Source organism: Sphingomonas sp. SDUR79 (assembly GCF_056821745.1).
On record NZ_JBPDIN010000001.1, the window covers coordinates 1,583,423 to 1,636,906 of the forward strand.

The 53,484-nt window shown below is 66.1% G+C and carries 63 protein-coding genes, 1 tRNA gene, 1 pseudogene and 2 riboswitches (1 of these 67 running past the window's edge); of the genes and pseudogenes, 32 read left to right on the top strand and 33 right to left on the bottom strand.

The window, feature by feature from the left end; all coding sequences use genetic code 11:
- The first annotated feature begins 6 nt into the window (after positions 1-6).
- Entirely contained in the window at positions 7-1,644 is a 1,638-nt protein-coding gene (locus ACRYLO_RS07635; protein WP_482659611.1) for a putative bifunctional diguanylate cyclase/phosphodiesterase, read from the top strand.
- A gap of 179 nt (positions 1,645-1,823) precedes the next feature.
- On the opposite strand, the gene ACRYLO_RS07640 is transcribed toward ACRYLO_RS07635, so the two are convergent.
- Positions 1,824-2,402 carry a DUF924 family protein gene (locus ACRYLO_RS07640; RefSeq protein ID WP_482659612.1) on the bottom strand — a complete coding sequence of 193 codons (579 nt, stop codon included), beginning with the start codon at positions 2,400-2,402 and terminating at the stop codon, positions 1,824-1,826.
- Between ACRYLO_RS07640 and mtaB the strand changes: the two genes are divergently transcribed.
- The 3 genes from mtaB to ACRYLO_RS07655 are packed head-to-tail and all read left to right on the top strand — an operon-like array spanning position 2,401 to position 5,408.
- Positions 2,401-3,783, top strand: a complete 1,383-nt coding sequence (gene mtaB, locus ACRYLO_RS07645) for a tRNA (N(6)-L-threonylcarbamoyladenosine(37)-C(2))-methylthiotransferase MtaB (protein WP_482659613.1) — start codon at positions 2,401-2,403, stop codon at positions 3,781-3,783. The two genes, ACRYLO_RS07640 and mtaB, sit on opposite strands and share 2 nt — an antisense overlap.
- A complete protein-coding gene (gene ftsY / locus ACRYLO_RS07650) occupies positions 3,780-4,712 on the top strand; it encodes a signal recognition particle-docking protein FtsY (RefSeq protein WP_482659614.1) in 933 nt (310 codons plus the stop codon). Before mtaB ends, ftsY begins: the two co-directional genes overlap by 4 nt.
- A gap of 54 nt (positions 4,713-4,766) precedes the next feature.
- Positions 4,767-5,408, top strand: coding sequence for a septation protein A (locus ACRYLO_RS07655; protein WP_482659615.1), 642 nt, complete (start codon positions 4,767-4,769; stop codon positions 5,406-5,408).
- Positions 5,409-5,417: 9 nt separating this feature from the next.
- Here ACRYLO_RS07655 and ACRYLO_RS07660 read toward each other — a convergent pair whose 3' ends face one another.
- From ACRYLO_RS07660 to pspF, 3 genes are all read right to left on the bottom strand, one after another.
- Positions 5,418-5,855 (bottom strand): hypothetical protein, encoded by a 438-nt coding sequence (locus ACRYLO_RS07660; RefSeq protein WP_482659616.1) that lies wholly within the window; start codon positions 5,853-5,855, stop codon positions 5,418-5,420.
- A gap of 121 nt (positions 5,856-5,976) precedes the next feature.
- Positions 5,977-6,594, bottom strand: coding sequence for a superoxide dismutase (locus ACRYLO_RS07665; protein WP_482659617.1), 618 nt, complete (start codon positions 6,592-6,594; stop codon positions 5,977-5,979).
- Positions 6,595-6,690: 96 nt separating this feature from the next.
- On the bottom strand, positions 6,691-7,725 hold the full coding sequence (pspF, locus tag ACRYLO_RS07670) for a phage shock protein operon transcriptional activator (RefSeq protein ID WP_482659618.1): 1,035 nt from the start codon (positions 7,723-7,725) through the stop codon (positions 6,691-6,693).
- A 176-nt stretch (positions 7,726-7,901) separates the two neighbouring features.
- Here pspF and ACRYLO_RS07675 point away from each other — a divergent pair, with 176 nt between their 5' ends.
- The 10 genes from ACRYLO_RS07675 (at position 7,902) to ACRYLO_RS07720 (ending at position 11,158) form a co-directional block, all read left to right on the top strand.
- Positions 7,902-8,048 (top strand): hypothetical protein, encoded by a 147-nt coding sequence (locus ACRYLO_RS07675; RefSeq protein WP_294017801.1) that lies wholly within the window; start codon positions 7,902-7,904, stop codon positions 8,046-8,048.
- 67 nt (positions 8,049-8,115) lie between these two features.
- A complete protein-coding gene (gene pspA / locus ACRYLO_RS07680; RefSeq protein WP_482659619.1) occupies positions 8,116-8,784 on the top strand; it encodes a phage shock protein PspA in 669 nt (222 codons plus the stop codon).
- A 3-nt stretch (positions 8,785-8,787) separates the two neighbouring features.
- Positions 8,788-9,069, top strand: coding sequence for an envelope stress response membrane protein PspB (gene pspB, locus ACRYLO_RS07685; RefSeq protein WP_482659620.1), 282 nt, complete (start codon positions 8,788-8,790; stop codon positions 9,067-9,069).
- A 1-nt stretch (position 9,070) separates the two neighbouring features.
- A complete protein-coding gene (pspC, locus tag ACRYLO_RS07690; RefSeq protein ID WP_482659621.1) occupies positions 9,071-9,448 on the top strand; it encodes an envelope stress response membrane protein PspC in 378 nt (125 codons plus the stop codon).
- Positions 9,449-9,479: 31 nt separating this feature from the next.
- A complete protein-coding gene (locus ACRYLO_RS07695) occupies positions 9,480-9,770 on the top strand; it encodes a hypothetical protein (protein WP_482659622.1) in 291 nt (96 codons plus the stop codon).
- Between the two features lie 77 nt (positions 9,771-9,847).
- Entirely contained in the window at positions 9,848-10,105 is a 258-nt protein-coding gene (locus ACRYLO_RS07700; RefSeq protein WP_482661698.1) for a hypothetical protein, read from the top strand.
- Positions 10,106-10,115: 10 nt separating this feature from the next.
- Positions 10,116-10,397, top strand: a complete 282-nt coding sequence (locus ACRYLO_RS07705) for a hypothetical protein (RefSeq protein ID WP_482659623.1) — start codon at positions 10,116-10,118, stop codon at positions 10,395-10,397.
- Between the two features lie 30 nt (positions 10,398-10,427).
- Positions 10,428-10,559 (top strand): hypothetical protein, encoded by a 132-nt coding sequence (locus ACRYLO_RS07710; RefSeq protein ID WP_294017795.1) that lies wholly within the window; start codon positions 10,428-10,430, stop codon positions 10,557-10,559.
- Between the two features lie 42 nt (positions 10,560-10,601).
- Positions 10,602-10,868, top strand: a complete 267-nt coding sequence (locus ACRYLO_RS07715) for a hypothetical protein (protein ID WP_482659624.1) — start codon at positions 10,602-10,604, stop codon at positions 10,866-10,868.
- Between the two features lie 44 nt (positions 10,869-10,912).
- On the top strand, positions 10,913-11,158 hold the full coding sequence (locus tag ACRYLO_RS07720; protein WP_294017793.1) for a hypothetical protein: 246 nt from the start codon (positions 10,913-10,915) through the stop codon (positions 11,156-11,158).
- A gap of 311 nt (positions 11,159-11,469) precedes the next feature.
- On the opposite strand, the gene ACRYLO_RS07725 is transcribed toward ACRYLO_RS07720, so the two are convergent.
- Positions 11,470-12,336: an alpha/beta fold hydrolase gene (locus ACRYLO_RS07725; RefSeq protein WP_482659625.1), complete on the bottom strand. Its 867-nt coding sequence runs from the start codon at positions 12,334-12,336 to the stop codon at positions 11,470-11,472.
- A gap of 96 nt (positions 12,337-12,432) precedes the next feature.
- On the opposite strand from ACRYLO_RS07725, the gene ACRYLO_RS07730 reads away from it, so the two are divergent.
- Both ACRYLO_RS07730 and ACRYLO_RS07735 read left to right on the top strand, forming a co-directional pair.
- A complete protein-coding gene (locus ACRYLO_RS07730; RefSeq protein ID WP_422058110.1) occupies positions 12,433-12,840 on the top strand; it encodes a SufE family protein in 408 nt (135 codons plus the stop codon).
- Positions 12,837-14,174, top strand: coding sequence for a PepSY-associated TM helix domain-containing protein (locus tag ACRYLO_RS07735; protein WP_482659626.1), 1,338 nt, complete (start codon positions 12,837-12,839; stop codon positions 14,172-14,174). Before ACRYLO_RS07730 ends, ACRYLO_RS07735 begins: the two co-directional genes overlap by 4 nt.
- 106 nt (positions 14,175-14,280) lie before the next feature.
- Here ACRYLO_RS07735 and ACRYLO_RS07740 read toward each other — a convergent pair whose 3' ends face one another.
- The 5 genes from ACRYLO_RS07740 to ACRYLO_RS07760 form a co-directional block, all read right to left on the bottom strand.
- Entirely contained in the window at positions 14,281-14,838 is a 558-nt protein-coding gene (locus ACRYLO_RS07740) for a fasciclin domain-containing protein (protein ID WP_482659627.1), read from the bottom strand.
- An 83-nt stretch (positions 14,839-14,921) separates the two neighbouring features.
- Complete coding sequence (locus ACRYLO_RS07745) at positions 14,922-15,653, bottom strand: anti-sigma factor (protein ID WP_482659628.1); 732 nt, start codon at positions 15,651-15,653, stop codon at positions 14,922-14,924.
- Complete coding sequence (locus tag ACRYLO_RS07750) at positions 15,646-16,218, bottom strand: sigma-70 family RNA polymerase sigma factor (protein ID WP_482659629.1); 573 nt, start codon at positions 16,216-16,218, stop codon at positions 15,646-15,648. The genes ACRYLO_RS07745 and ACRYLO_RS07750 overlap by 8 nt, the downstream gene beginning before the upstream one ends.
- 45 nt (positions 16,219-16,263) lie before the next feature.
- The gene (locus ACRYLO_RS07755) at positions 16,264-16,575 is read right to left on the bottom strand and encodes a (2Fe-2S) ferredoxin domain-containing protein (RefSeq protein WP_482659630.1); all 312 of its coding nucleotides are present in this window, start codon (positions 16,573-16,575) and stop codon (positions 16,264-16,266) included.
- Positions 16,560-17,096, bottom strand: coding sequence for a J domain-containing protein (locus tag ACRYLO_RS07760; RefSeq protein WP_482659631.1), 537 nt, complete (start codon positions 17,094-17,096; stop codon positions 16,560-16,562). The genes ACRYLO_RS07755 and ACRYLO_RS07760 overlap by 16 nt, the downstream gene beginning before the upstream one ends.
- A 111-nt stretch (positions 17,097-17,207) precedes the next feature.
- Between ACRYLO_RS07760 and ACRYLO_RS07765 the strand changes: the two genes are divergently transcribed.
- The 3 genes from ACRYLO_RS07765 to ACRYLO_RS07775 all read left to right on the top strand — a co-directional run bounded on the left by ACRYLO_RS07765 (position 17,208) and on the right by ACRYLO_RS07775 (position 18,484).
- Positions 17,208-17,283 (top strand) — tRNA-Glu (locus ACRYLO_RS07765).
- A gap of 58 nt (positions 17,284-17,341) precedes the next feature.
- Positions 17,342-17,560 carry a hypothetical protein gene (locus ACRYLO_RS07770; RefSeq protein WP_482659632.1) on the top strand — a complete coding sequence of 73 codons (219 nt, stop codon included), beginning with the start codon at positions 17,342-17,344 and terminating at the stop codon, positions 17,558-17,560.
- 165 nt (positions 17,561-17,725) lie between these two features.
- The gene (locus ACRYLO_RS07775; RefSeq protein WP_482659633.1) at positions 17,726-18,484 is read left to right on the top strand and encodes a FadR/GntR family transcriptional regulator; all 759 of its coding nucleotides are present in this window, start codon (positions 17,726-17,728) and stop codon (positions 18,482-18,484) included.
- A 14-nt stretch (positions 18,485-18,498) separates the two neighbouring features.
- On the opposite strand, the gene ACRYLO_RS07780 is transcribed toward ACRYLO_RS07775, so the two are convergent.
- From ACRYLO_RS07780 to manD, 4 genes are read right to left on the bottom strand one after another with little or no spacing between them, the layout of a single operon-like run.
- Positions 18,499-18,621: a hypothetical protein gene (locus ACRYLO_RS07780; RefSeq protein WP_482659634.1), complete on the bottom strand. Its 123-nt coding sequence runs from the start codon at positions 18,619-18,621 to the stop codon at positions 18,499-18,501.
- Between the two features lie 26 nt (positions 18,622-18,647).
- Positions 18,648-19,169, bottom strand: coding sequence for a hypothetical protein (locus ACRYLO_RS07785; protein ID WP_482659635.1), 522 nt, complete (start codon positions 19,167-19,169; stop codon positions 18,648-18,650).
- 42 nt (positions 19,170-19,211) lie between these two features.
- Positions 19,212-19,415 carry a hypothetical protein gene (locus tag ACRYLO_RS07790; protein WP_482659636.1) on the bottom strand — a complete coding sequence of 68 codons (204 nt, stop codon included), beginning with the start codon at positions 19,413-19,415 and terminating at the stop codon, positions 19,212-19,214.
- 46 nt (positions 19,416-19,461) lie between these two features.
- Positions 19,462-20,670 (bottom strand): D-mannonate dehydratase ManD, encoded by a 1,209-nt coding sequence (manD, locus tag ACRYLO_RS07795; RefSeq protein ID WP_482659637.1) that lies wholly within the window; start codon positions 20,668-20,670, stop codon positions 19,462-19,464.
- 108 nt (positions 20,671-20,778) lie between these two features.
- On the opposite strand from manD, the pseudogene ACRYLO_RS07800 reads away from it, so the two are divergent.
- The 3 genes and pseudogenes from ACRYLO_RS07800 to ACRYLO_RS07810 form a co-directional block, all read left to right on the top strand.
- Positions 20,779-21,033: pseudogene (locus tag ACRYLO_RS07800) on the top strand (glucuronate isomerase); the annotation flags it as partial.
- Positions 21,034-21,064: 31 nt separating this feature from the next.
- A complete protein-coding gene (locus tag ACRYLO_RS07805; RefSeq protein ID WP_482659638.1) occupies positions 21,065-21,445 on the top strand; it encodes a carboxylesterase family protein in 381 nt (126 codons plus the stop codon).
- 144 nt (positions 21,446-21,589) lie between these two features.
- A complete protein-coding gene (locus tag ACRYLO_RS07810) occupies positions 21,590-22,723 on the top strand; it encodes a geranylgeranyl reductase family protein (protein ID WP_482659639.1) in 1,134 nt (377 codons plus the stop codon).
- Here the strand turns inward: ACRYLO_RS07810 and ACRYLO_RS07815 are convergent.
- From ACRYLO_RS07815 to ACRYLO_RS07865, 11 genes are all read right to left on the bottom strand, one after another.
- The gene (locus tag ACRYLO_RS07815) at positions 22,699-22,935 is read right to left on the bottom strand and encodes a Nif11 family protein (RefSeq protein WP_482659640.1); all 237 of its coding nucleotides are present in this window, start codon (positions 22,933-22,935) and stop codon (positions 22,699-22,701) included. The genes ACRYLO_RS07810 and ACRYLO_RS07815 overlap by 25 nt on opposite strands.
- A complete protein-coding gene (locus ACRYLO_RS07820; RefSeq protein ID WP_482659641.1) occupies positions 22,935-24,965 on the bottom strand; it encodes a prenyltransferase/squalene oxidase repeat-containing protein in 2,031 nt (676 codons plus the stop codon). The genes ACRYLO_RS07815 and ACRYLO_RS07820 overlap by 1 nt, the downstream gene beginning before the upstream one ends.
- Positions 24,962-26,053, bottom strand: a complete 1,092-nt coding sequence (locus ACRYLO_RS07825) for a hypothetical protein (RefSeq protein WP_482659642.1) — start codon at positions 26,051-26,053, stop codon at positions 24,962-24,964. Before ACRYLO_RS07825 ends, ACRYLO_RS07820 begins: the two co-directional genes overlap by 4 nt.
- Positions 26,050-26,859: a hypothetical protein gene (locus ACRYLO_RS07830; protein WP_482659643.1), complete on the bottom strand. Its 810-nt coding sequence runs from the start codon at positions 26,857-26,859 to the stop codon at positions 26,050-26,052. The genes ACRYLO_RS07825 and ACRYLO_RS07830 overlap by 4 nt, the downstream gene beginning before the upstream one ends.
- Positions 26,860-27,122: 263 nt before the next feature.
- On the bottom strand, positions 27,123-27,266 hold the full coding sequence (locus ACRYLO_RS07835) for a hypothetical protein (protein WP_482659644.1): 144 nt from the start codon (positions 27,264-27,266) through the stop codon (positions 27,123-27,125).
- Positions 27,267-27,430: 164 nt separating this feature from the next.
- Complete coding sequence (locus tag ACRYLO_RS07840; protein ID WP_482659645.1) at positions 27,431-27,577, bottom strand: hypothetical protein; 147 nt, start codon at positions 27,575-27,577, stop codon at positions 27,431-27,433.
- Between the two features lie 255 nt (positions 27,578-27,832).
- Complete coding sequence (locus ACRYLO_RS07845) at positions 27,833-28,111, bottom strand: PqqD family protein (RefSeq protein WP_482659646.1); 279 nt, start codon at positions 28,109-28,111, stop codon at positions 27,833-27,835.
- A gap of 39 nt (positions 28,112-28,150) precedes the next feature.
- Positions 28,151-30,112, bottom strand: coding sequence for an asparagine synthetase B family protein (locus tag ACRYLO_RS07850; RefSeq protein WP_482659647.1), 1,962 nt, complete (start codon positions 30,110-30,112; stop codon positions 28,151-28,153).
- Between the two features lie 21 nt (positions 30,113-30,133).
- The gene (locus ACRYLO_RS07855) at positions 30,134-30,574 is read right to left on the bottom strand and encodes a lasso peptide biosynthesis B2 protein (protein ID WP_482659648.1); all 441 of its coding nucleotides are present in this window, start codon (positions 30,572-30,574) and stop codon (positions 30,134-30,136) included.
- 185 nt (positions 30,575-30,759) lie between these two features.
- Entirely contained in the window at positions 30,760-32,202 is a 1,443-nt protein-coding gene (locus ACRYLO_RS07860) for a mannitol dehydrogenase family protein (RefSeq protein WP_482659649.1), read from the bottom strand.
- Positions 32,199-33,680: a UxaA family hydrolase gene (locus ACRYLO_RS07865; RefSeq protein ID WP_482659650.1), complete on the bottom strand. Its 1,482-nt coding sequence runs from the start codon at positions 33,678-33,680 to the stop codon at positions 32,199-32,201. Before ACRYLO_RS07865 ends, ACRYLO_RS07860 begins: the two co-directional genes overlap by 4 nt.
- A 138-nt stretch (positions 33,681-33,818) precedes the next feature.
- On the opposite strand from ACRYLO_RS07865, the gene uxaC reads away from it, so the two are divergent.
- Positions 33,819-35,258, top strand: coding sequence for a glucuronate isomerase (gene uxaC, locus ACRYLO_RS07870; RefSeq protein WP_482659651.1), 1,440 nt, complete (start codon positions 33,819-33,821; stop codon positions 35,256-35,258).
- Positions 35,259-35,350: 92 nt separating this feature from the next.
- On the opposite strand, the gene ACRYLO_RS07875 is transcribed toward uxaC, so the two are convergent.
- On the bottom strand, positions 35,351-35,833 hold the full coding sequence (locus ACRYLO_RS07875) for a MarR family winged helix-turn-helix transcriptional regulator (RefSeq protein WP_482659652.1): 483 nt from the start codon (positions 35,831-35,833) through the stop codon (positions 35,351-35,353).
- A 113-nt stretch (positions 35,834-35,946) separates the two neighbouring features.
- Between ACRYLO_RS07875 and ACRYLO_RS07880 the strand changes: the two genes are divergently transcribed.
- A complete protein-coding gene (locus ACRYLO_RS07880; RefSeq protein ID WP_482659653.1) occupies positions 35,947-36,963 on the top strand; it encodes an alpha/beta hydrolase in 1,017 nt (338 codons plus the stop codon).
- A 23-nt stretch (positions 36,964-36,986) separates the two neighbouring features.
- The gene (locus tag ACRYLO_RS07885; protein WP_482659654.1) at positions 36,987-37,418 is read left to right on the top strand and encodes an organic hydroperoxide resistance protein; all 432 of its coding nucleotides are present in this window, start codon (positions 36,987-36,989) and stop codon (positions 37,416-37,418) included.
- A gap of 104 nt (positions 37,419-37,522) precedes the next feature.
- Here the strand turns inward: ACRYLO_RS07885 and ACRYLO_RS07890 are convergent, their stop codons facing one another.
- Genes ACRYLO_RS07890 through ACRYLO_RS07900 form a run of 3 tightly spaced genes read right to left on the bottom strand, consistent with a single transcriptional unit; the run spans position 37,523 to position 43,099 of the window.
- Positions 37,523-40,861, bottom strand: a complete 3,339-nt coding sequence (locus ACRYLO_RS07890) for an error-prone DNA polymerase (protein ID WP_482659655.1) — start codon at positions 40,859-40,861, stop codon at positions 37,523-37,525.
- A complete protein-coding gene (locus ACRYLO_RS07895) occupies positions 40,858-42,393 on the bottom strand; it encodes a Y-family DNA polymerase (protein ID WP_482659656.1) in 1,536 nt (511 codons plus the stop codon). The genes ACRYLO_RS07890 and ACRYLO_RS07895 overlap by 4 nt, the downstream gene beginning before the upstream one ends.
- On the bottom strand, positions 42,299-43,099 hold the full coding sequence (locus ACRYLO_RS07900) for an ImuA family protein (RefSeq protein ID WP_482659657.1): 801 nt from the start codon (positions 43,097-43,099) through the stop codon (positions 42,299-42,301). Before ACRYLO_RS07900 ends, ACRYLO_RS07895 begins: the two co-directional genes overlap by 95 nt.
- Before the next feature lie 111 nt (positions 43,100-43,210).
- On the opposite strand from ACRYLO_RS07900, the gene ACRYLO_RS07905 reads away from it, so the two are divergent.
- The 5 genes from ACRYLO_RS07905 (at position 43,211) to ACRYLO_RS07925 (ending at position 48,784) form a co-directional block, all read left to right on the top strand.
- A complete protein-coding gene (locus ACRYLO_RS07905) occupies positions 43,211-43,768 on the top strand; it encodes a DUF1993 domain-containing protein (protein WP_482659658.1) in 558 nt (185 codons plus the stop codon).
- 94 nt (positions 43,769-43,862) lie between these two features.
- A riboswitch (cobalamin riboswitch) is annotated at positions 43,863-44,082 on the top strand.
- Between the two features lie 184 nt (positions 44,083-44,266).
- Positions 44,267-46,201: a TonB-dependent receptor plug domain-containing protein gene (locus ACRYLO_RS07910; RefSeq protein WP_482659659.1), complete on the top strand. Its 1,935-nt coding sequence runs from the start codon at positions 44,267-44,269 to the stop codon at positions 46,199-46,201.
- On the top strand, positions 46,201-47,037 hold the full coding sequence (locus ACRYLO_RS07915) for an ABC transporter substrate-binding protein (protein WP_482659660.1): 837 nt from the start codon (positions 46,201-46,203) through the stop codon (positions 47,035-47,037). Before ACRYLO_RS07910 ends, ACRYLO_RS07915 begins: the two co-directional genes overlap by 1 nt.
- On the top strand, positions 47,034-48,020 hold the full coding sequence (locus ACRYLO_RS07920; RefSeq protein ID WP_482659661.1) for a FecCD family ABC transporter permease: 987 nt from the start codon (positions 47,034-47,036) through the stop codon (positions 48,018-48,020). The genes ACRYLO_RS07915 and ACRYLO_RS07920 overlap by 4 nt, the downstream gene beginning before the upstream one ends.
- Entirely contained in the window at positions 48,017-48,784 is a 768-nt protein-coding gene (locus ACRYLO_RS07925) for an ABC transporter ATP-binding protein (RefSeq protein ID WP_482659662.1), read from the top strand. The genes ACRYLO_RS07920 and ACRYLO_RS07925 overlap by 4 nt, the downstream gene beginning before the upstream one ends.
- Here the strand turns inward: ACRYLO_RS07925 and ACRYLO_RS07930 are convergent.
- Positions 48,781-49,347 (bottom strand): TMEM165/GDT1 family protein, encoded by a 567-nt coding sequence (locus tag ACRYLO_RS07930; protein ID WP_482659663.1) that lies wholly within the window; start codon positions 49,345-49,347, stop codon positions 48,781-48,783. The two genes, ACRYLO_RS07925 and ACRYLO_RS07930, sit on opposite strands and share 4 nt — an antisense overlap.
- Before the next feature lie 11 nt (positions 49,348-49,358).
- Positions 49,359-49,541, bottom strand: a riboswitch (yybP-ykoY riboswitch).
- Positions 49,542-49,630: 89 nt separating this feature from the next.
- Here ACRYLO_RS07930 and ACRYLO_RS07935 point away from each other — a divergent pair.
- Both ACRYLO_RS07935 and ACRYLO_RS07940 read left to right on the top strand, forming a co-directional pair.
- Entirely contained in the window at positions 49,631-50,392 is a 762-nt protein-coding gene (locus ACRYLO_RS07935; protein WP_482659664.1) for a class II aldolase/adducin family protein, read from the top strand.
- A gap of 197 nt (positions 50,393-50,589) precedes the next feature.
- On the top strand, positions 50,590-50,838 hold the full coding sequence (locus ACRYLO_RS07940; RefSeq protein ID WP_482659665.1) for a hypothetical protein: 249 nt from the start codon (positions 50,590-50,592) through the stop codon (positions 50,836-50,838).
- Here the strand turns inward: ACRYLO_RS07940 and ACRYLO_RS07945 are convergent.
- The 3 genes in view from ACRYLO_RS07945 to ACRYLO_RS07955 are tightly spaced (at most 9 nt apart) and all read right to left on the bottom strand, a layout consistent with a single transcriptional unit that may run on beyond the window.
- Entirely contained in the window at positions 50,796-52,676 is a 1,881-nt protein-coding gene (locus ACRYLO_RS07945; protein WP_482659666.1) for an ATP-binding protein, read from the bottom strand. The two genes, ACRYLO_RS07940 and ACRYLO_RS07945, sit on opposite strands and share 43 nt — an antisense overlap.
- Positions 52,673-53,071, bottom strand: a complete 399-nt coding sequence (locus tag ACRYLO_RS07950; RefSeq protein ID WP_482659667.1) for a hypothetical protein — start codon at positions 53,069-53,071, stop codon at positions 52,673-52,675. Before ACRYLO_RS07950 ends, ACRYLO_RS07945 begins: the two co-directional genes overlap by 4 nt.
- A gap of 9 nt (positions 53,072-53,080) precedes the next feature.
- Positions 53,081-53,484 carry the 3' portion of a carboxyl transferase domain-containing protein gene (locus tag ACRYLO_RS07955; RefSeq protein WP_482659668.1) on the bottom strand. The gene runs 1,198 nt beyond the window's last position, so only the last 404 of its 1,602 coding nucleotides appear in the window; its start codon lies off the right edge, out of view; it ends in the stop codon at positions 53,081-53,083.

Genomic DNA, 53,484 nt, shown 5'->3' on the forward strand with positions numbered 1-53,484 from the left:
TCCGGCATGCCGCTGGACATCGACAACGATCGGACCGAACGCAGCGGTGCAGGCTCGGACCTGATCATGGGGGCGATCAGCGTCGCCGCGATCCTGATGTTCGTTGGCACGGGCAGCTCGGTGCTGTCCAAGACACTGCGCCATTATCTGGAGGGCGCGGCGCCGGCCGATCGCACATTGGTGATCGCGCTGCTGCTCAACGTCGCGCTGATCCTGTTCGGCTGGCGTCGCCACCGGGGCCTCAGCAACGAAGTGCGCATCCGCGCCGCCGCCGAAGAGCGCGCGCAGATGCTGGCGAGCCGTGATCCGCTGACCGGATTTCTCAACCGCCGCAGCCTGGCCGAAGAAGGCGCGGCGATGTTCGTGCGCGGGCAGAAGCGGCGCAAGGCGATGGCGATGATGATCATCGACCTCGACCATTTCAAGACGGTCAACGACATGCACGGTCATGCCGTGGGCGACGCGCTGCTGCGCGCGGCGGCGGGCGAGATTGCCGGCGCGATGCCGCCGATCGCGCTGACCGCGCGGCTGGGCGGCGACGAATTCGCCTGCGCATTTCTGTTCGATCCGCAGCATCCCGACATGATCGAGCGCATCGCCGAGAAGCTGGTCGCACAAATGTCGCAACCGTTCGAGGCGGAGGGTCTGCGGCTGCATGTCAGCTGTTCGGTCGGAATCGCACGGTCGGACTTTGACTGCCAGTCGGTCGATTCGCTGATGCGATCGGCCGACATCGCGATGTATGTCGCCAAGAAATCGGGCCGCAACCGCTATGCCTGGTTCGACCATTCGATGGAACGCGAGCTGCAGACCCGCAACGAGCTGGAAAACGGCCTGCGCACCGCGATCCCGCGCGGTGAGATCGTCCCCTATTTCGAACAGCAGGTCGACCTGCAAACCGGCAAGCTGATCGGGTTCGAGGTGCTGGCCCGCTGGGAACACCCGACGCGTGGCCTGATCAGCCCCGAGCTGTTCATCCCGATTGCCGAGGAAACCGGCCTGATCGCCGACATGTCGCTGTCGCTGATGAGCCAGGCCTTCAACGCCGCGCGCGATTGGGACAGCTCGCTCAGCCTGTCGGTCAACATCTCACCGATCCAGCTGCGCGACGCGTGGCTGGCGCAGAAGATCATCAAGGTGCTGACCGAGACGCGTTTCCCGGCGAGCCGGCTGGAGATCGAGATCACCGAAAGCTCGCTGTTCGACAACCTCTCGCTCGCCCAGTCGATCGTCGGAAGCTTGAAGAATCAGGGCGTGCGGCTTGCGCTCGATGATTTCGGGACCGGCTATTCGTCGCTGGCGCATCTGCGCGCGCTGCCGTTCGACCGGATCAAGATCGACAAGAGCTTTGTGATCTCATTGAACGAGAGCGCGGATTCGGCGGCGATCGTGAACGCGATCGTGTCGCTGGGCGAAAGCCTCAACCTGCCGATCACCGCCGAAGGCGTGGAGGATGAGGCGATCGCCGCGCGGCTGAAAGCGCTCGGCTGTGCCAAGGCGCAGGGCTGGCATTATGGCAAGCCGCTGTCGGTCAGCGGGGCCCGCCGACTGCTCGCCGAACGCCGCCTGCTGGTACAGGCACCGGTTGAGCCGACTGTCGAGAGCGAGCTGCAGGCGCAGCGGCCGGACCGGATGGCGGGCTAAGCGCCAATTCCTCCCCTGCCCCGCAGGGGAGGTGGCAGCGCGAAGCGCTGACGGAGGGGCCGCCCCGAAGAGGGCGGAATTTTGCCGAGCTGCTCAACGGCTGTCTGCGCAGCCGCCCCTCCACCACCCGCTGCGCGGGCGGTCCCCTCCCCTGAGCAAGCTCAGGGGAGGAATTGAACTCACCAACCCGCATCCGGCCGTTTCAGATATTCCAGCTCTTCCGCCGTCGACTCGCGGCCCAGTGCTTCGTTGCGGCTGGGGAAGCGGCCGAATTGTTCGATCACGACCGCATGGTCCATGGCGAAGCGGAGATTTTCGGGGCGCCCAAGCGCGGTGAATTTCTCCAGGCACATCCGCTGTGCCTCGACATTCTCGGCGTGCATCAGCGGCATGTAGAGGAAGGTCGCGCGCTCCGGCGGCATGTCGCGGTCCCAGCCCTTGCCGATCGCCTCCAGCGTCAGCGCGAGTGCGAGCGGGTCGGCGGCGAACGCTTCGGGCGTCCCGCGATGGATGTTGCGGCTGAACTGGTCGAGCAGGATCACCGCCGCGAGCAGCGCATCCGGATTGTCGCGCCATTCCGCCGCGCCGCTTGCCAGCACGACGTCGCGGGCGTGGCCGAAGCGGCGTGCAATCTCCGCATCGACCGCATCGTCCTTTGCGAATTGCTGTTCTGGCCGCAGTTCGTCGAACCAATAGTCCAGCACCGCCTTCGCGCACGCATGGACTTCGATCCCTTGCGTCTCTAGATCGCCTGCCATGTCGTCCTCCATTGTCGCACCTGAGGTAATCAGCCTTGGCTGTCGGCTCAACCTTGCCGAAAGCGAAACGATCCGCGCGCTGTTGGGGTCCAGCGACGTGGTGGTCGTCAACAGCTGCGCCGTGACCAACGAAGCGGTGCGCCAGACGCGCCAGGCGATCCGCCGCGCGCGGCGGGCGCGGCCCTCGGCGCAGCTGGTGGTAACGGGCTGCGCGGCGCAGATCGACCCGGCGTCGTTCGGCGCGATGCCCGAAGTGGACCGGGTGATCGGCAATGCCGAAAAGCTGATCCCGGCATCCTGGGCGCGCGACGATGCGGCTTTGGTGCAGGACATCATGGCGGTGCGCCAGACGGCACCGCATCTGGCCGCGAGTTTCTCCGCGCATGTCCGCGCGTTCGTTGAAGTGCAGAACGGCTGCGACCATCGCTGCACCTTCTGTGCGATTCCGTTCGGGCGCGGGAACAGCCGGTCGGTGCCGGCGGGCGCGGTGATCGATCGGGTGCAGGCACTGGTCGACGCGGGGCATCGCGAGATCGTGCTGACCGGGGTCGACCTGACCAGCTATGGCCCCGATCTGCCCGGCGCGCCGACGCTGGGGCAGCTGGTCGAGCGGGTGCTGGCGCATACGACGGTGGAGCGGCTGCGGCTGTCGTCGCTCGACGGGATCGAGATCGACGACCGGCTGTTCGCGCTGCTGACGCAGGAGCGCCGCGTGCTGCCGCATGTGCACCTGTCGCTGCAGGCGGGCGACGACATGATCCTCAAGCGGATGAAGCGGCGGCATTTGCGTGGGCAGTCGGTGGCGCTGGTCGAGCGGCTGAAGGCAGCGCGGCCGGAGATCGCCATCGGCGCGGACCTGATCGCGGGTTTCCCGACCGAGGATGAGGGTATGGCGGCAAATACGCTCGCGCTGATCGACGATTGCGACATCGTGCATGCGCATATCTTTCCCTATAGCCCGCGCGACGGCACGCCGGCAGCGCGGATGCCGCAGGTTGCGCCGGGCGTGGCGAAGGCGCGCGCGGCAGCGATGCGCGAGCGGGCGGCGGCGCGGCGGGCGGACTGGCTGCGCGGCCTGATCGGGACGACGCAGCGGGTGCTGGTCGAGCGACCGGGAGACCGCGGGCATGCAGAGAATTTCGCGGAGGTGCGGTTAGCCCTCCCGGCTGAAATTGGAACCATCGTGACAGCCACGGTCACCGGCATCGAAGATGAGCGGCTCACTGCCACACTCACTGGTCACCCCGGCCTTGGGCCGGGGTCCACTGTGCCTCCAGGCGCGGAGCTTGAGCCTCTTGTTTCGCGCTTGCCGCCGGGTGGACCCCGGCCCAAGGCCGGGGTGACGAAAGAGGAATTGGGTGTGAAGGAAGCAAAAACATGAGCGGCCCCAGCTGGCGCGAGCGGTTGCTCGGCGGGTTCAAGAAGACGTCGGACCGGTTGGTCGGCAACCTCGCCGGGCTGGGTGCCGGGCGGCTCGACGATGCGACGCTCGACGAGATCGAGGAGGCGCTGATCGCGTCCGACCTGGGCCCGGCGACGGCGGCGCGGATCCGCGAGCGGCTGGCGGAGGAGCAGGTCGAGCGCGGGATGGAGGAGCTGGGCATCCGCCTGGTCGTCGCCGACGAGATCGAGAAGGTGCTGACCAAGGTCGCCCAGCCGCTGATCACCGACAAGGCGCGGCCGCAGGTGATGCTGGTGATCGGCGTCAACGGATCGGGCAAGACCACCACCATCGCGAAGCTCGCCGCGATCCTGAAAGATCAGGGGCTGAAGGTGATGGTCGCGGCGGGCGACACGTTCCGCGCCGCCGCGATCGGGCAGCTGCGCACCTGGGCCGACCGGATCGGCGTGCCGATCGTCGCGGGGGCCGAGGGTGGCGATGCCGCAGGGGTCGCGCATGAAGCGCTACGCCGCGCGACTGCCGAGGGCATCGACCTGCTGATCGTCGATACCGCCGGGCGACTCCAGAATAAGCGCGAGCTGATGGACGAGCTGGCGAAGATCCGCCGCGTGCTCGGCAAGCTCGATCCCGAGGCGCCGCACGACGTGTTGCTGGTGCTCGATGCGACCACCGGGCAGAATGCGCTCAACCAGATCGCGGTGTTTCAGGAAGTTGCGGGCGTGACCGGCATGGTGATGACCAAGCTGGACGGCACCGCGCGCGGCGGCGTGCTGGTCGCGGCGGCGGAGAAATACGGCCTGCCGATCCACGCGATCGGCGTCGGCGAAAAGGTCGACGACCTGCGCGGGTTCGACCCGCGCGAAGTGTCACGGATCATCGCCGGGGTGGAGGCGTTGACCAAGGGCTGAGCGCCCGCGTCCAGTTTTCTTCGACAAGCCCCGCGCCATTTGTAGAGTGAGTGCATGACCGAATCCATGACGCCCCAAAGCTCGGGCAAACCCGCCCCCTCCCCCGGCCTGCGCATGCTGATCGATTTCGGTCCGCTGGCGATATTCTTTGCCGTGAACAGCTTCATGGGCGGGCCGCAGCTGACGCGCATGCTCGCCGCAACCGCAGCGTTCATGGTCGCGATCTTCCTCGCCATGGGGCTGTCGCTGTGGAAGACGAAGCATATCTCGCCGATGCTGTGGATTTCCGGCGTGCTGGTGCTGGTGTTCGGCGGGCTGACCCTGTGGTTCCACAACGACACGTTCATCAAGGTCAAGCCGACGCTCGTCTACGCGATGTTCGCGATCGTGCTCATCTATGGCCTGATCACCAAAAAGCCGCTGCTGCAGATGCTGCTCGAGAGCGCTTATCCGGGGCTGACCGCGCGCGGATGGCAGTTGCTGACGGTCAATTGGGCGGCGTTCTTCGTCGTGATGGCGGTGCTCAACGAAATCGTCTGGCGCACGCAGAGCTGGGATTTCTGGGTCGCGTTCAAACTGTGGGGGGTAGTGCCGCTGACGTTGCTGTTCGCGATCGGCAATGTGCCGCTGCTGCTGCGCCATGGGCTGAAGACCGATGGCGAAATCGTCGACAAGGCGCTGCCGCCGGAGCAGTGACGTCCCCGGTCAGGGCGGCGTGCAGGTCCACGGGTTTGACGCGGTGTTCGCGCCGGTTTGCTTGCAGAACTGCGTGGGCACCGTGGTCTGCCGCGGCATGAAATGGAATGTCCAGCCCTGCGGCGTGTTCGACGGAGCGATCATCGCGATGTGATGGCTGTGGCCGTTGAACGCCTTCTCGATGGTGCCGATCCGGCCCGCATTTTCGAAACCCTTGGCTGAGATCGTTTTCTGCGCGGTCTGCAATCCCGCAATCTGCTGCTTCAGCTGAGCGATCTCGGCCTTAAGGGAATCGATTTGCGGCTGCGGTGCGGCACCCTGCGCCACTTTCAAAGCGGAAGGACTGAGCGAGACGGGGGCTGCGGGTTGCCGCGCGAACGCAATGCCGGTTGCCACGACGGCGCTACCCGCCAGGACAAGAACCACCTGTGTGCGAAACTGGGGCATGGGACATCCTCTTGGTCAGAAAAGGAAACGCCACACGCCCGCCCCGAATCGAAATCGACCGGCGGGGCGGACCACCGGTCGATATCATGTCAGTACCGCAATGATCGAGCGGAATTGGTGATCAGCCGGCCTGGTCGGCGCGGCTGACGCCTTCGCCGTCGAGGTTGGCGGCGACGAAGTCCCAGTCGATGATCTTGGTGATCGCTTCGAGATAGCCCGGGCGCGCGTTGCGATAGTCGATGTAATAGGCGTGTTCCCACACATCGATCGTCAGCAGCGGCTTATAGTCATAGACGACCGGCGTGTCGGCGTCGTGGAGCGAGGTCACCTTGATCTCGTCGCCGTCGAGCACCAGCCAGCCCCAGCCGTTCGAGAAGTGCGCGGTGGATTCGGCGATCAGCTGCTTGACCAGCTCTTCCTTCGAACCGAACTTGGCTTCGATCAGCTCCGCGAGCTTGCCGGTCGGCTCCTTGGTTTCGGGCGTCAGGCCGAACCAGTAGAAGCTGTGGTTCCAGATCTGAGCGCTGTTGTTGAACAGGCCCTTGTCGCCGGTTTCCTTGGCATGCTTGATCACCTCGACCAGCGACTTGCCTTCCAGCCCCTTGTCCGCGACGAAACCATTGGTCTTGTCGACATAGGCCTTGTGATGCTTGCCATAGTGGAATTCGAGCGTCTCGGCCGAGATCGTCGGCGCAAGCGCGTCCTTGGCATAGGGCAGCGTGGGAAGTTCGAACGCCATGGGATGTCCCTCCGTTTTTTTGGTTCGCGACCGCCTAACGCATGACGCCAATGAATGCCGCACAAATTTTTCTGCGGGCAGGATCGAGTGGGGCGATCAGCCGCCCGCGTTGAGCAGGTCGTGGCGCTTGAGCGCGTGGCGGAGTTGATCGTAGCTGAGGCCCAGCGCTTCGGCGGTTGCGCGCTGGTTGAAGCGGTTTTCCGATAGCGCGCGGCTGAGCAGTTCGCGTTCGAAGCGGTTGACGCGGCTCTTGAAGTCGCCGGACAGGTCGTCCTCGCTGCGCGGCAGCGGGCCGGGTTCCTCGGTGGTCAGCTGCACCGGCGCGGCATTGCCGGGTATTCCCTGCGGCAACGGGCGCGGACGATAGGGCGAGGCGAAGGGGTCGATCTGGATCGCATCGACTGGGCCCGACCGGTCCCAGCGATACACCGAACGCTCGACCACATTGCGCAACTCGCGCACATTGCCGGGCCAGCTATGCGTTGTCAGTGCGTCGAGCGCGGTCGGGCCGAAGCCCTGCCATTCCAGCCCCAGCTCAGCCGCCATGCGCCGCCCGAAAAACTCCGCGAGCACGAGCACATCGCCAGCGCGGGCGCGCAATGGCGGCAGCGTCACCACTTCGAAACTCAACCGGTCGAGCAAGTCGGCACGAAACGTCCCCTTCTCGACGCGGTCGGGCAGATCCTCATTGGTCGCGGCGACGATGCGGACATCGACACGCATCGGGCGCGACGATCCGATCCGGGTAATCTCGCCATATTCGACCGCGCGCAGCAGGCGATCCTGCGCCGCCATGCTGAGCGTGCCGAGCTCGTCGAGGAACAGGGTGCCGCCATCGGCCTCTTCAAACCGGCCAGGCCGGCCCTTGGTCGCGCCGGTAAACGATCCAGCCTCATGCCCGAACAGTTCGGCCTCGATCAGCGTTTCCGGCAGCGCGGCGCAGTTCATCACCACCAAAGGCTGATCCCAGCGCGGAGACAGGCGGTGCAGGCGCTCTGCGACCAGTTCCTTACCGGTCCCGCGCTCCCCGATGACGAGCACCGGACGGTCCAGCGCCGCCGCGCGCGAGGCGAGCTCGAGCGCGTCCAAAAAGGCGCCCGACTGGCCGACGACATGGGTGGTGCGCTCCATGCCGAACTCTTGGGATATTTTCCCAAGTTTTGGCAAGTGCGAAGTTTCGACCCCTTCACCTTCTGGCCAGAAAGTGGCGGAAATCTGCGGTAAAATCGAATTGGCACGCCCCGTGCAAAGTGTCTGGCATGCCGCGAAGGGCGGCAACGACACGAAGAAATTGAGGGACGGAAACAATGTATAAGGGCCACAACAGCTTTCGCACCACGCTGGCGGCGCTGGTCTGCACCCTGATCGTCAGCACCACCAGCCTGGCAACCGTGGTCGGCCCCGCCGTCACGGCGACGGATGGGGTCGCGGTTTCCACCCGAGCCATCGCGTAAGCGATCCCGCCGGGCGGGCACCCCCTAGCCCGCCCGGCGGCACGAGTTTCCAAGGAGCTAAGTTCAGATGGGCATTTTCTCTCGCACCCGCGACATCATCGCCGCCAACTTCACCGACCTGCTCGACAAGGCGGAAGACCCGGCGAAGATGATCCGCATGATCATCCTCGAAATGGAGGAGACGCTGGTCGAGGTCCGCGCCAGCGCGGCCCGCACCATCGCCGACCAGAAGGAAATGCGCCGCCACATCGCCAAGCTGGAAAACCTCCAGATGAGCTGGACCGAAAAGGCCGAGCTGGCGCTGAGCAAGGACCGCGAGGACCTCGCCAAGGCCGCACTGGTCGAGCGTCAGAAGGCATATGACATGTGCGATCAGCTGAATGCGGAGATCGCGGTACTCGACGATGCGCTACGCGCGTCGGAAGAGGATATCGCCAAGCTGCAGACCAAGCTGCGCGACGCTCGTGCCCGCCAGAATGCGATCATGACCCGCCTGGAAAGCGCCAACAACCGCGTCAAGCTGCGCGAGATGACGCACGGGTCGAAGGTCAGCGACGCGTTCAGCCGCTTCGACCTGCTCGAGCGCCGCGTCGATTTTGCCGAGGGCCGCGCCGATGCGCTGGCGCTGGGCGCGCCGAAGAAGTCGCTGGAGGAAGAGATTGCCGAGCTCCAGTCGGCCGAGAAGGTCGATGCCGAGCTGGCCGCGCTCAAGGCGCGTCTGAACAAAGGGAACTAAGCCATGGAAGATATCCTGGTCCCGATCGTCGTCGTCGGCATGCTCTTCATCGGCATGCCCTGGGTCATCCTCCACTATGTCACCAAGTGGAAGCAGGCCAAGACGCTGACCGGCGAAGACGAAAGCCTGCTCGACGAGCTGCACTATACGGCGCGTCGCCTGGAGGATCGCCTACACACCATCGAGCGGATCATCGCCGCCGATAATCCCGAGTTCCGCCTGCGCAGCAATGATACGCCGCCGGCCCGCGAACTCCCCGACTATGAACGCGCACGGAGGAACTGAGATGTCTGTCAGCCGCACGCAACTGTATCGCGACAAGGTCAACGGCAAGTGGCTCGGGATCTGTGAAGGTCTGGGCGAATATACCGGGGTAGACCCGTTGTGGATCCGCCTGGGTTTCCTGATCCTGTTCTTTGCAACCTTTCCGCTGATGTTCTTTGTCTATGTCGGCCTCGCCATGGTCGTGTCGCAGAAGCCGATGGGCCTCTACGAAAATGCCGAGGATGCAAAATTCTGGCAGGGCGTGCGCGCCAATCCGCGCCGCTCGACCCAGGAAGTCCGCTCCAAGCTGCGCGACATCGATCGCCGCATGGCCGACATCGAGACCTACTATACGAGCCGCAACACGCAGCTCGCCGACGAGATCGAGCGCCTGCGCTGAGCGCGCGCCGATCCGAACAGGGAGACTAAACATGAACTGGGGTGGACCGGGCTTCGTCATCGCCATCATCGCGATCACGACCTTTGGCTGGCTCGCTTCGACCTGGATCCGCGCCAAGCACGGATACCCGATCGAAAATGAATGGATGGGGACGACCACCAAGGAAAACCCCCAGGCGGATCGCAAGATCGAGCTGCTGACGAACGAGAATGAGCGGCTGACCGGGCAGATCAGCCGGTTGGAGGAGCGGATCGCGGTGCTCGAACGCATCGCCACCGACCCCGCCGAGCGGACCGCCCGCGAGATCGACAGCCTGCGCTGAGAAGGACGAAGCAGATGGAAAAGATTCAGTTTTTCAGCGCACTGGCCCCCACGATTGCGATCGTCGGCGTGGCCGGAATGATCGGGTGGATGTTCACCACCTGGCTCCGCATCAAGAATGGCTATCCGCTCGACGGGGCCTGGGGCCAGGCGGTCTATCCGCAGAAGAATGACGAGATGATCGAGCGGATCAAGCTGATCAGCCAGGAAAATGCCCAGCTCCGCGCGGAACTGGGTTCGGTCAAGGACCGGCTGGCCAATGTCGAGCGGATCGTGACCGACAGCAGCCACGCGCTGGATCGCGAGATCGAAGCGCTGCGGTTGGGCAAGAACTGAGGACGGGACGATGGGCGACAAACAGAGCTTTATCCTCGGCTTCTTCTTCATCGTGGTCGGCATCCCGGTGATCCTCGGCGTCGGCGGCGACATGTTCCGACGCTGGCTGAAGCACAAAGAGAAGATGGCCGAAGCGCTGAGCGCAAAAACCGCCGAAAAGGCCGCGCAATATGCGGCGCATACCGAGCGGCTGGAGCAGCGGGTGCGGGTGCTGGAGCGGATTGTCACCGACAAGGGTGTCGACCTGGCCGACGAGATTGAACGGCTGCGCGACGACCGGCCGGTAAACTGAACCAAAGAATTTTGTGAGGGAGTATCTACCATGTTGATCGGAGTTTTCGCGGTGCTGGGCGTCATTGGCGCGATCGGCGTCACGATGGCCGAGATGCGCGACCGCCCCGCGCGCCGCGCCGAGCGATTGGCGCGCGAAGCGGCGGCTCAGCCGGCCGAATAAGCCCCCGGGCTAACCCAAGATCACACGAACAGGAGGCAGGATATGGATTGGGCGTTCATGGTGGTGGCGATCGTAGCGATCGTAACCATCGGCAACATCGTCCGCGCCAAGATGGGCATCCAGAAGGATGGCCGTGGCAACGATTATGTCGCCCATGATCCCGCGGCGAGCGCCGAAGCCCGCCGCCTGGAGCAGGAAGTGCGCACGCTGAAGGACCGCATCGCGGTGCTGGAGCGAGTGATCACCGACAATCATTCGAGCGTCAGCCTCGACCGCGAGATCGAGAAGCTGCGCGACGGCAAAAACTGAATTTTGGCGCAACTGAAGTCCGGCCAGAACCGGAGGAGGATGTGATGACCGACCCCAATTTCTACATGGTCATGGCGCTGGCGACCCTTGCGGGCCTTGGCATGGTGACCGGAGCGGGCCTCGCCGGATGGCGCGGCTGGCTGGCACTCAAGCGGCAGGAACTGTCGCTGGTGCACCCGGGCGAAACGGCTTCCGCCGCGCAGGGCAATGCCGGCGCACGGATCGAGATCGCGGACCTCAAGGAACGCATCCGCAAGCTTGAGGCGATTGCTGCAGGCGTGGATCTTTGATCGTGCGCGGTGCCGGCCCGCTCCCCCACCCGGCCACCCATAGAATACACTCGCGTTGGGTGGCCGGGTGGGGGAGCGGGCCGGCACCGCACGGATAAAGAGCCCCCGGAGCAGCGGCGGAACGGTTGGGAGGCCACCGCCACTGCACCATGGGAGCGGCAGCTGCAGACGCCGCTCCCACCCTTAGCCCGCCGAGCGACTCGCTTCGTGCTTCGACAAGCTCAGCACAAACGGAGGGAGGGGCTCAAACCTCCGTTTGCCCTGAGCTTGTCGAAGGGCCACCCCGCGCCCCATTGGGTGCGGCGAACCAATCACTCGATCACGCGGTGGCGCTTCAGGAAGGTCACCGCATCGGCCATCAGCCGGTCCTGCACCTCGGCACCGAATTTCCCATGCACCCCGCCCGGCACGACATGGAGTTCGGTCGGCACCTTCGCCCGCTCGAGCGCGGCTTTCAGCGCGATCGATGCGGCGAGCGGGACCACCGGGTCGGCATCGCCATGGACGATGAAGACCGGGGGCTGGCCCGCGCGGACGCGGGTGATCGGCGACATGCGGGCGGCCATTGCGGCGCCCGCCTGCCCCTGCCCAACCCAAGCGCCGATCGAGGGACTGTTCCACGCGCCGAGCGATTGCGGGCGCAGATCGGTCGGGCCGTAAAAGTCGATCACCGCAGCGGCGCGCGGCGCGGGTCCGCATTCGGCCGGGTCGAGGCCCTCGCTGGCGTCGACATAGGCCGCCATCAGCGCGAGATGTGCGCCCGCCGATGTGCCCAGCAGGACGATCCGCTGCGGGTCCAGCCCCTCCCGCTCCGCCGCGCGCGCAATCCAGCCCATCACGCAGCGCAAATCCTCGACCGCTGCTGGCGCGCGGGCTTGGCCCGACAGGCGATATTGCATGCTGACCACCGCGAACCCGGCATCGACGAAGCGGCGATAGCCGGTCCAGCCCTTGGGCCGCTCGCCGCGCGCCCAGGCCCCGCCATGGATGACGACGAGCACCGGCGCGCGTTTGCCCTTGGCGCTGCTTGGGCGGTGGAGGTCGAGGTGCAGCGGGCCGGTATCGGTGGTGCGATAGACGACCTCGCGCTGGGTCATGACAGCAGGTTGCGACTGTCGCGCGGGCGCGGGCGCCGCCAATACCGTCGTTGCCAGTCCCAGCCCGATCAATCTCAGCATCCACGCTCTCCCCTACCGTCAGACCAGCCTAGGGGCCGCACATGGTTGCACGCAAGACCGGGTGACGCGGGCGCGCCGCCCCGCTAAGGGCGCGGCATGACCAGCCTGTCCGACCTGACCGACGAATATGAGTTTCTCGACGCCGACGACCGCTACCGGTTGCTGATCGACCTGGGCAAGGCGCTGGAGCCGATGCCCGACGCGCTCAAGACGGATGCGACCTTGGTGCGCGGCTGTTCGGCAGCGGTGTGGGTTTATCCCACGGTGCGCGACGACGGGACGCTGCATTTTCTGGCCGACAGCAATGCCGCGATCACCAAGGGGATCATCGCGCTGGTCCTGCTGACGGTGCAGGACCGCGCGCCGGGCGAAATTCTGGCGACCGACATCGAAGGCGCGCTCGCGCCGTTCGACCTGCGCAACCAGCTCAGCTCCAACCGGACGCAGGGCATCCCCAACATGATCGCGCTGATCCGCGCAACGGCGGAACGCTACGCCGGATGAGCGCCGAAGCAGGGCGGCTCTACCGCGCGATCTGGCGCTGGCATTTCTATGCCGGGCTGATCGTGGTGCCGTTCATCCTGTTGCTCGCGCTGACCGGGGCGATCTATCTGTTCAAGCCGCAACTCGATGCGTGGCAGGAGCGCGACTGGCGCGGGCTGCCGGTTGCCGCGGTGACGCCCGACGCGCAGCTGAAGGCAGCGCTGGCGGCGGTGCCGGGGGCGCGCTTCCACAGCTACCGCCTGCCCGCAGCGTCGGGTGACGCCGCCGTGATCCATGTCGGACTAGCCGACGGGGGCATGCGCGATATCGCGGTGTCTCCGCAGGGGGAAGTGATCGCGGTCGACGATCCCGAGGCGCGGATCGCGGCGACCGTCTCACGCATCCACGGCTCGCTGCTGCTTGGCCAATGGGGCGGGTTTTTGGTCGAGATTGCCGCGAGCTGGGCGATCCTGCTGATCCTGTCGGGCCTGTATCTGTGGTGGCCGCGTGGGCGGGGACTGGCGGGTGTGCTGTGGCCGCGGCTGCACGCGCGCGGGCGCGTCATGTGGCGCGATCTGCATGCGGTGACGGGCTTCTGGGTTTCCGGGCTGGCGCTGGTGCTGCTTGTGTCCGGCCTGCCCTGGACCGATGGCTGGGCCACCGCCTTCCGCGCGGTGCGCGCGGAGCTGGGACTGGTGCAGGGGCCGCAGCAATGGAAGGGCGGCGTCGATCTGCATGCCGAGCACGACCATGAGGCGATGCTGCGCGCGGCGGCGAGCGGGAAGCCCGTGCCGATCGGCATGACGCTGACCGATATGGTGGCGCGCGCACAGGCGGAGGGGGTCCCCGCCCCCGCGATCCTCTCGCCGCCCGGCGCGCCCGCGCAGTTCGGGCCGCCCAATGGCAATATCTGGAAACTGACCAGCGCGACGCAGAACCGCCCGATCGCGCGCACCGTCACCTTTGACCCGATGAGCGGCAGCGTCATCGCGCGCAGCGGTTTCGCCGACAAGCACCCGATCGACCGGGTGATCGGTTATGGCATCGCCTGGCACGAAGGGCAGTTGTTTGGGTGGATCAACCAGCTGATCGGCGTGTTGACGGCGCTCGCGCTGATGTTGCTGGCGGTGAGCGGCGTCGTCATGTGGTGGCGGCGACGCCCAGACGCATCGCTCGGCGCACCGCCGCGTCCTGCCGATACAAAGCTCCGCGTGGTGGCGGCGATCACGCTGATCATGGCGGCCCTGCTACCGATGCTGGCGCTGTCGCTGATCGTCGTGTTCGTGTTCGACCGGCTGATCCTGCCGCGCTTTCCGCGCGCCGCGCGCTGGCTCAACCGTACCCGCCCGGCCTGAGAGACAGTGGCCGGGCGGGCGGTAGTCCCGCCGATGGTTAAAGAGGGAAACAACACCGGCGGGGTGCCGCGCGGGACCGGGTAAAAACCCGCGCGACGGGGGTCGATCAGGGCAGAAGCACCGAGTCCACCACGTGGATCACGCCGTTCTTCTGCGCCACATCGGCGATGGTGATGTTGGACGTGCCGCCCTTGGCATCGGTGACGATCCAGCCCGAACCGCGCATCGACAGGGTGATCTTCTCGCCCTGAACCGTGGTCAGCTCGAGCTTGCCGCCATTCGCCTTGGCCTTGGCCGCGATGTCGGCGGCCATCATCTTGCCGGGCACGACATGATAGGTGAGCACGGCGGTCAGCGTGCCCTTGTTCTCCGGCTTCAGCAGCGTGTCGACGGTGCCGGCGGGGAGCTTGGCAAACGCGGCGTTGGTCGGCGCGAACACGGTGAACGGTCCGGGCGACTTGAGCGTGTCGACCAGGCCAGCGGCCTTCACCGCCGCGACCAGGGTCGTGTGATCCTTCGAATTGACCGCGTTATCGACGATATCCTTGGTCGGGTACATGGCGGCACCGCCGACCATCTTGGTCTGACCGGCAACGGCAACCGAACCGGTGGCCAGCGCGGCACCGGCGAGCGCCAATGCGAAATGCGAGGTACGAAACTTCATACATCCTCCTGCTTTCGTGGCAGTGCCCGGCCGCCTCGTGACCGGGTTGCGCAGGAGATACGGACGCGGATGCGCGCCGGATGTCAGATGCCGAAAATTTTTCCTGCAGCCACGCGCGGGCCAGTCGGCGCGGGATGCGGCGCAGTCGCGCGCGGCTCCATCGTGATCGCGAGCGTCGCGCCGTCATGCATCATCGACCGATGCCCTTCGGCGACCACGAGCTGGGTATCACCCGCCGGCCGAATGACGCCGAGCGAGCGCGGGATACCGTCCTCGGGGATGATCCACAGCTCAGGCACGCGCTGGTCCGCGCCCATATCCTGGGCAACCAGCCGCAGCTGTGCGGTCGCCGGGTCATAGCGCGCGGCGACCAGCAGCCCCTCCCCCTCGCCGCGCAGCTGCGCCACGATGGCGGGCTGCGCCGCGACCTGTGTCGGCGGCGGGATGATCGACGGCTCCGGAAGCGGGATGACGAGGATCACGGCCAGCGCAGCCGCGGCTGCGCCGGCGATGGCGGTGCCGAACTGCCAGCGGCGCAGTTGGCGACGCGGCACCAGATCGACCACAGGCGCAGGACCGATACCATCGATCGCCTGCTCGATCCGGCTCCAAAGCTGTTCCGATGGCACTTCGTCGGGCACGTCGAGCGCCATGCCCACCAGCCGCTCGCGCCACGCCTCGACCTCTTCGGCAAAGGCGGCGTCAGTCAGCAGGCGGCGGTTGGCGGCTGCCAGCGCCTCGCCCTCGAGCACGCCCAGCGCAAGCTCGGCGGCAAGCAGTTCGCGTTCGTCGGGAAGGTCCATCGGGTCAACCATCGCCCAGGCACGCCTTCAACTGCAACAGGCCGCGGCGGATCCACGTCTTCATCGTGCCGAGCGGCACCCGGTCGCGCTCAGCCAGTTCGGCATAGGTGAGACCGCCGAAAAAGGCCGCCCGGATCGCCGAAGACGCGCGCGCCTCCAGCGCATCGAGACAGGCGCGCATGCGACCCTGCTCCTGCGCATCCTCGATCACGGCGTCGGCGGCGGGGCGGTCGTCAGCGACCATCGCGGCCGCGTCGATCGACGCAGCTGCGGTTGCCGGGCGCGCGCGCAGCCGGTCGATCGCGCTGTTGCGGGCGATCGCGGCAAGCCAGGTGATCGGGCTGGCGCGTTCAGGGTCGAACCGCCCCGCCCGTTGCCATACCTTCACATAGACTTCCTGCACCACGTCCTCTGCTTCCTCCCGGCTCCCACAGATACGCAGGCAAATCCCGAAAAGCTTCGCGCTGGTCAGATTATAGACCTCAGCGAGCGCGGCGCGGTCGCCACGGCCGACCGAAATCAGCGCATCGGCCAGCCGCTTGCGCGCGAGGATTGCGGAGGGCGATGACGGCGTCACGGCGCGAACCCTAACGCACCCGCCGTCGCGCGCAAGCGGGCGCGATCAGCCCAGGCCAAGTTCATCGGCCACCGCATCGAGATTGGCTCCGACCGGCACCAGCAGCCATTCACGGCTCGCCGCACCGTTCACGACGGTCACCGCACCGCGCGGACAGACGCCGAGGCATTTGACGTCGACGATTCCCGCCGCCGCCTTACGCCCCTTCTTCAAATGAAGATGCTTGCGCAGTGCCTTGCCGAGCGGCTGCCGCCCCTTGGGCCCGAATCCGCCATCCAGCTTTTTGGAGCATTTGGCGCAGACCAGCACCGCATTTGCCCAGTTGGACCGAACGCGCGCCTTCAATCCGGCCGCCATTGCCGCCGCTCTTCGGCAGCGCGCAGCACTTCATAGGCGGCCTGGATCGCCTGAAACCGCTTCGCCGCCTCGGCATCGCCGGGACGGATATCGGGATGGTTCGACTTGGCCAGCCGCCGCCATGCAGTGCGTATGGCTTCAAAGGTGGCGTCCGGATCCAGCTCCAGCACGTCGAGCGCGCGCATCTCGTCGCGCGACCGCGAACCGTCGCCCGGGCCGGCCCAGGCATTATGCTTGCTCTCGGAATAGCCGTCCGCGGTGCGGCGCTCATCCACCTCGCGCTGGGCGGCTTCCTCGGCGGTCAGGCCTTCGAAATAGTTCCAGTTGCGGTTGTATTCACCGGCATGTTCTTCGCAGAAATACCAGCGCTCGGGGCTATTGGGCGATTTGGGTGCGGGGCGATCCCCCGGCTTGTCACAGCCGTCGCGATCGCACAGCCGCACCTTCATTGCCTCACGCTCGGCACCATAAGCGCGCCAGCGGGGGAAGCCCCAGTCCATTGATCGGGTAGAACGCACCATTATTTGCCAGATAGGACGCGATTGTGACGAACGCTACCCCGCCCGGTGTTTTCACCCACGCGGGTTGACGCCCCGCCCACCCGCCGATAAAGGCCCCGCTTCCGCTCGCGCGGCCCCTTCGTCTAGCGGTCTAGGACGTCGCCCTCTCACGGCGAAAACACGGGTTCGAGTCCCGTAGGGGTCACCAGGCATAAACGCCTGAAATCGCCGGTTTTACGCCTGATTGACTCGTCGTGGTCGAGGACATGCTGTTCGCGCTTCTGGGCGGTGATGACGATTTCGTCCGAAGCCGCACCAGCATCGGCTGGCGCAGCGTCCTGCGCGAACGCCGGCGCGGCAAAGCCTGCGCACCCGACGATCAGCGCGCACGCGCGGCCGAACTTACCAATTTTGCACAGTTCATCTTAGTCTACCTCTCTCAGCGCGCGTCCATTCTTCCATGTGGTCAGGACGATACGATATAATTGGTCACGCCATAGCCACGCTGCACATAAACGAGCTTTTGTACGTGCCGCATCCAAATCCCCATAGGATCGCGTCGTAAGGGTGTCCGGACGGGTCTGGCCAATCGGGCGATATCACGGTAGCTGTACGGAAATGGCTCAGCGCCAGAATGATCGAGAGTAACAATGGTGAACGACGGCGAAGGCGGCAGAGATCGGCTGTACCAGGCAATTGCGCGGCGATTGCTGGAGGTGTTCGCGAGCGGCCGCTACCAGCCTGGCGACCGCCTGCCGACCGAACGCGAGCTGGCGATCGAGTATAATGTCAGCCGCCCGACCATCCGCGAGGCGATCATCGCGCTGGAAGTGCAGGGCATCGTCGAGGTGCGGGTCGGATCGGGCGCCTATCTACGCGGCCTGCCCAGCGCCGCAGGTCAGGCGGAGTTCAATGTCACCGCGTTCGAGCTGACCGAAGCACGGCTGTTGATCGAGGGCGAGGCGGCGGCACTCGCCGCGGCGCACATCACCGACGAGGAACTCGACACGCTGGCAAAGCTGATCGACGAGATGGCGCGCGAGAATGAGCGCAATGCCGGCACCGAAGATGCCGATCACCAGTTCCACTTGACGATCGCCGGGGCGACGCGCAATGCGGCGATGGTCAACCTGATCGACACGCTGTGGTCGCTGCGGGCCAAGTCGCCAGAAAGCGCGCTGCTCTATGCCAAGGCACGGTCGGCCAACGTCAAGCCGGTGGTCGATGAGCATCAGGTGATCCTCGACGCACTGCGCACGCGCAACCCCGGGACCGCGCGGGCGGCGATGCGCGCGCATCTGTCGGCGGTGCTGGACAGCCTGTTGTTCGCCACCGAAGAGCGCGCGATCGAGGAAGCGCGCAAGCTGTCGGCATCACAGCGCGCGCGTTACGCTCAAGCGCTGGGCTGAGCGGCGCGTTCCGCTCAGCGATAGGTCAGACCAAATCCGTAAGGGTAGAGCGTCCCCTGCTCGGTCTCGCCATAGCCCGGCGCGTCGGAATGCTGGCGATCGACCGCAGCCAGTGACGCGGGCAGTGCGAACGGCAACCGCCCCGCTGGCGCCCGCCGCCCGGTCAGCACGTCGATCTGCGCCGCGTCGCTCGCGCCAAAGCTCGCCAGGATCGATCGGCCATGTAACCATACATGCCGCGCAGCCCGGCGGGCGGCGTACCGACATCAGCGCGCGGTGGCGCAGCAGCGCCGAGCGCGGCGGCGGCGAGGCCCGCTTCCTTGGGAAATTCGGTAAAGGCCCCCGCCCCCTGCCCGATGCCAAAGGTCGGGCTGACCTCGACATGGTTGCGGGCATTGTCCTTGAACAGTGCCGGGATGCCGAGCCGCGTCCCCTCGCGCAATTCCTGCACCGCATTGGTGAAGCGCGCCATCTGCTCAGGGGTTCGGCGATAGCCGCCGCGCAGACGGTAGCCGGTCAGCTTGACCGAACAATCGGCCGGCTGGGTAGAAACGGTGGCGCGCAGGATGAAGCGGCTCATCTCCTCCTTCTCGATCAGCGCGCGCCCATCCGCCGTGACCGATCCGTCGCAATCGGGATTGTGCGTTGCGATCAGCATCATCCCGGCCTTTTCGGCGAGCGTCATCCGCGCGACCAGATCGCGTGCACGCAGCTCGGGCGCGATCCGTCAATCCTCATAACGCTCGAGCGTCCCCGATGCGTTGAGATCCTTGAACCGCAGCCCGGCGATGGAGAGGATCGGCTTGCCCCGCGCCACGATCTCCGGCTGCGTCGGCGCCTGCGCGCCGTCGCGCGTCGCCGCGCACCCGCCCAGCACGACGCTGATCGCCAGCATCGAAACGGCAAGGCGAACCGGGCGGGTCATCGGCATGGTCAGCTTCCAATCGTCGTGCAGGTCGGGGGCAGAACGGCGCGCGTCACCAGTTCCACATGCTGCCATCCTCGAGCCGGGCGACCGGGAGATAGGCCGGTTTGTAGGGATATTTCGCCGCCAGCTCCTCATTGATGTCGACGCCGTGGCCCGGCGTTTCGCCGCAGTACAAGTAGCCCTTGTCGAAGTGATAATCGTGCGGGAACACCGCATCGGTCTCTTCGGTGTGGCGCATATATTCTTGGATCCCGAAATTCGGCACCCAGGTGTCGAAGTGCAGCGCGGTGCCCATCGTCACCGGCGAAAGGTCGGTCGCGCCATGGCAGCCGGTGCGCACCTGATACAGCGATGCCAGATCGGCGATGCGGCGCAAATGCGTGACGCCGCCCGCGCCCACAATGGTGGTGCGGATATAGTCGATCAGCTGGTTCTGGATCAGATCCTTGGCGTCCCAGATCGTGTTGAAGATCTCGCCCACTGCCAGCGGTGTCACCGTGTGCTGGCGGATCAGCTTGAACGCTTCCTGATTCTCCGCCGGGGTCACGTCCTCCAGCCAGAATAGCTGATAGGGTTCGAGCATCTTGCCAAGATTGGCGGCTTCCTGCGGCGTGTAGCGGTGATGCCCGTCATGCAGCAGATGATGGTCGAAGCCATAGGTCGCGCGCACCTTGTCGAACATCTTGGGGATGTAGTTCAGCGCCTTGCGCGTATCCCAACCGGTGACCGAGGGGAGCGCGGCATCGGCGGGCTCGTAATACATCGTGCCACGCCCGACGCCGTACGCGTCCTTGATGCCCGGCACGCCGGTCTGCGCGCGGATCGCCTTATAGCCCATGTCGATATATTGGCCGACCGCATCGACGGTTTCCTCGATGTCAGACCCGTTGGCATGACCATAGACCATCACCCCGTCCCGGCTGCGTCCGCCGAGCAGCTGGTAAAGCGGCATGTTCGCCATCTTGGCCTTGATGTCCCACAGCGCGACATCGACCGCAGCGATCGCGCGCATCGTCACCGGCCCGCGCCGCCAATAGGCGCCGCGATACAGATACTGCCAGATATCCTCGATCCGGCGCGGGTCCATGCCGATCAGGCACGGCGCGACATGATCCTGGAGATAGGAGACGACCGACAGTTCACGCCCGTTCAGCGTGGCGTCGCCGATGCCGTACACGCCCTGATCGGTCTCGATCTTCAGCGTCACGAAATTGCGTCCGGGGCAGGTCACGATGACCCGAGCGGCGGTGATCTTCATTTCAGGCTTAACTCCCTCCGGCGCCCAATTCGGCATCGTCTTACAATCAATACTAGATTGGTCAGACGTTGCATGGCAAGGGGCGATTTCACGAACATGGAGAGGGAAATGAACCCGCTGAACTTGCATCCCGACCGCCTGTTTCCGGCGGATGCGACCACACGGGACATCGCCCGCACGCTCTATGCGCAGGTCGCAAACCTCCCCATCATCAGCCCGCACGGTCATACCGACCCGCAATGGTTTGCGGACGACCAGCCTTTCACCAATGCCGCCGAACTGCTGCTGACCCCCGACCATTATGTCCCGCGCATGCTCTACAGCCAGGGCGTGCCGAGGGAGCAGATGGGCGCCACGCCGCGCGGCGAACGGTCGCGCCCCGGTCTTCAGCTACATGGTCGCACGCCCGCACAGCTATGCACCGAGCGTCACCTTCCCGGATCTCGATCCCGCGACTGCCGGTGCCTATCACACGTCGGAAGTGCCGTTCTGGCTCGGCACGATCGACAGCTTCAACATCTATCGCACGACCCGCGCCTGGACCTATGCCGACCGCCGGCTCAGCATCGACATGATGGACACGCTGGTCGCCTTCGCGCGCACCGGGAGACCGGCGAGTCCCGGCGTGCAATGGCCGGTCTTCGATCCCACCGACCCTCGACTGGTTGAGCTGGGCGCACGTGCACGGATCGGCGATTGGCCGAGCGCGGAGCGCCTCCAGTTTTTCGCAGGGGCACCAACCCCGCGCGGTGTCTCGAGCGCTATCCGGGATTGAACGCCTTGGGCGACTTCGCAGCAACGCGCTGTGCAGCCGGTCGCAGACGGGTTCATTCCGGGGGGGGCGCGCAACCTTTATCTTGCCGCGCGATGGGAATTGGACCAGCGTTGTCGCGTCCTGACACGGAAGAAGCCTTAACGTTTGTCCCAGTTCGAAGTCCTGATCGTCGGCACTGGCCCTGCGGGAGCTGCTGCGGCGCAGGTCCTGGCTGAGGCCGGAGGGTTCCGCGTCGCGCTTGTGGACAAGGCAAGGCTGCCGCGCCCCAAAGCCTGTGGCGGGATATTCCCGTATCGACTGCTGCGCAGGATCGGCGATCTGCCCGCGTCCACGGCCGATGCAGAATATCGCATGCTGCGATATTCCAATCGCGGAACTGCAGCAGTTTCGCAGTCGGCGCATTTGCTGGGCGTCGATCGTGCAGCCTTTGACAATGAGCTCGTGCGACGCGCCGTCACGCGGAGCCATGGTGCGATTACCCTGATCGACCGGTTTGACGTCACGACGCTGGAGGCGAACGCGGACAGCATTCGCATCTGCGACCGGTCCGGCAACGCGCTATCGGGCCGGGTGCTGATCGCGGCCGATGGCGCGTTCAGCCGGATTGCGCGGCTGGCCGGGCTGAATTGCGGGCACGTCGTGCGCCCTGCGATCGATCTGGAGGTCGAGGCACAGCCGGAGGATGTCGCGGTGTTGGGCGAGATGCCGGCGATCGACCTGTTCGAGCTGCACGACGGCTATGGCTGGATTTTTCCAAAGGCCGACCGGCTATCGTGCGGCGTCGTGTCGTGGAGCGGGAAGACGAACCTCAACGATGCGCTTGGCCGCTATCTCGCCCGCCGCCTTCCCGGCGGGTGGCGCGTGCTGCAGCGGATGGGGCATGGCATCCCGATCTATACATCCCATACCGACATTGCACGCGGACGGATCATGCTGGCCGGTGATGCAGCCAATCTCGCCGAGCCGATTTACGGCGCGGGGATCGAGGCGGCCTATGAGAGCGGGATCCTGGCGGGGCGGGCCGCACGCGCAATCTGTGCGGGAGAGGACAGCCCGGAGGCGATCAGCCGTGCCTATCAGCAGCAGGTTCACTCACGGATCGGTGGGCCGATCGCTGCGGTCGCGCGGCATGTGTCGCCGCTGTTTCGCGAACGACCCGAGTTCTTTTATCGCAACTTCGTCGCCGGGAAACTGGGTCATGAGGCATTTGCCGCGCGGATGGACGGGCTGACGTTCGACCCGCCTTCGGAACGTCAGGCGATGGGCTTGTTCGCCTGAATTCGCGCGGCATGCTCGACCGCTGCCTGGAGCATCCGGCGTTTGCGCCACGCCTGCCGCAATTCGGGGGCGACGCAGGGAAAGCCGTGGTCTGAAGCGAATTCTGCGACGCGCGACAGGTCCGTGGTCCCCGCAACTTGCGCGAGTTCGCCGCGCAATACGCTGTCGCGCTCCATCTGTTCCAGAAAGCGCAGGGCATTGGCGAGCGACATCAGGCGGCGCTCCAGACAAATCCGTGCGCGCGGGCGCGGTGAAGCGCCACCAGCGCAGTGGCGGTGGTGAAGCTGCCATGAATGTCAAAGGCATCGACGATCTGCGGCGTGGCGGAATCGGCGCCGGGAACGGGCACCGTCATCGCGCAGCTTCCCGTCCAACTGCCGTCGGGTCGCTGCGCCCGCGCCAAGGCATCGACCGCGTCGACCAACACGCCGTCTTTCCGCGCGTCCTGATCGTCGAGCGCGGCGCGGATAAGCCATGCACGATCGAACGCGCCGCCACCCGAGCGCGTGAGCTGCGCGCAGGCCCAGCGCGCGGCGGCGTGTAACGCGGCGTCAGCTGAGGGTGCACGGGAACGGAGCGCCTCGCACGCCAGTCCGGTCGAATAGGCGTCTGATCCGATCCAGAAGGCCGACCAGCGCCCGTCGGTGGCTTGCGTGGCGAGCAGGTTTGCAACGGCGGCATCCAGTCCGGCCAGCGCGGCAGAAGCGGTCACTTCACCATGTCGGCCATGCCATAGCGCATGGGCCGAGGTGGCCGGCAGTGCCCGTCCGATTTCCGCGAGCAGCGGCGCGCAGTAGGTCACTGCCGCCCCATGCGAGTCGAGATGCCGTGCCAGAAACGCACGATTGGCACGCACGCGCGGATCGTCGCGCAGCCCGAGCCGCTCCGCCAGAATCACGACCCAGGCGGTGCTGTCCGCATCGGGCGGTGCCTTGCGATGATAGCCCCAACCCGGCTCCGGCGCCCTGCGATCGCGCAGGATCGACCATGCGGTGGCAGCGGCGTCATGTGCGGCAAGATGATCGAGTTCGAGCAGATGGGCGCCGACATAGCCACTGACCCATTCGTCGCTGGCCAGATTGCCGAAATCGAAATCGCGCCACAGTCCATCCTGCGTCCGCTCACGCAACAGGAAGGCCAGCGCCCGGTCGATCACCTCGTCCAGCGTCGCCGCCGCTTGCAGTGCAGGCTTGTGCAGCGCGTCACCAGTGAGGATGTCGCCGCCCTGGGTGACCAGTGACGGACGGAAACCGACATAGGCTTTGAGCGTCGGCGGCAGACCCCGGGTAAAGGTCGCTTTGATGTGGCTGGGGCCGCATTCGATCACGCTCGATACCGGCTGCAGATGCGTGATCGCGTCGATGATGCACGGGTCCGGCCAATCCCGTGCGGTCTCAAGCGGTGACAGGGTGCGCGCCCAGCGCTGCAGCGCGGTCCATTGCCGCGCCGAGACCGCACCCGGGCACACCGTGTCGGCGAGATCGCGCCAGCCTTCTTCGCGAGCGGGCCAGGCCGAGAACAGATATTCGATGCCGAATCGCGGCAAGAGCCGGTCGGTCACGTCGAGACACAGGGTGGCGCGATAGGCATCGGCAAGCATCCGCGTCGCCGCTTCGGCGGGCACATCCAGTCCGATCTGCGCCAGGAACGGCGCCAGTGCGGACGAGCGCATCCGCTTGACATTGACACGCAGCGGGGTGTCGGGGCGCGAGAACATCGCCCCAATGTGCGAGACATGCGCGCCATCGGGCAGCGCCGCTGCCAGCGCGCCCAGGACCGCGCATTTGGCCGCACCATCAGTCAGCGGCATTGTTGCAAGCAGTGCCCCTACCCGTTCGGACGACGGCGGCGACAGGCTGTCAAATTCCAGGAAGATCGATGGCGGCGCATGCGCTGGCGCATCCGCGTCATATTCCAGCCAGATGCTGGCGATGCCGCTGCGGTTGCCGGTGATCAGCGCGTGCAGCCACGACCAGGGCTGGCTTTCGGCATCTGGCCGCGCTGCGATCAGCTCGACCAGCCGGCCAATCCCCGCGGCGTCGAGCACATGGCACTGCATCAGGTCGACCGGCGCCGTTTCGTCCGTCAGCGAGAACTCGAACCCGCCGCACGCGACCGGCGGCAAGCGCCGCGCAAGATCCAGGATGGTCGCGACCGCGCCGGGTGCAAATGCCTCGTCCGTGAGTGGCTTCAGCAGCGCGATGACGTCGGCAAAGCTCTGTCGCTCCGCAAACCCGGTCATTCGAAGCGGTCGTAGAGAATGACCGCGGGGGCGTCGCCGTCCGGGTCGATCAGCTGCAACCCGTTTGCCCGGGTCAGCAACGCGCGAACCGATTCACGCAAAAAGATGCGTGTCATCGGCACGCCGTCACAGGCATAGGGCCCAACTCCGAAGGTGAGTGCAGCGGTCCGCTTGCGCCCTGGGTCGAAGCCGGCCGGCTGCGCGAACTGATCAGCGTCGCGATTGGCGGCGCCAAGGTCGATCGTGCTGAACGCCTTGCACCCCGGCGCCGATTCGTCCGGGTGATAACGGAAGATCGTCGGCAGGGGTGGATAGAGCCGCATCAATTCCTCGAACGCTGCATCAGGGCTGTCGCCCCGAATGGCATCGGCGATTTCGGGTTCGTCGAGCGCAAAGCGAAGGATCGAGGCGAGGCTGCGGTTCAACGACGTCCCGGCGATCATGATCACCGCGCAGCTCATGATGATGAAGTCGCGCGACCGGTCATGTTCCTCTGCAAACGTGACCAGCGCGGCGAGCAGCCCGTCGGCGGTGTAGCTGTGCGTTGCGAGCGCCTGATCCACAGCAGTCACGACCGGGCGGTACGACAGCCAGCCCTGCAGCATTTCCCGAACCGGCAGCCCGGTCACCAGCGCCTTATAGCCGACCGCCAACGCGTCCCCCAGTTGATCGACCAGGAAGTTGAGGCCAAGCAGTGAATTGAACGCCGCCAGTGCCAGGGGCGTCCCGAGCGCGCTTTCGACTGGCAGGGGCATGCCCGCCGGGTGGCGCTTCAGTATATCCTCGAACTTTGCACGCACGGCGTGCTGATGGTGGGCGGCAAAGCTGCCCATCTGATAACGCCGGACCATCGCCTGTACCTTGCGACGTTCGGGGTCGAACGGATAGGCGCGGCGCATGCGCGCAACCATGTGCCGATGGTAAAGCAGGATGGCGCCGATCTGCTGATCGGACAGGTCGCCGCCGGCCAGCTCCGCCCCGCTGATTGGCGGCAGGACGAAGTCGCTGGAAAGTAAAAGCGACCGCGCGTCGGCATAGCGTGTGACATCATGGTAGACACAGCGCGGGGCTGGCACGGGGTCCGTCATCGCTGCGCTCCGGCGATGGCGCAGATCAGGTCTGCGGTTGCGGCGAGATGCTCCAGTCCGTGAGGCCGACGCAGGGCATAGACGGGAACGCGCCCCGCCATTTCGAAGGCTGCAGCAAGACCAGCCTGCCGCGCGGACAGCGACGGCGGAAACATTTCCCCGGACAGGTTGCTGCCTAGCGCCAGTCCCGCGTGCGGCTGGCCGAGCAGCTCTACCGTGGTGGGCTTGTCGTCCGAGCTACCGAGCATGAAAATGGCCGCAAGCGGCAGCGCGCGGGGACTGGACCAGAAAGCGTGATCGCTGGTGTCGAGAAAATGCTTGGCCACCCGCGCATTAGCATGCCGGGCACCGTTGGCCCTGCGGGCAGCTGGATGCTTCGGATCGATGCGGCAAAAGGCGGCGCCGTGATGCACCAGTCCGGTCGCCAGATCGATCGCCGCCAGATCGTCAGCGATGATAGCGTGCGATTGTTCACGCAGATACAGCGCCAGCGTGGTCTTGCCGGCACCGCTCGGGCCGCAGATCGCAACGGCCTTGTCGCCCATGGCGATCACCGCCGCGTGCAGTGGGAACGATTTCATCACCGTGCGCAGCCGTAGCGGCATGAACGGGCTGACAAGGAAGGATGTGACATCAACGGGATTGATCGGACCGCCCTCGCGAATCTTGACCGACCCGGCGGCCAGGTCGTGGTCAATCCGCGCGCAGGTCACACCCGCCTCGTTGATGAAGACCGTGAACCCGCTGGCACCATGCCGTTCCAGCGACAGGCGCCCATCCTCGCCCCGGGGCGTCTGATACGCCACGGAACAACCGCCAAACTCTTCGGGCCCCGAAACAAAATGACTGTCGAGAGAGAGCGTGAGCGTCGGCGCGTCGGCACCAAGGCCATCGGGCGCGCCCAGGCCCCATAACTGGCAGGGGCTCACGATCCGATGCCCGAATAGCGCGTATGCAGATGTCACTCACTGCCCTTTGAGGCAGGCAAAGCTGCGAAGGTTCACCGATGTGAAAGGCGGGCTGACGGCGTGCCGATCATACCCGCCCAATTCACTGGACGAAACGTGCTTCAGGACGCGTATATTGCCCCAGCGCCGTCGTCAAAGCTTCCCGAGTTAACGTTGGCGACCAGATCGGCGACCGAGCCATATTCCTTGATGGAAGGCGCGGTGTAGACTGCTTTCGCGTCAATCACGTGCTGCTGATTTTTCATAGTACCTGAGTCCCCCGGCATTACCGCTGCTGGGTACATGCCTGGTAGAAAGAAAGCAATATGTCAGCCTACTCAACTCGCACGCAATTTTATGGTTTTCGCGCAACCTGCGAACTGGCGGGGCATTGCTGGCGCGTGCCCCAATACCCTGGACGAAGCATGCTTCAGGAGGCGTATGCAGCTACCCCGACGCCGTCGTCAAAGTCTCCGCTGCTAACATTGGCGACGAGGTCGGCGACCGAGCCATATTCCTTGATGGAAGGCGCGGTGTAGACTGCTTTCGATCCAATCACGCGCTGCTGATTTTTCATATTGCCCCCCCCCGAGCATTACCGCCGCATGTTAACTGCCTGGTAGAAAGAAGGCAATATATCGGCCTAACTCAATCCGCACGAAATTTAAGGCTTTCGCGCAACATGCGAACTGGCGGGGCGTTGCTGCGGCGCCCGACCCGTCAATCAACGAATTCGACGATTGCGGCGGCTCTGCAAGCCCGGTTTCTTGAGCGATCCTGCACATCGGCCGCGGCGTACGACCTTTGCCTGCGAAATGACCTGAGAGAACGCTCAGCTCGCCTGGCAAACCACAAGCTTCTTGCCGACCATATGGTCGAGCAAGGTATCAAGATCATTTCCCGCCAGCTGCCGATCTACGTCATAGGAATGGGTGATCGCGTCGATCAACTGCGCGCGTGTTTTGCCGTCCCCTTGCAGCAGTCCCCAGATATGGGCTGCGACGGCGTCAAGGCCAAAGGCTTTGTCGCTATCGGTGTCGAGCAGGATGGTTTCCCCTTCTACCTCGCTGAAAATCACACCTTCAGACGCTCTGTAAACCTTATCCGACATATGATTTCTGCCTCTTCCTGAGCACCGCCGCCCAATCGGTCAGCTCATGGGATTGTCAAGCACGAAACGCCCGATCGAGAGCACCATCGGGATTTCACGCTGCAAAACACGGCCTGGATCGGACAGGCTCACGGGGGTTTGCTTCGGCCAGTCGGCAAGATGGCGCCTGAGGCGAGCAAAGTCGAACAACTCCGCGAGCAACGGATCGCGTGCAAACCGTTCGACCTCATCCCGGATACGCGACAAGTCGCGCGTCAGGCGCAGATGCCAGTCGGCCGACTGGCGCCCGATTTCGACAGGCTTGTTCAATACTGCGTCGGGCAACGTGCCCTGCATGGCGCGGCGCGCCAGCCAACGATTTTCCCGCCCCCGACGGAACTGGCTGTCGGGCACCCCAAAACACCATTCGAGCAGATCCCGATCAGCCAGCGGATCGCGCAGATCAAGATCGTGCAGCGCTGACCATCCGAACTGAGCCGCGCCGGAAGAGGGGAAATGATGATATTTGAGGGTCACCAACCACTGATCGCGCGTGCGCTCCGTCATCAGGTCCATATCCGGAGCGAGCGCCGCTACCGCGCGACGCACGACATTGCGTTCGGCAAGGAAGCGAGGATTAAGCGCCGCAGCCTCCATCGGCATCAGAGCCGCGCCGCGATGCCGCAATATTCTTGTGCGGAGTGATGACGGTAGCGCCCCGCGAAGTTCGCGCTGCGCCAGCCTCGCGGCGCTTCGCGCTGCTGCAACTGGCCGATGCCCGGCCTCGTCCCATATCTGGCGCGCGCCTGCCCGGATCGCGAAGGCGCGGAACAGCTGTGCGGCGGCGTCGGCCCCGGCATAGCTGAAGCCGGCATTGCCCATGCCCCCGTCGAGGATCGTGCGCGCGCCCTGTGATCGCGCGCGACCGAACAGCATATCGGCCCAGATCATGTTCACGATGTTGCGCTGCGGTGCCTCCATCGCGGCGTGCACCCCGTCGATTACGTCGAAAATGCCGCGTCCGGCGGCATCGATCAGCTCGAGCTTTAGCACCGGGCAGTGGTCCGCCACCGCGGCGGCATAATGGCGTTCGTCGGCGAAGACATGCGCCTCGTGCAAACCATCCCAGTCCGGATCCGGCACGGACGTATAGACCGGAAGACGCGGTTGCGATCCGGGCAGCGTTGCGCTGGCGAGCACGGCCACGCTGGTCGAATCCAGGCCGCCGCTCATCGCCACCGCAATATCGCCGTCCGACCGCGTGACGCTCGCGATTGCGCGCTGCAGCTTTTCCTTCAGCGCGTCGACATAGTCGTCGTCAGAGGCGTACCGGACCGGGCGGATGCGCCGCCGTAGATCGTAATAGATGGTGGACTGCGACGTCTCGCTGCCAAAGGCGACGATCTCACCGGGCTCGACGCTGCGGATTCCGGTGAAGCAGGTCTGCCACCGGTGAAGATACATCGCAGCGGCGCGGTCGGTGATCGCGTCGATGTCGATCGACCGCGCGATCCCAGGCACCGCATGAATGCCGCGCGGCATGGAACTCGCCACGACGCGTCCCGCATCCGCATGATAGTGCAAGGGTCGGCGGCCGAAAGGGTCGCGGAGCAGGGTCAGCCGCCGCTGGTCGCGATCCCATATGATGCAGGCGAAATCGCCATACCATTGCTCGAGTCCGTCCGATCCCCATCGGCTCCAGGCGCGGATCGCCAGCGCCGCGTCCGGCAGCTGCGCGGCTTCCGGGCCGGTAATGTTCAGCGCCCGGCACAGGTCATCCCGGTGATCGAGCCGCCCGTCGAACAGCAGCGCCCATCGCCCCGCATCGGCCCTGACCGGCTGAACCAGCGCGCGATCTTGCGGCGTGACAATGCGCTGGGTGCAGACAAAGCCAAGCGCCCCCTCCGGAACCAGATATCGTCCATCGGGGCCGTCGCGCCGCAGCGCCTCCGCCATCCGCTCCAATGCTGTCGGATCGACCGTTCCACCCCGCCGCTGCCAGATCAGGCCCAAGCCACTCATGCTGCGAATCCGGAACGATACTCAACGCAGCTGGATATAGCCGTCCCCTTCGCGAGACTGCGGCGCACCCGCACTCTCGATAAGATCGCACCAGGCGTGGCCCTCCAGCATGTTCGCCGCATTCTTGCGCCACCCCATATACACGGCCACCGGATAACCGTTCGCCCGCAGGATATGCGCCAGGACCAGCGACCTGCGAAGACATTTCCGTTCGCTTCCGATCGTCAGCCGCGCGGCGAAGCGGACGATCTGATCCGCCCGGACGGGGTCGATCGCCTCTGTGCGGCGCCGATCCGCAATCTTGCGTTCGAACAGCCGGCGTGATCGCCCGCTGCCCAGCAGCCGCAAGGTCAACTCAGCCACAGGCAAAGCGACTACGGCGAAACCCATCGCCCGCCGTTCACAAGCGGGCCAGGCCATAAAACGACGTAACCGATAAGGGCTTATGGATCGAAGCAGCATAAACTATCGGGCCCTGGGGCAGAGGATGCAGTGGTCCTAACCGACTGACTGGCGTCCCGCCAGACGCAATGCAGAACCCCGCCGGGCCGCGTCACCATTCCCGCCATGCGCTTCTTCTGCATAGCTGTGGCGTGTCCATCAGCACCACCCCGCGCGCCTCGGGCATCCGTGCGCCACGGCTGACCTTAGCCAGCCAGCGGCGTTGCCTCCCAAGCGCGGCCGGCGACGTCGCGCACCGCCTGCTCCAGCGCCGCGATCAGCGCGTCATCGCCGAGCATCGGGCGGGTCAGGCCGATGTCCCGTTCCGCAAGCGCGCGGGCGAACGTCGACGCGTCTAGCTCCCCCGCAAGTTCCGCAATCGCCGCCGCATGCGGATCGGCAATCGGCGTCCTGGCCCGCGCGCGCTCGTGCAGGAACACGATCCACCCCGCCAGCGCGGTGACGATATGCCCGGGCAGCACCCCCGCAGCCCGGTTGGCCGCAAGCGAGTCCCCCAGCCGGTAGGGTATCTTCTGCGACCCATCGATGGCGATCTGCTCCAGCCGGTGGACGATCGCCGGATTGCGGAACCGCTGCATGACATCGGCGCGATACTGATCGAGATCGAGGCCCGGCACGGTACCAACAAAGGGCTGGATTTCATCGCGCACCATCTTGTCGGCAAACCGCGCCAGTGCGCCGTCCTGCATCGCTTCCGCCACCGATGTCGCCCCGCGCAACAGGCCGAGATAGGCGATGCTGGAATGCGCGCCGTTGAGGATGCGCAGCTTGGCCCGCTCCCACGCCGCAACGTCGCTGGTCAGGATCGCGCCTGCGGCCTTCAGGTCGGGACCAAAATCGATGCCCAGATCCTCGACCACCCATTGCGCAAAGGCTTCGCGCTGGACCGCCGCTGCATCTTCGACGCCCAGTTGCGCGGTCAGGTCGGACAGGAAGCTGGCATCGCTGGCCGGCGTGATCGAATCGACCATCGTGCACGGCACCGCCACCTCCGCCTTGATCCACGCCGCCAGTTCGGCGTCGACCCGGCCGGCATAATCGACCAGCGCGGCGTGCAGCTTGCGACCATTGTCCGCCAGATTGTCGCACGGCATCACCGTGAACGGCGCAACGCCCGCCGCACGCCGCGCCGCCAGCCCCTGAACGATCCAGCCGACTACCGACCGCGGCGTCCCCTCGCCCGCCAGATCATGGACGATGTCGGGGTGGGACAGGTCGAGCGTCCCGTCGGGGGCGAGGCAATAGCCCTTCTCGGTCACGGTCGAGGTGACCAGCCGCACCGCAGGGTCGGCGAGCAGCGCGGCGGTCTGCGCCGCATCCTCCGGCCCCAGAAACGCGCTATGCGCAGCGATCACCCGCAACGACGGCACCGCGTCGCGGATCGCCAGCGTGTACAGCCCATCCTGCGCCGCCAATGCGTCCACGGTACCGCGCGTCCGCATCGACACCGCCGCAATTCCCCAGCGCGGATCATCGGCCAGCAGGCGATCGATATAAGCCGCCTGATGCGCGCGATGAAACGCGCCGGGGCCGAAATGGACGATGCCGGTTTGCAGCGCCGGACGCCCCGCTGGCGTCTCCACGGTCGCGGGCAGGCTGGACAGGGCGGCGCGGGACAGGACGGTCACAGGGTTACTCCACGTTTCCAGATGGCGATCTCGCGCTCGCCATTGCGCTCGGCTGCAGTCGGCTCACCCGATGCGATGGCAATGATCCGCGCCATCAACGCCGAGGCCGCCGCGTCCATCCCCTCGTCGAGCACGCTTCCGGCATCGAAATCGATCCAGCCGGGCTTGCGCGCAGCAAGGTCGTGGTTCGACGCGATCTTGACCGTCGGCACCGGAAATCCGAGCGGCGTGCCGCGCCCGGTGGTGAACAGGATCGCGGTCGCCCCCGCCGCCGCCAGCGCGGTGGATGATACGGCGTCGTTTCCGGGTGCCTCCAGCAGCGTCAGGCCGCGCCCCGCGATCCGCGCGCCATACTCGATCACATCGGCGACTGCGCTCGTCCCGCCCTTTTGCACCGCGCCGAGCGACTTTTCCTCAAGCGTGGTGATCCCGCCCGCGACATTTCCGGGGGAAGGGTTTTCAGACACCGGTTCGCCATAGTCGATGAAATGCTGTTTGAACCCGTTCACCAATGAGACGATCGCATCGAACGTCTCCCGCGAGGCGGCGCGCTCCATCAACAGGTGCTCGGCCCCGAAAATCTCCGGGATCTCGGTCAGGATCGCGCTGCCCCCCGCCCCGGTCACATGATCGGCCATCCGCCCGACCAGCGGATTGGCGGTCAGCCCAGACAGTCCATCCGACCCCCCGCATTTGACGCCCAGTACCAGCGCGTCGAGCCCGACCGGGCTGCGGACTGCGGTCGCCGCCTGCGCCAGCTCCTCGACCAGCGCCACGCCTTCGGCCACTTCATCCGCGCTCGCCTGCGCAACGAGGAAGCGGACCGACCCCCGTCGCGCCTCGGGAATGGCATCGATCAGTGCGGCGACCTGATTTTCCTCGCACCCAAGGCCGATGATCACCGCACCACCGGCATTGGGATGACAGGCCAGGCTGGCGAGGATCGCCCGCGTGCCGTCGAGGTCATGGCCGAGCTGCGAACAGCCATGCGGGTGCGAAAAGGCATGCACCCCGTCGACCAGATGCGCGACCCGCGCCTCGGCTTGACGGGCAATCCGCTCCGCCGTCCGCGCGACGCAGCCGACCGTCGGCAGGATCCAGATCTCGTTGCGCGTGCCCACTCGACCATCGGCGCGGCGATAGCCCATGAAGGTCGCGACCGGCGCCGCCGGCACCGGCATCGCGGCGGCTGCGGGCGAAAAGGCATAGCTCCCCTGCCCGCCCAGCGCGGTTGTCAGGTTATGCGTATGCACATGCTCGCCAACCGCAATCGTCCGGCTCGCCCGCCCGATCGGGAAGCCGAACTTGCGCACCGGCGCGCCGCACGCGATCGCGCACAACGCCACCTTGTGCCCCCGCTCCACCGCATCCGCCAGCGTCAGGCTGCCGCCGTCATACGCGACAAGATCGCCCGCCGCGCCATCCTCCAGCATCGTCAGGACATCGTCAGACGGGGCGATTTTCAGCGCCTTGGGCATTCCAGCAACTCCGGGATTCAGCAAACGGACGTCAAGAGATACATCATTCATCATACAATGTGGCGGTCAGGCCAAGTGGCTGCTATTCTGCGCCGGCATCAAGCCTCTTTGCCACAGAAAGTCGATTTTCCCAGCATCATGGCCGCCACGCTTCAGCTCGATCCCGATCGCCTGTTTCCAGCCGATCCCCGCACCCGCGCCATCGCGCGTGGGCTTTATGCCGAGATCGCCCATTTGCCGATCGTCTCGCCGCACGGCCATACCGACCCGGAATGGTTCGCGACCGACGCGCCTTGGAACAACGCGACCGAGTTGTTCCTGGCACCCGATCATTATGTTTTCCGTATGCTCTACAGCCAGGGCATCGACCTCGATGCGCTGCGTGTGCCACGCAAGGATGGCGTCCCGGCCACCGACCCGCGCGACGCGTGGCGGTTGTTCGCGGCCAATTACCACCTGTTCCGCGGCACGCCTTCGCGCATGTGGCTCGACCATGTCTTTGCCGAGGTGTTCGGGTTCGAGGTCGCGCTGAATGCGACCACCGCCGACAGCTATTACGACACGATCAACGCTGCGCTCGCCACGCCCGACTATCGGCCCCGAGCGCTGTTCGACCGCTTCCGCATCGATTTCCTCGCCACCACCGAAGGTGCCGACGACCCTCTCCATCACCATGCCGCGATCCGCCAGTCCGGGTGGCAGGGCCGCGTCGTCACCACCTATCGCCCCGATTCGGTGATCGATGTCGAGCATGAGAGCTTTGCCGACGCGCTCGCGGCGTTCGCCGACCTGACCGGGGAGGATGTGCACAGCTGGACCGGCTATCTCGCTGCACACGCCAAACGCCGCGCAGATTTCCGCGCTGCCGGAGCGACCGCGACCGATCACGGCTTCGCCACCGCGCAGACCGCGAACCTGTCGCGTGCCGAGTGCGAAGCGCTGTTCGCGCGCATCGTCACCGGCCAATGGAATGCCGCCGACGCCGAGCTGTTCCGCGCCCAGATGCTCACCGAAATGGCGAAGATGAGCGTCGAAGACGGGATGACGATGCAGATTCATCCCGGCGCCTGTCGCAACCATAATGCCCAGCTGTTCCGCAGCCATGGCCGCGACAAGGGTGCCGACATCCCGACCCGCACCGATTATGTGCACGCGCTCAAGCCCCTGCTCGATGTCGTCGGCAACGAACCCGACCTGACCGTCATCCTCTTCACGCTGGACGAGAGCAGCTACGCGCGCGAACTGGCCCCGCTGGCGGGCCATTATCCCTGCCTGCGCCTCGGCCCGTCCTGGTGGTTCCATGACAGCCCCGAAGGGATGCGCCGCTTCCGCGAGATGACCACCGAAACCGCCGGCTTCTACAACACCGTCGGCTTCAACGATGACACCCGCGCCTTCTTCTCGATCCCCGCGCGACACGATGTCGCCCGGCGAGTCGATTGCGCCTTTCTCGCCCGCCTTGTCGCCGAAGGGCGGTTACAGGATTGGGAAGCCGCCGAACTCGCCGTCGACCTGACATCGACGCTGGTGCGCAAGGCGTATAAAATTGACGCCGTTCCAAGTCCGAACACGGCTTGAACATGTGCCAGGTCGCGGGTTCCACACTGCATGGGCCCGGGGAGAGCGCGGATCGGTGCCGTTGGCAACGCGTCCCAACTGAATCGAACCGGTCAGTCGGCGACTCCGCCCGATGATGCCGGGGCGGTCCGCAGCGCCGCGCCAAGCGCTGCCAGCTTTCCGTTCAACGTCTGTAACTCCTCGAGCTGCATTCCCGTCGCTTCGAGCACCGCGACGGGAATACAGCCGAGCGCTTCGTCGATCAGACGATGGCCCGCATCGGTCAGCGCGAGACGGACGACCCGCTCATCCTGCCTGTCGCGCGTTCTGGTCACCAGCCCGGCAGCTTCCAGCCGCTTGATCAGCGGCGTGAGCGTGTTCGATTCGAGGTGGAGCCTTGCGCCCAGCGCGCTCACCGTCAGGTCCTCACCGCCGCGCAACGCGACCAGCGCGAGATATTGCGGATAGGTGATGCCGAACCGGTCGAGCAACGGCTTGTAGACGCGGTTGAACGCCAGCCCGGCGGCATAAACCGAGAAGCACAGGAACTGATCGAGCGGATCGCCTTGGTCGGCGGAACGGGGAGTGTCTGTCATGCCCAGAATATAAATCGCACACGATTTAATCGCAAGGGTTGACAGCATGAGCGCATGCGCTATTTAGATCGTACGCGATTTAATCGCGCTCGATATAGAAGGGAACGTCAATCATGCGCACCATGCCTCGCCTCGCCGCTCTTGCCTCGACCGCATTGCTGGCCCTGTCGTTCGCCCCCGCGATCGCGCAGACGCTGGAGCCGTCCGCGAATGCCTTTGCCAAGGCAGCTGCGGCAGGAAAGCCGATCTACGAACTGCCCTATGCCGACGCCCGCGCCGTACTGGCGAGCGTGCAGGCCGATACGGTCGCTGCGTCCGCCGCAACCTCGACGCAGGATCTGATCTGGAAAATCGGACCCACCGGACAGGTGCGGGTGCGCATCGTGCGTCCCGCCGATGCCAAAGGCGCGCTGCCTGCGGTGCTGTATTATCATGGCGGTGGCTGGGTGATGGGCGATCGCAAGACGCACGATCTCCTGATCCGCGAACTGGCCGTGCAGGCACGCGCGGCGGTTGTCTTCGTCGAATATGATAATGCGCCGGAAGTCCGCTACCCGGTCAACAACGAACAGGCCTATGCCGCGCTGGAATATGTCGCGGCGCACGGCGCTGCGCTTGGCATCGATGCGACGCGGCTGGCCGTTGCGGGCGACAGCGCGGGCGGCAACATGGCGATCGCGGTCACGATGATGGCCAAGGATCGCGCCGGTCCCAAGATCGGCCATCAGTTGCTCTTCTATCCGGTCACCGACGATGTCTCCGACAACGCATCCTATCGCGCGTTCGGCAACGGGCCGTTCCTGACCCGCCGCGCGATGGATTATTTCCTGGCGGCGAACTACCCCTCCGATCGGCGCAAGGATGTGCTCGCCTTCCCACTGCGCGCGTCGCTCGACCAGCTGACCGACCTGCCCGAGGCCACCGTCATCGTGGCTGAAAACGACCTGCTGCGCGACGAAGGTGAGGCCTATGGCCGCCGCCTGATCGAAGCCGGCGTGCCGGTCGTCGTCACGCGCTATAACGGCACCATCCATGACTTTGTCATGCTCAACGCACTCGCCGGCAGCGAACCTGCCCGCGCCGCCATTGCCCAGGGTGCCCAGCGTTTGCGCAGCAGCTTTGCCCGTTGATCCCAAATTGAAAGGAAACTGACATGACCAAGATTCTCTATTCGACCCGCGCCACGGCAACCGGCGGTCGCGACGGCACGGCGCGCACCGATGACGGTACCTTCGAAGTGGCGCTGGCCACGCCGAAGGAACTGGGCGGCAACGGCCAGGGCAACAACCCGGAACAGCTCTTCGCCGCGGGCTATGCCGCCTGCTTCCTCAGCGCGATGAAGTTCGTTGGTACCCAGGGCAAGCATGCGCGCCTGCCCGCTGATCCCAGTGTCAGCGCAACGGTCGGTATCGGGCCACGCGCGGACAAGGGCTTTGGCCTTGCCGTAACACTCGAAATCGCACTGCCGGGTCTCGATCCGGTTGAGGCGGAGGCGCTGGTCGCTGAGGCCGATACGGTATGCCCCTATTCGCACGCGGTGCGCGGGAACATTTCGGTCGACCTCAAGATCGTGGAAAACGCCTGACCCGATCGCATTGGCCCGGACCGAACGCAGGCGGTCCGGGCCAATTGTGGTGCGCGCGGCAGCAGGGCGGGCCGGTGCTGCCCGACTGATCGCGGATATGAATGTCAGTGAAAATCGCGCGATCGCGGCAGGATGCGAACATCGCGCGGATGGCGGTTCTGAACCGGCCGGGCCACCTCATCGGGGCGGCACAGCGCCGGCTGTGGCGCTTCGTCGGCCAGGCGGCGGAGCAGATCGGTTCGGTCGAACACGCGCGACGCCATCAGATGGACCACCCCCTCCTTGCTACGCTGGACTTCCCCTTCGACCACCATCAGCCGCGCGCTCATCACCGCGCGGCGATTGATTTCGAACAGGCGCGCCCAGAGCAGGATGTTGGTCACGCCGGTTTCGTCCTCGATCGTGATGAAGATCGCATTGCCCTTGCCGGGGCGCTGACGGATCAGCACGACGCCGCCGGTGCGGACGCGGCGGCCAGCCTTGGCTGCGCTGGTTTCGGCACAGCTCAGCACTCCTTCCGCCTGCAGTACCGGGCGCAGGAAGGTCATCGGATGGTCCTTCAGCGACAGGCGGATCGTCTGGTAATCCGCCGCCACTTCCTCGCTTTGCGGCATGGCGGGCAGGTCGATCACCGGTTCGGTCCCCAGTTCGCGCGCGCGCGCGGCGGCGAACAGTGGAAGCTCGCCCGACGGCGTGCGCCGCGCCTCCCACAGCGCATCGCGCCGCGACAGGCCGAGCGATCCATAGGCATCGGCATCGGCCAGCAGCCGCAGCGCACGCGCGGGCAGGTCGGCGCGGCGCGCGAGCGGCTCGATCGCGTCGAACCGCCCCGAGGCGCGCGCCGCCACCAGCGCATCGGCCCAGTCGGCGCGGAAACCGTCGATTTGACGCAACCCCAGTCGCAGCGCCAACGCCCCTGCTGCATCGCGCTCCAGGCTGTTGTCCCACCCGCTATGGTTCACGTCGATTGCGCGGACCTCGACCCCATGTTCGCGCGCGTCTCGAACGATCTGGGCGGGGGCGTAAAAGCCCATCGGCTGCGAATTGAGCAACGCGCAGGCGAACGCCGCGGGATGATGGCATTTGATCCAGGACGACACATAGACCAGCCGCGCGAACGACAGCGCATGGCTTTCGGGAAAGCCGTAGCTGCCGAACCCCTTGATCTGGTTGTAGCAACGCTGGGCAAAGTCCGCCGTATAGCCCTTGGCGACCATGCCATCGACCATCTTCGCTTCGAACAGCCCGATCGTGCCGACATTGCGGAAGGTCGCCATCGCCCGGCGCAGCTGGTTCGCCTCGGACGGGGTAAAGCCGGCCGCGACGATCGCCAGCTTCATCGCCTGTTCCTGAAAGATCGGCACGCCATAGGTCTTGCCGAGCAACGTGCGCAGTTCATCGGGATCGTGCGGCGGCCTGGGTGAGGGAAACTCGGCCCGTTCCTCTCCGCACCGCCGCCGCAGATAAGGGTGGACCATATCCCCCTTGATCGGTCCGGGCCGTACGATCGCGACCTGCACCGTCAGGTCATAGAGATTGCGGGGTTTCAGGCGCGGGAGCATGTTCATCTGCGCCCGGCTTTCGACCTGAAACACACCGACACTGTCGCCCCGTTGCAGCATGGCATAGACGGCGGGATCGTCGGACTGGAGATCGACCTCCAGCGTGTGATCGCCCTCCCCCTGCGCGCGGATCAGGTCGAACGCCTTGCGGATGCAGGTCAGCATGCCGAGCGCGAGCACATCGACCTTCATGATCGACAGCGCGTCGATATCGTCCTTGTCCCATTCGATGAAGGTGCGGCCCTCCATCGCGCCATGGTGCAGCGGCACCGTCTCATCCAGCCGGTCCTGGGTCAGCACGAAGCCGCCGACATGCTGCGACAAATGGCGTGGGAACGGGGCGGCGAGCAATTGCCCGGCCAGGTCGACCAGGCGGCGGATTTCGGGCGCTTCCGGATCGAACCCCGCTTCGCTCACCCGCTTGTCGGGCAGGTCGCGGCTGAAGCTGCCCCATACGGTGCTGACGATCCGCGCGGTGACGTCCTCGCTCAGGCCCAGAGCCTTGCCGACCTCGCGCACCGCGCTGCGCGGGCGGTAATGGATCACCGTCGCAGCGATGGCGGCGCGGTGGCGGCCATAGCGGCGATAGATATACTGGATCACCTCCTCGCGCCGTTCATGTTCGAAATCGACATCGATGTCGGGCGGCTCGTCGCGCTCCTCCGACACGAAGCGCGAGAAGAGCAGGTCATATTCGGTGGGATCGACCGAGGTGACGCCGAGCAGGAAGCATACGATCGAATTGGCGGCGCTGCCGCGCCCCTGGCACAGGATCGGCGGCTCCTGGCTGCGCGCGAATTTCACCAGGTCGTGCACGGTGAGGAAATAGCAGGCATAGTTGCGCGCGCGGATCAGCGCGAACTCTTCGGCCAGCAACGCCGTGACCTTGTCCGGCAACACGGCGCCGTAGCGCGCCTTGGCCGCTTCGGTGACGATATGCTCCAGCCAGTCCTGCGCCTCCCAGCCCTCCGGCACTGGTTCGTGCGGATATTCGTAGCGTAGCTGATCGAGGTCGAACGCGATGCGGCCGAGCAGCAATCCGGTCTGCGCAATCGCGTCGGGACAGGCAGCGAACAGCCGGGCCATCTCCGCGGGCGATTTCAGGTGCCGTTCGGCATTCGCCTCCAGCCGCCGCCCGGCCTGGGTAATCGTCACGCCGGCCTGAATGCAGGTCAGGATATCGTGCAGCGGGCGGCAATCCGGCGTCGCATAGAGCACATCGGCGGTCGCGATCAGCGGCACGCCCGCCGCTGTCGCCAGCACCTGCAACCCCGCCAGCCGCCGCGCATCGTCCCCGCGCCGGGCCATGCACGCTCCCAGCCACACCCGCTCCGGCGCGATCCGGGCGAGCCGGGTCAGCAGCGGCTGCAACCCCGCGGGCTGAACCAGCGCGAGCGGCGGCACCGGTGCATCGCTGTCATGCGCGACCGGATCGCGATGCGCCCGCTGCGCCACCGCGCTCGACCCGGGCAGGACGATCAGCAACAGATCGTCGTGGAACGCGATCAGATCCTCCAGCCGCAGGATGCAGTCGCCCTTTTGCGCGCGCAGATTGCCGGTCGTCAGCAAGCGCGTCAGCCGCCCCCAGCCGCGCCGGTTGGCGGGATAGGCAACGATATCCGGGGTGCCGTCCACGAACACCAGCCGCGCGCTGGGAACGAACTTCAATGCGGGCGGCGGCAGTCCAGCCTCCTGCGCTGCCGTCCGCGCGTGACGCAGGGCCAGCTGGGCGCGGACGACGCCCGCCACCGTGTTGCGGTCGGCAATGCCGATGCCGGTGAGGCCAAGTTCGATCGCGCGCGCAATCAGGTCCGCCGGGTGCGACGCCCCGCGCAGGAACGAGAAATGCGATGCCGCGACCAGCTCGGCAAAGCCGGTCACGCGAACAGTCCGTGGACATACCAGAGCGGCGCGGGCCGCTCGTCATTCAGGCCGTGCCGGAACAGCCACAAGCGCCGCCCGCGCATATCCTCGACCCGATAATAGTCGCGGGTCAGGCCGGGATCGCCCGGCGCGCGGTGCCACCATTCGGCGGCAATCCGCTCCGGCCCCTCATAGCGGGTCACCTCGTGCAATGTGCGTTGCCAGCGAAAGCTGCGCGGTGGGCCATCGGGCAGTTCGGCGATCACCTCGACGCGCTGGGGCGGGTCGAACAAATGGATTGGGCGGCATGGCGGCTCACCCGAGGGCGGCGCTGGCCAGTCCTGCCGATCGCTCGCGGTCGCGGGCAGTGCGAGCACCGCCTGTTCGGGAATATGTGAATCGCGCGGCACGAAGCGGCGGATGCGCCCGCTGCCGGCACGCACGCTCAGCCGGTCGATCAGCGCCGAAACATCCTCGGCATGGACCGCCCCGCCCTCCAGTTCGAGCTGGGCAAAATCGAGCGGCTCGGCGCGCGGCACCGACAGCCGGATCATGTCGAACCCGAACCCCGGGTCGATCGGGTCGGACAGTGCGCCGATCCGCTCGGTGAACAGCCGCATGATCCGCGCCGGATCGCGCAACGGCTGTCCGCAATCGATCGCCAGATCGACGACATGCCCATCGCTGCGAAACAGCCGTGCGGTAAAGCGCCGCCCGCCTTGACGACGCGCCTCCATCGCCTGCCCCGCTTCTGCCGCCAGTTCGCCGATCACGGTCAACGCCGCGTCGGCGCGCGCAATCGGCTCGGCAAAGCGGCGTTCGAACTGCCAGGCGGGGGCGGTGTGGCGCGGCGCGATCGGCTTGCCCGACTTTCCCAGAATACGCGCCAGCAAATCGGGCAGGTCGGCCCCGAACCGCGCCGCCAGCGGGCCGGTGGGACGGGAGACCAGGTCGTCGATGGTCTTGAGGCCCGCCCCCCGCAACGCCGCCTCTGTCTCGCTCTCCAGCTCCAGCGCCGCGACCGGCAGGCGCCGCAACGCCGCCGCCTCGCTCGCCGCCGGAGCCGTCTGAAACCGCGCCAGCGCCCGCGCGCCTTCGGGCGTATCGGCCAGGGCATGGCGCAGATGCCCGGTCCAGCGCCGCATCCGCGCCTCGACCGCCTCCAGCAACCCATATTCGCCACCGAACAGATGCGCGCAGCCGGTGATGTCGAGCACCAGCCCGTCGGGCGGCTCGATCGCGACGCGCGGCGTGAACCGGTCGCACGCATCGGCAATCCGCTCCAGCCACAGCAGGTCGGCGACCGGATCGGCGTCCGCCACCGCCAGGTCGGGCACGCGCGCCCGCGCATCGGCGAGCGTCACGCCGGGCGTCAGCCCCAGCGCCATCGCCTCCGGATCGCACGCGGTCAGCCGGATCGCGCCACGCTGCCGCTCGACCACAACGCGCGGTGCGCTATCCCGTGCGGCGGAGTCCGGCGGCCCCGATCGCACCAGCCGGTCGGTCGCCAGAAAGGGAAGGAACAGCGCCAGATAGCGTCGCCGCGTCATGATCTTGATCCCGTAATTGGCCGTGTTCCCGATCCCATTCCACCCGCCAGATGCCGCCTGCCGGTCGACCGCGCTGGCGCTGCAATTCGACCGTCCAGGCCGGATATCCCGGCGCATCGGCGGCCAGCGGCACCGACGGCGCCGGCGACACCCCGATCCGCGTCTGTGCGGCACTCGGCGCCACCGCGCCGCCCACCCGCAGCAGCAGCGCAGTCACCCCCGACGCTTCCGCCAACAGCGCCAGGCGTCGGCTGGCCGTGAGGTCATAGGCACGCGGATTGCCCCACAGCTCGATCACGACGCTGCCCAGCCCGGCGCAGCGCACCGCATCCGCCGCCGCCCGCAGCACCGCCGCCGCATCGGGCAACACCCCCAGCAGCAACCGCGCCGGATCGATGCCGATCGCGGCGACACCGGGGGCGTGCAACTGACCCTGGCGCAGCTCGGCATCGCGTTCGCGCAGCCAGATCATCTCGCCGCCCAGCCGATGCGCCAGCACGCCGGCAAATCCCGCCCCGCTTCCCGCTTCGGCGGCACTCTCCGCCACCAGTTCATGCACCCGCGCGCGCATGACGCCGCCACCCAGCGCGCAATCGATCCGGTCATGCCCGGTCGGCGCATGCCCCGCAGCCTCGGTCGCAGCACGGCCACCGCGTTCGATCAACGCGATGCGCCGTTGAATCAGGGAGAGCGAATCGACACGCATGTGTTCTTTATATGTTCTGTTTTTCGGACTGTATATGCGGTTGGCCGGAATTGGTGGCGCATCGCTGGAACGTCGCCTAGATCGGACGTTACTCGCCAAAAGGAGACCCGCGTGACCCTGCCCGATCTGATCGTTCCGACCTATGTCCAGATGCTGGGTGCCTTGTCGGGCTGGCTGGGCAAGGCCGAGGCGCAGGGCAGCGCCGACGCGATCATGGCGGCGCGACTGGCGCCCGACATGTTCCCGCTCGCAACCCAGATCCGCTTTGCCTGCGTTCAGGCGCAGGAGGGCGTGTACCGCCTACGCGGCGAGGCATTCCCCGCAGCGGTCACCGAATTGCTCGACGAGGGCCGCAACGCCGGCGAGCGCCCCGGCACGATCGCCGATGCCCGTGCGCGGATTGCACAGACGCTCGCGCTGCTGGAACAGGTTCGCGGCGACATGCCTGCGATCAATCCGGCGGCACCGATTGCCCACGCGCTACCCCAAGGCATGGTGTTCGACCTGACGGCGGAGCAGTTCGTGCGCGATTGGGCGCTGCCGCAATTCTACTTCCACCTGATGACTGCCTACGCGATCCTCCGCGCACAGGGGGTGGAATTGGGCAAGGTCGATTATGTGGCGCACATGTTCGCCTACCTCCGCCCCGGCACCGCACCGGGCAGCTAAGCGTCATCCGCAAGATATAAAGAATTCTTTATATTAAGCTTGCCGAGCCACAGACGCGGGCGTAAAGACCCACTCGGAACTTGGGGGCGACCCCCTGTTTCATGATCGCGCCGGTGCCCCGAAAGGGGCTTAAACGGGAATGCGGTGCGGGTGGCCTTGGCCGTCCAAATCCGCAGCTGTCCCTGCAACTGTAAGCGGTGAGCGCGATGCACCGGCTCCTTTCGGGGGAGCAGCCACTGGACATCCGTCTGGGAAGGCCGTGCATCAAGCCCTGACCCGCGAGCCAGGAGACCTGCCGGCGCATGGTCGCTCTTGCCTTGGTCCAGGGAATGGCCGCGGCACGGTCCTCCGTCTGAGCGACGAACCAAGCGGCGGGGGCCGCATCGGTGTCGTGCGTCAGGCGTTCATGCGCCCGGCTGGCGCGTGCATACCAGCCGTTCAGACTGGACGGCAGGCCCCTGCCCTCGTTGCACGGCGCCGGGGGTCAAGTTTCCCATGTTGAAGTTACTGTCCGTATCCACACTCGCCATCGCTGCGGCATCGCCTGCGTTTGCGCGCGAGACTGTCATTGCCGAAGACGCCAGCGAGACGGTGGTCGTCACCGCATCGCGCTCCGGCGAAGCCGTCCCCGTCGATGAGGTCGGCGCGTCTGTCACTGTGATCGATGCTGAGGCGCTGGAGCAGCGTCAGACGCGCAATCTGTCCGACGTGCTGCGCGATGTGCCGGGCGTCGCGGTCAGCCGCCAGATCGGCGGGCTGACGCAGGTCCGCATCCGCGGGACCGAGGGCAACCATGTCCTCACGCTGATCGACGGGATCGAGGTATCCGACCCGTTCCAGGGTGAATTCGATTTCAGCGGCGTCCTCGCGGACAGCGCAGCGCGGGTCGAGGTGCTGCGCGGTCAGCAAAGCTCGCTCTATGGTTCCGACGCGATCGGCGGCGTGATCCACTACCTCACGCTGACGGGCCGCGAGGCACCGGGGTTCAGCGCGCGGATCGAGGGCGGTTCGTTCGGCACGGTGAGCGCTGCGGCGCGCGCGGCGGGCGTTTCTGGGGATTTCGATTACGCACTTTCGGCGACCGGCTATCTGACCGATGGCACCCCGACCGCACGCGGCGGCACCCGCAATGTCGGGTCGGAAAGCGGCGCGCTGAGCGGCAAGTTCAACTGGACGCCGAGCGACAGCCTGACGCTGACCGGCGTGCTGCGCTATGCGGTGACCGATGCCGACGCGAACAATAGCGACGGCAACCCGGCCAGCCCGACCTTCGGCTACACGATCGACAGCCCCGGCGTGCATTACCGCAATCGCGGATTTTACGGCCTGCTCAGCGCCCAATTCAGCGCGCTCGACGGGCGCTGGACCACAAGCCTCACGGGCCAGTTCGCCGATACCGAGCGGACGATGTTCCGCGCCAATGACGTGGTCGATTTCGGCAATGTCGGCACGCGCTACAAGGGCTCGCTGGTATCCAGCCTGCGCTTCGGCAGCGACGCGGTGACCCACCGCCTGACCGGCGCGGTCGATGTCGAGCGTGAGGAGTTCCGCAATACCACGCCGGGCACAGGGTCGCCGTACGACGCCTTTACCGGCAAGCGCAGCACCGACAATCTCGGCCTGGTCGCGCAATATGAGCTGACCGCTGGCGGCTTCGCGGGCGGCGCGTCGGTGCGGCACGACGACAATAACCGCTTCGACGACGCCACCACCTGGCGCGTGCAGGGCAGCTATCGCCTGCCCACCGGCACGCGCGTGCGCGGCGCCTATGGCACCGGGGTCAAGAATCCGGGCTATTACGAACTCTACGGCTTTTCGGACGGCCGCTATATCGGCAACCCGAATTTGAAGCCGGAAAAGTCGGAAGGCTGGGAAGCCGGGATCGAGCAGAGCTTCGCCGACGAGTCGATCACGTTCGGCGCGACCTACTTCGATTCCACGCTGAAGGGCGAGATCTACACGACCTACCCCGCCCCGACCTATGTCGCGACGCCGGCCAATCGCACGACCCTGTCCAAGCAGCATGGCGTCGAACTGTTCGCGAGCGCGCGTCCCATCCCACAGCTACGGTTCGACGCGAGCTACACGCATCTCGATGCCGAAGAAAACGGCGTCGAGGAAGTGCGGCGGCCGGGCGACATCGCCAGCTTCAACGCGACCTATATCTCCAGCGACGAGCGGCTTTCGACGACGCTGACCGTGCGGCATAACGGGCGGATGACCGATGTCGCCTTCACCGACCCCAGCTACACCCCGGTGCGGGTGTCGCTGAAGCCGTACACGCTGGTGAACCTGAACATCGCGTTCGACGTGGTGGAGAAGGTGCAGTTGTTCGGCCGCGTCGAGAACCTGTTCGACGTCGATTACGAAGAGGTGTTCAGCTTTGCGACCCCCGGCATCGGCGCGTTCGCCGGTGTGCGCGTAAAGCTGTAATGCAACGCGTTGGCATCGCATTGGCGATCGCGGTGATGACGCTGCCGGTTTCGACCGGCAGCGCTCCGCCGCCGCGTGCGCAAGCCGCGTTGCCAATGCGCGTCATGTCGATCAACCAGTGTACCGACCAGCTGGTGCTGATGCTGCTGCCGCCCGATCGGATCGCATCGGTCACCTGGCTGTCGCGCGATCCGTTGCTGTCGCTGATGGCAGCGCGGGCGCGCGACGTGGCGGTCAATCGCGGTGAGATCGAGGATGTGGTGCGGCAGCAGCCGGACCTGATCGTCGCCGACAGCTTTGGATCTGCGGCCACCCGCGCGGCGCTGCGCCGCTTCGGCTTTCCGATGGTCGAGGTCGCGCAGCCGCAGAGTTTCGACGAGATCCGCGCCACCGTCCGTACGCTTGCCGCGCAGTTCGGCACCGTCGAGCGCGGCGAGGCACTGATCGCGGGGATGGACGCGCGGCTTGCCGATCTGGCGCGCCGCCCGCCACTCAACCTGCGCGTCGCGTCGTGGAGCGGCGATGGCCTCTCGCGCGGCGAGGGCGCGCTGTACGACGCGGTGCTCGACGCGGCGGGCGCGCGCAATGCGGCGAAGGAGGGCGTCGCCGGCACCGATGTCGAGGCGTTGCTGGCGCTGAACCCCGATATCCTGGTCGCGCCAGTCGGCGGCGTGGTTGGGCAGAGCCTGCGCGATCGCGTCGCGCGGCAGCCGCTGGTGCGCAGGCAATGGGCCGGGCGGCAGGTCAGCGTCAGCCCGCGCGCCTATATCTGCGGCACGCCGCTGATCGCCGAGGCGGCGGCCGTTCTGCGCGATCAGCTTGAGGCGGCGCGATGAGCGGGCGGTTGCTGATTCCGGTGCTGGTCCTGCTGACGCTGGTGCTGGCGCTGATCTCGCTCGGCATCGGCACGTTGGGGCTCGATTATGCCGGATGGCTCGGCGGCGAGACCAGCGGGGCGGCACGGCTGACCGGCGTGGTCATCACCGAGATCCGCATGCCGCGCATGCTGCTCGGCGTGCTGACCGGCGCGGTCCTCGGGCTGTCGGGTGCGGTGTTGCAGGGGTTGCTGCGCAATCCGCTGGCCGAGCCTGGGCTGCTCGGCATTTCGGGCGGCGCGTCGCTGGGTGCGGTGATCGCGATCTATTACGGGCTGGCGGCGGTCGCGCCGCTGGCTGCTCCCTTGGCGGGGCTGGCCGGAGCGATGGCGGCGGGGTTTGCGGCGTTGCTGCTTGCGCGCGGTGGGGGGACGTTGGCGCTGATCCTCGCTGGGGCTGCGATTTCGAGCCTTGCGGGCGCTGGCATCAGCCTTGCGCTCAACCTCGCGCCCAATCCCTATGCGGCTTATGAGATCATGACCTGGCTGATGGGGTCGCTCGCCAATCGTGGGTGGGAGGAGATCCTGCTGGCCGCGCCGCTGATCCTGCTCGGTGGCGGCGCGCTGCTCGCCACCGCCCGGTCGCTCGATGCGCTGGCGCTGGGCGAATTGCAGGCGGAGAGCCTGGGCGTCGATGTGCGGCGCACGCGGCTGCTGGCGCTTGCGGGCACCGGGCTGGGTGTTGGCGCAGCGACCGCCGTGGTCGGGACGATCGGATTTATCGGGCTGGTCGCGCCGCATCTGGTGCGGCCGTTTGTCGGGCATCGCCCGGGCGCGACGCTGGTTCCTGCAGCGCTGGCGGGCGCGGCGCTGCTGACTGCGGCCGACATCGCCACGCGGCTGATCCGGCTCGACAGCCCGATCCATCTCGGCGTGTTCACCGCGTTGGTCGGCGCGCCCTTCTTCCTGTGGCTGGTGCTGCGGATGCGGAGCCGGACGCCATGACCGCGCTCACCCTCGAAGCGATTACCCTGAAGCGCGGCGGGCGGCTGGTGCTCGATGGCGTCGACGCGCGGTTCGCGGCGGGGCGCCTGACCGCCGTCATCGGCCCCAATGGCGCGGGCAAGTCCAGCCTGCTCGAGGTCGCGGCGGGGCTGCTGACGCCGGAGCGCGGCAGCGTCCGGCTGGGCGACACCCCCCTGCCCGCGCTGCGGCGACAGGAGCTGGCGCGGCGGCGGGCGTATCTGCCCCAGCGTGTCGGCGTGGACTGGCCGATCAGCGTCGAGCGAGTGGTCGCGCTGGGCCTGCTGCCCCAGCTTCCGGCATTTGGCGGGCTGCCCGCCGCGTTGCTGCCCGCGATCGACCGCGCGCTGGAGGAGTGCGACCTGCTCGGCCTGCGCGACCGGCCCGCCACCGACCTGTCGGGGGGGGAGCTGGCGCGCGTGCTGCTTGCGCGTGCGATCGTCGGCGATCCCGAACTGCTGATCGTCGACGAGCCGACCGCCGATCTCGACCCTCGCCACGCGATCGATGCGATGCGCCGGTTGCGTGCGCGCGCCGATGCCGGGCGGACGGTGGTGATGGCGATCCACGACATCGACCTGGCCTTCCGCTTTGCCGACGATGTGGTCGCGGTGCGCGAGGGACGGATTCTCGCCGCCGGTCCGGCCCCCGAGGTGATGCGCGAGCAGACGCTGTCCGCACTCTACGACGTGCAGGTGCGGATCGTCCGCGACGAATATGGCCCGACGATCCGCTTCCTGGATTAACCCCCTATCGTCTGGGCCAGCACCCAGATGCCGATGGCGAGGAACAGCAAAGCGGCGACGATGCGCACGGTCTTCATCGGCACGCGCTTGACCAGTTCGTTGCCCAGATAGACCGCGGGGACGTTCGCCAGCATCATGCCGAGCGTAGTGCCCGCCGTGACCCAGCCGACCTCCGCAAAGCGGGCGCCGAGTGCCACCGTCGCGATCTGGGTCTTGTCGCCCATTTCGACCAGGAAGAAGGCGATAGTGGTGGTGAGGAACGGCCCGAAGCGCGCGGGCTTGTCCTCCAGATCGTCGATCTTGTCGGGGACCAGGGTCCACGCCGCCATCGCGATGAAGGAGGCAGCGATCAGGTAGCGGAACCAGACCCCCTCCAGCAGCGCCGCCGCCTGTTGCCCCACCAGCGCCGCGAGGAAATGGTTGGCGAGGGTCGCGACAAGAATGCCCGCGACGATCGGCAAGGGCCGCTTGAACCGCGTCGCCAGCAGGATCGCGAGCAATTGCGTCTTGTCGCCGATTTCGGCGAGCGCGACGACGGCGGTGGAGGTGAGAAAGGCTTCCAAACAACGTCTCCGGGCCGGGCGGTGCGAAACTCCAACGACACCACAGCTTCCCGCCCGGCCGGGCGGAAACTATGGCGCCATTGGTCTCGCCCGAACCGTTTCCGGTCCCCCTCGCACCATGGTCTCTCGACCAAGTATGTTGACGCGAAGGCCCGTCCGAAGACGGCTGGCTACTCCCCAGATGACTGTCGCGGCCCCTAGCCGGTTCGCGCGCAGCTTGCAAGTTGCCGCGCCCCGCTTGGTCATGGCATACATACCGCAACCACGAAAAATGGAGAGGATCATGGCCACCGCCGCTGTCGCACCCCGCACCATGACTGATGCCGAATGGGAGGCGCGGCAGCAGCTCGCCGCCGCCTATCGCGTGTTCGACCATCTTGGCTGGTCCGAGATGATCTACAACCACATCACGCTCAAGGTGCCGGGTGAGGATCACAGCTTTCTGATCAACCCCTTCGGACTGCATTTCAGCGAGGTGAAGGCGTCGAACCTGGTCAAGATCGACATTGACGGCAACAAGCTCGACGACAGCCCCTACCCCGTCAACCGCGCCGGGTTTGTCCAGCATGCGGTGTTCCACCGCAACCTGCCCGACGTGCATTGCATCATGCATACCCACACGACGGCGGGGATGGCGGTGAGCAGCCTGGAGGGCGGGTTGCAGCCGATCAATTTCTACGCCTGCAACTTCGCGGGGCAGATCGCCTATCATGATTTCGAGGGCGTGACGGTGCGCGATGATGAGGGCGAGCGGCTGGTCGCCAATCTGGGCGACAAGCGCATGCTGCTGCTGCGCAACCATGGCATCGTCGCGATGGGACGGACGCTGCCCGAGGCGTTCATCAAGCATTGGTCGCTGCAGCGCGCGTGCGAGATCCAGCTGGCGACGTTGTCGATGGGCAAGCCGCTGACCGTGTCGCCCGAGGTGGTCGCGGTGCACCAGCGCGACCTGCATATGGCGCAGGTGCCGGGCGGGCCGGGCGCGGCGGATTTCGCGGCGATGGTGCGGCTGGTGGACCGGGTGGATACCAGTTGGCGGGACTAAGCGACATGTGTGTACATTCTCGTTTCCGGTTGGTTTGTGAGACTGTAGTTTAGCCAAATAGGTTCTTGTAGGAAAGATGCCAGGCTGTACGGCGCGGTTTTCTGCGGGTTTTTCGCGGTTTAGAGCCGGGTGTTTGGGCCGGTTGTTCGGCGTGGCGGGGTGATTCGGCGCTGGGTGGTTGAATCGGCGATGCGAACATGTCGCGGGGGAACGCGCCGTGGGTCTCGGAGCGAGTGTATCTTTTGCTGTGGGGAATGTCGGGGGTTTGCAGACGGCTGGTCACGCCGCCCGCCGTCGCCCCGGCGCAGGCCGGGGCCGCCAAGTTTTGCGGGTATCGCTATCCCTCTGGCGGCCCCGGCCTTCGCCGGGGCGACGGTTATTGGGTCTTCACCACCTTCAACGGCTATTCCGCCTTCACCACCTTCGCCAGCAGCGCATCGACCTGAACCTGCGCGCCGGGGGTTGCGGTCAGCGTTTCGACGACGCCGTCGAACGGGGCGAGCAGCGCCTGTTCCATCTTCATCGCCTCGAGCACCAGCAGCTTCTGGCCGGCGGTGACCGCCTGCCCCTCGCTGACCTCGACCGAGACGATGCGGCCGGGCATCGGGGCGAGGATTGCGCCGTCGCCGGCGGTGCCCCCTGCCCCGCCTTCGGTGCGATCGGCGGTGACGCGGAAGGTTGCCCCTTCGAACACCAGCAGCGCCGCGCCGTCGCGCGGGTGGCGGTAGAAGTGCGAGGAAATATCGCCGTCATCGGCCTCGAACGCAACGCGGGTGCCGCTGACGCTGACCGCGCGCTGAGTCGCGACGGCGCGGTTGAGGCGGAAGCCTTCAAGACCGCGCGCGATGAGATAGGTGTCGGCGGATGGGTCGCTGTCGAGCCAGTAGAGCGCGTGGGTCAGGTCCGCCGCGCCGGGCAGCGGGTCGATGAGTAGTGCTTCGCCGCGCCGCTCGATCAGCCCGGTGTCGAGGCGCGCTGCCTGAAAATCCGCGTCGCCGAGCAGACGATAGAGGAACCCCGAATTGGTCCGCACCGGCCAGACGGTGAGGTAGCAGAGATCGGCGCGGAGCAACGCGATCGCATCGGCGCGCGTGTCGCCGTGCGTGATCAGCTTGGCGACCATCGGGTCGTAATAGGGCGAGATGGTCGAGCCGGCCTCAACCCCGGTATCGACGCGCGAATTGGTGGGGAAATCGAGGACTTCGAGCTTGCCCGTGCTCGGCAGAAAGCCCTTGGCTGGGTCTTCGGCATAGAGCCGCGCTTCGATCGCGTGGCCGTTGATCGACAATTCCTCCTGCCGAAGCGGGAGGGGTTCGCCCGATGCAACCCGCAGCTGCCATTCGACCAGATCGACGCCGGTGATCGCTTCGGTCACCGGGTGTTCGACCTGAAGCCGGGTGTTCATTTCCATGAACCAGATGCGGTCGGCGTGGAGACCGTCCGAAGCGTCGGCGATGAACTCGATCGTCCCCGCACCGACATAGTTGACCGCACGGGCGGCCTTTACCGCCGCGTCGCACACGGCGGCGCGGGTGGCGCTGTCCATGCCGGGTGCGGGGGCTTCCTCGATCACCTTTTGGTGGCGGCGCTGGAGCGAGCAGTCGCGTTCAAACAGATGGACGATGTTGCCGTGGCTGTCGCCGAACACCTGCACCTCGATATGGCGCGGGGCGAGGATGTATTTTTCGAGCAATACATGGGCATTGCCGAACGAGGACGCGGCCTCACGCTGGCAGCTGGCGAGGGCGTCGGCGAAGTCGGCGGCGGCGTCGACGCGGCGCATCCCCTTGCCCCCGCCGCCCGCGACCGCCTTGATCAGCACGGGGTAGCCGATGCGGTCGGCTTCGGACTGGAGGCGTTCGGGCGACTGGTCTTCGCCGAGATAGCCGGGGGTGACGGGGACGCGGGCGTCCTGCATCAGCTTCTTGGCCGCGTCCTTAAGGCCCATCGCGCGGATGCTGTCGGGGTTGGGGCCGACCCACATGAGGCCGGCGGCCTGCACGGCCTCCGCGAACTCGGCATTTTCGGAGAGAAAGCCGTAGCCGGGGTGGATCGCCTGTGCGCCGGTCTGCTTGGCCGCAGCGATGATGCGTTCGCCGACCAGGTAGGAGTCGCGCGCGGGGGAGGCGCCGATATGCACGGCTTCGTCGGCGCTGCGGACGTGGAGCGCGTTGGCGTCGGCGTCGGAATAGACCGCGATCGTGCGGATGCCGAGTTTGCGCGCGGTGCGGATGATGCGGCATGCGATCTCGCCGCGGTTGGCGATGAGGAGGGATTGGATCATTTCGTTTGCCCCTCCGAGTTAGAGGAACCGCCCTTAAACCCTTCACTGACCCACAATGCAGCGAATGCCACCGCAAATAGTGAAATTGGAACAAAAAAGAGCCAAAACCACAGCGATGGCTTGTGGTTCTCATTTTGATAATACTTAAATAGCGTCGTCTCACCACGTTTAACACGCAAGGTGTTTTGCACCCAGCCACCTGGAGCGGCATGCCGACAATCAGTCAATTCTTTCGAGTCCGCTGAATACACCTCTTCGCATGTTGTGAGCGGCGTCGCTCCACCTACTATCAAACTAAAGCGGAGATCGCTAAAATTTACTATGCAAAATGCGACCATCCAAGCAAATGAAAGTGCGTAGATTAGCCTGCGCCAGCCAAGTGGAATTCGCTTCATAATCGTCCCTCACATCCGAAACACGCCAAAGCGTGTCCCCTCTTCCACCGGCGCGTTGAGCGTCGCCGCGAACGCCAGCCCCAGAACATCCCGCGTCTGCGCCGGGTCGATGATGCCGTCGTCCCATAGCCGGGCTGTCGCGTGCCACGGGTTGCCTTCGTCTTCGTAACGCTGGCGGACCGGGGCCTTGAAGGCTTCGGCTTCCTCGGGCGACCAGTTGGCGGCGTCGCGGTGGACCGTCGCCAGCACGCTTGCCGCCTGTTCGCCGCCCATCACGCTGATGCGGCTGTTGGGCCAGCTGAACAGGAAGCGGGGGGAATAGGCGCGGCCGCACATGCCGTAGTTGCCGGCACCGAATGACCCGCCGATCAGGACAGTGATCTTGGGCACGCTCGCGGTGGCGACTGCCGTCA

Coding starts and splice junctions, on each gene's coding strand:
- ACRYLO_RS07895 (WP_482659656.1), bottom strand. CDS start 42,393: ATGACGCGGCGACGCTATCTGGCGCTGTTCCTTCCCTTTCTGGCGACC.
- ACRYLO_RS07720 (WP_294017793.1), top strand. CDS start 10,913: ATGACCGACCCCAATTTCTACATGGTCATGGCGCTGGCGACCCTTGCG.
- ACRYLO_RS07745 (WP_482659628.1), bottom strand. CDS start 15,653: ATGGTTGACCCGATGGACCTTCCCGACGAACGCGAACTGCTTGCCGCC.
- ACRYLO_RS07815 (WP_482659640.1), bottom strand. CDS start 22,935: ATGTCGCTCGCCAATGCCCTGCGCTTTCTGGAACAGATGGAGCGCGAC.
- ACRYLO_RS07850 (WP_482659647.1), bottom strand. CDS start 30,112: ATGAGTGGCTTGGGCCTGATCTGGCAGCGGCGGGGTGGAACGGTCGAT.
- ACRYLO_RS07755 (WP_482659630.1), bottom strand. CDS start 16,575: ATGGCGGCCGGATTGAAGGCGCGCGTTCGGTCCAACTGGGCAAATGCG.
- ACRYLO_RS07705 (WP_482659623.1), top strand. CDS start 10,116: ATGGGCGACAAACAGAGCTTTATCCTCGGCTTCTTCTTCATCGTGGTC.
- ACRYLO_RS07695 (WP_482659622.1), top strand. CDS start 9,480: ATGAACTGGGGTGGACCGGGCTTCGTCATCGCCATCATCGCGATCACG.
- ACRYLO_RS07725 (WP_482659625.1), bottom strand. CDS start 12,336: ATGCTGAGATTGATCGGGCTGGGACTGGCAACGACGGTATTGGCGGCG.
- ACRYLO_RS07915 (WP_482659660.1), top strand. CDS start 46,201: ATGCAACGCGTTGGCATCGCATTGGCGATCGCGGTGATGACGCTGCCG.
- pspC (WP_482659621.1), top strand. CDS start 9,071: ATGTCTGTCAGCCGCACGCAACTGTATCGCGACAAGGTCAACGGCAAG.
- ACRYLO_RS07940 (WP_482659665.1), top strand. CDS start 50,590: ATGTCGCGGGGGAACGCGCCGTGGGTCTCGGAGCGAGTGTATCTTTTG.
- ACRYLO_RS07805 (WP_482659638.1), top strand. CDS start 21,065: ATGGTCGCACGCCCGCACAGCTATGCACCGAGCGTCACCTTCCCGGAT.
- ACRYLO_RS07770 (WP_482659632.1), top strand. CDS start 17,342: ATGCTGTTCGCGCTTCTGGGCGGTGATGACGATTTCGTCCGAAGCCGC.
- ACRYLO_RS07790 (WP_482659636.1), bottom strand. CDS start 19,415: ATGCCGATGACCCGCCCGGTTCGCCTTGCCGTTTCGATGCTGGCGATC.
- uxaC (WP_482659651.1), top strand. CDS start 33,819: ATGGCCGCCACGCTTCAGCTCGATCCCGATCGCCTGTTTCCAGCCGAT.
- ACRYLO_RS07740 (WP_482659627.1), bottom strand. CDS start 14,838: ATGAAGTTTCGTACCTCGCATTTCGCATTGGCGCTCGCCGGTGCCGCG.
- ACRYLO_RS07775 (WP_482659633.1), top strand. CDS start 17,726: ATGGTGAACGACGGCGAAGGCGGCAGAGATCGGCTGTACCAGGCAATT.
- ACRYLO_RS07665 (WP_482659617.1), bottom strand. CDS start 6,594: ATGGCGTTCGAACTTCCCACGCTGCCCTATGCCAAGGACGCGCTTGCG.
- ACRYLO_RS07920 (WP_482659661.1), top strand. CDS start 47,034: ATGAGCGGGCGGTTGCTGATTCCGGTGCTGGTCCTGCTGACGCTGGTG.
- ACRYLO_RS07845 (WP_482659646.1), bottom strand. CDS start 28,111: ATGTCGGATAAGGTTTACAGAGCGTCTGAAGGTGTGATTTTCAGCGAG.
- ACRYLO_RS07885 (WP_482659654.1), top strand. CDS start 36,987: ATGACCAAGATTCTCTATTCGACCCGCGCCACGGCAACCGGCGGTCGC.
- pspB (WP_482659620.1), top strand. CDS start 8,788: ATGGAAGATATCCTGGTCCCGATCGTCGTCGTCGGCATGCTCTTCATC.
- ACRYLO_RS07700 (WP_482661698.1), top strand. CDS start 9,848: ATGATCGGGTGGATGTTCACCACCTGGCTCCGCATCAAGAATGGCTAT.
- ACRYLO_RS07900 (WP_482659657.1), bottom strand. CDS start 43,099: ATGCGTGTCGATTCGCTCTCCCTGATTCAACGGCGCATCGCGTTGATC.
- ACRYLO_RS07715 (WP_482659624.1), top strand. CDS start 10,602: ATGGATTGGGCGTTCATGGTGGTGGCGATCGTAGCGATCGTAACCATC.
- ACRYLO_RS07935 (WP_482659664.1), top strand. CDS start 49,631: ATGGCCACCGCCGCTGTCGCACCCCGCACCATGACTGATGCCGAATGG.
- ACRYLO_RS07945 (WP_482659666.1), bottom strand. CDS start 52,676: ATGATCCAATCCCTCCTCATCGCCAACCGCGGCGAGATCGCATGCCGC.
- ACRYLO_RS07710 (WP_294017795.1), top strand. CDS start 10,428: ATGTTGATCGGAGTTTTCGCGGTGCTGGGCGTCATTGGCGCGATCGGC.
- ACRYLO_RS07730 (WP_422058110.1), top strand. CDS start 12,433: ATGACCAGCCTGTCCGACCTGACCGACGAATATGAGTTTCTCGACGCC.
- manD (WP_482659637.1), bottom strand. CDS start 20,670: ATGAAGATCACCGCCGCTCGGGTCATCGTGACCTGCCCCGGACGCAAT.
- pspA (WP_482659619.1), top strand. CDS start 8,116: ATGGGCATTTTCTCTCGCACCCGCGACATCATCGCCGCCAACTTCACC.
- ACRYLO_RS07855 (WP_482659648.1), bottom strand. CDS start 30,574: ATGCTGCTTCGATCCATAAGCCCTTATCGGTTACGTCGTTTTATGGCC.
- ACRYLO_RS07785 (WP_482659635.1), bottom strand. CDS start 19,169: ATGACGCTCGCCGAAAAGGCCGGGATGATGCTGATCGCAACGCACAAT.
- ACRYLO_RS07655 (WP_482659615.1), top strand. CDS start 4,767: ATGACCGAATCCATGACGCCCCAAAGCTCGGGCAAACCCGCCCCCTCC.
- ftsY (WP_482659614.1), top strand. CDS start 3,780: ATGAGCGGCCCCAGCTGGCGCGAGCGGTTGCTCGGCGGGTTCAAGAAG.
- ACRYLO_RS07735 (WP_482659626.1), top strand. CDS start 12,837: ATGAGCGCCGAAGCAGGGCGGCTCTACCGCGCGATCTGGCGCTGGCAT.
- ACRYLO_RS07865 (WP_482659650.1), bottom strand. CDS start 33,680: ATGCCCAAGGCGCTGAAAATCGCCCCGTCTGACGATGTCCTGACGATG.
- ACRYLO_RS07825 (WP_482659642.1), bottom strand. CDS start 26,053: ATGACGGACCCCGTGCCAGCCCCGCGCTGTGTCTACCATGATGTCACA.
- ACRYLO_RS07660 (WP_482659616.1), bottom strand. CDS start 5,855: ATGCCCCAGTTTCGCACACAGGTGGTTCTTGTCCTGGCGGGTAGCGCC.
- ACRYLO_RS07840 (WP_482659645.1), bottom strand. CDS start 27,577: ATGAAAAATCAGCAGCGCGTGATTGGATCGAAAGCAGTCTACACCGCG.
- ACRYLO_RS07880 (WP_482659653.1), top strand. CDS start 35,947: ATGCGCACCATGCCTCGCCTCGCCGCTCTTGCCTCGACCGCATTGCTG.
- ACRYLO_RS07820 (WP_482659641.1), bottom strand. CDS start 24,965: ATGACCGGGTTTGCGGAGCGACAGAGCTTTGCCGACGTCATCGCGCTG.
- ACRYLO_RS07635 (WP_482659611.1), top strand. CDS start 7: ATGCCGCTGGACATCGACAACGATCGGACCGAACGCAGCGGTGCAGGC.
- ACRYLO_RS07640 (WP_482659612.1), bottom strand. CDS start 2,402: ATGGCAGGCGATCTAGAGACGCAAGGGATCGAAGTCCATGCGTGCGCG.
- mtaB (WP_482659613.1), top strand. CDS start 2,401: ATGTCGTCCTCCATTGTCGCACCTGAGGTAATCAGCCTTGGCTGTCGG.
- ACRYLO_RS07760 (WP_482659631.1), bottom strand. CDS start 17,096: ATGGTGCGTTCTACCCGATCAATGGACTGGGGCTTCCCCCGCTGGCGC.
- ACRYLO_RS07675 (WP_294017801.1), top strand. CDS start 7,902: ATGTATAAGGGCCACAACAGCTTTCGCACCACGCTGGCGGCGCTGGTC.
- ACRYLO_RS07875 (WP_482659652.1), bottom strand. CDS start 35,833: ATGACAGACACTCCCCGTTCCGCCGACCAAGGCGATCCGCTCGATCAG.
- ACRYLO_RS07950 (WP_482659667.1), bottom strand. CDS start 53,071: ATGAAGCGAATTCCACTTGGCTGGCGCAGGCTAATCTACGCACTTTCA.
- ACRYLO_RS07835 (WP_482659644.1), bottom strand. CDS start 27,266: ATGAAAAATCAGCAGCACGTGATTGACGCGAAAGCAGTCTACACCGCG.
- ACRYLO_RS07925 (WP_482659662.1), top strand. CDS start 48,017: ATGACCGCGCTCACCCTCGAAGCGATTACCCTGAAGCGCGGCGGGCGG.
- pspF (WP_482659618.1), bottom strand. CDS start 7,725: ATGGAGCGCACCACCCATGTCGTCGGCCAGTCGGGCGCCTTTTTGGAC.